The following is a 57,671-nucleotide window of genomic DNA, read 5'->3' as shown; positions in this document are numbered from 1 at the left end:
CGAAAACATTCCGACTCCAGTCGTCGCGGACTTTCAGGCGGGCAAGGAGTACTGAATGAACTGGTGTACCAGGTTCGTCCGTTTGAAGTGAACAAAGGCGAAACGGACAAGGTGATTCAGCAGGCGGCTAAGACCCTGACCGACACACTTCGAGACCGCAAGCGATGGCACATCATGGAGGCCGCGCCTACCTGGGCGAAGCCCTATTTTGAGAAGCACAAGAAAGTGGAGGCCATCGGCTGCACGCTGGGCAAGATTGCCGACAACCTTTATGGCAAGGATTACGTTGATGCGCTCCACGCATGTCGCGACAGCATCAACGCGATCCAGGTAGATCGCCTGCGGGTGAAGCCAGTCATCAAGATTACCGGCGAGTTCTGGGCGCAGACGACTGAGGGTGATGGCAACTTCAACATGTTTGCGTTCCTCGAGAAAGAAGGTGCGCAGGTTCTCGTCGAGCCGATCGCTACGTGGATCTCATACATGATGTACGTCGCCAAAGAGGGAGCGAAGGCGCGCGCTGAGGTCGAGGCACCATATCGCGATCCGAAGTGGTATGAGCTAAAAAAACATGCTGTCAACGAAATGCGACTCTTCAAGAAGACCGGCGGACTGACGGTCGGCAGTGGGATGTGGACTTACTTCTATCACCGCACCATCAAGCACATGGGTGACACGGCGCATCATCTCGTTCCGCAGAAGGAGCTGTCGCGGTTGGCGCATCCGTTCTACCACCAACTGGCGCGTGGCGGAGAAGGCTTCATGGAGGTAGGCAAGAACGTCTACTACACCTTGAATCATCTGTGCCACATGGTGCTTGCGCTGAAGCCATTCGGCTGCATGCCTTCCACGCAGTCTGATGGAGTGCAGTCACGCGTTGTGAACAAGTACAAGGACATGATCTTCCTGCCGATTGAAACCTCCGGCGAAGGCGAAGTAAATGCCCATAGTCGCGTGCAGATGGCTCTGGCCGAGGCGAAGGCGAAGGCACGCGCGGAGTTTCAAGGCGTGCTGGATAAGACGGGTAAGTCGCTCGACGATCTGCGCGAGTATGTTGAGGATCACCAACATCTTTCACAGGCCCTGTACAAGGTCCCCCACCAAGAAGGCCTCGCCGGGACTGCGGCGCAGTTTGCCGTGCACGTAAGCGACCTTATGGATAAAGATCGAGCCTACCGTCGCCGGACTCGCGTCCCGGTTTCAGAAGAGCAGGTGGCCTAACCGTTTCACTCCATCGACGCAGTCTGATATCTCCAAATCCCTCCGAGGTAACGAGTGATGAAAGAATTTCTGGTTGGTTTAGATGTGGGTTCGACGACGGTGAAGGCGATAGTCGTTGATGCTGCGACAGATGCGATGCTGTGGCAAGACTACCAGCGGCACGAGACACGGCAACCGGAGAAGGTGTTGGAGTTTCTGCGGCGTATGGAATCTGCGGCAGGAATCTCTGCTGCAAACACGCGCATCTTCGTCACCGGCTCCGGTGGTGGCACGATTGCCGAGATGATAGGGGCGAAGTTTGTCCAGGAGGTTCACGCCGTCTCGCTGGCAGTTGAGAAACTTCACCCCGAGGTCTACTCTGTCATCGAACTTGGCGGACAGGATGCGAAGATTATCGTCTTCAAGGATGACGAGGAGACGGGGCGTAAGAAAAAGATCCCGTCGATGAACGATAAGTGCGCCGGGGGAACTGGCGCTGTGATCGACAAGATCAACGCGAAGCTGAAAATTCCTGCAAACGAGTTGTTCAACCAGGGTTATCACGGCGTCAAACTGCATAAAGTGGCGGGTAAGTGCCGCGTCTTTGCGGAGACGGATATCAACGGGTTGCAGAAGACGGGAACGCCGCCAGATGAGTTGATGGCCTCGCTGTTTGAGGCCATTGTGCTGCAAAACCTCAGCGTGCTCACTAGAGGCCATACGCTGCGGCCGCATGTGCTTCTTCTCGGTGGCCCCAATGGGTTTATTCGGGGCATGCGCGAGGCGTGGCAGACGAATATTCCGCGAATGTGGAAAGAACGCAATGTAGAGATTCCGAACGGGATGACTCCGGAAGACTTGATCAAGGTCCCTGACAATGCACAGTACTTCGCGGCGCTTGGATCGGTCGAGTTCGGCAAAGATGAAGAGGCTTCCATTGGGCGCTATCTGGGGATAGATAAGCTCGCCTATTACATTGACTACGGACGCGCGGAGGAAAAGGCTGCGTCGGGTACGAAGGGCCTTGTCACCGATAACGCCGAGCTCGATGAATTCAAATTGGCCTATCGTCGCAAGAGATTCATTCCCGCAGACTTTGCGCCCCAGCAGGTCATCACCGGCTTCGTCGGCATAGACGGCGGATCCACGTCGACGAAGGCTGTTCTGCTGGGCACCGAAGGCGACATCCTTTGCAAGACCTATCAGCTCTCGAACGGCAATCCGATTCAGGATGCTATCGAGATGTTTGTGAAACTGCGCGAACAGATCGAGAGCAAGGGTGCGACGATGGAGGTGCTGGGTGTAGGAACCACGGGATACGCCAAGGACATCCTCAAAGACGTTCTGCATGCCGATGTTGCGCTGGTGGAGACGGTGGCCCACACAGAGTCAGCGCTGAAGTTCTATGACGACCCGCACGTCATCATCGACGTCGGTGGTCAGGATATCAAGCTGATCGTCCTGAAAGACGGCCGCGTGAAGGACTTCAAGCTCAATACGCAATGCTCCGCTGGAAATGGATACTTCCTTCAGTCGACCGCAGAAGGCTTCGGCATGAAGGTGGAAGAGTTCGCCGATATCGCCTTCGCCGCGAAGTCGATGCCTTCGTTCGGCTATGGCTGCGCTGTGTTCATGCAATCGGACATTGTGAACTTCCAGCGTCAGGGCTGGCGTTCGGAAGAGATCCTTGCCGGACTCGCAGACGTACTCCCCAAGAATGTCTTTCTCTATGTGGCCAGCATCCCGAATCTCGCCTCGCTCGGATCGCGCTTCGTGCTGCAGGGCGGGACGCAAAACAACATGGCCGTCGTCAAGGCAGAGGTTGATTTCATCAAGTCGAGCTTCCGCTCCAACGACAAAGAGCCGGAGATCATCGTGCATGAGCATTGCGGCGAATCAGGAGCGATAGGCGCAGCGCAGGAGGCACTGCGTCTATGGAAGAACGGGAAACAGACAACCTTTATCGGGCTTGAGGCGGTACGGAACATTCGTTATCGCACCACGCGCAATGAAGACACGCGTTGCTACTTCTGCAAAAACAACTGCCTGCGCACGTTCATTGACGTGGATGTAAATGGAGCAGCCGCGGAGGCCGATCGCCTTGCAACTCCGGAGGAGGTTGCTCGCGCAGAAAGTCTGCCCAGCCTCGAGCAGATTCAGGCCAATGTTCCTGCAGCCGAGTCACACGGCTCCTCATGTAGCACGGGCGGGAGCTGCGGCAGTTCATCCCCCTTCAAGGCAAAGATGGAACCACTGGTGCAGATACAGATCTCTCCTGGTTCGAGCAACGTGATTGAGCTGCCGAAGCCGGTTGACTTCCAACCGCGCAAGACGAAGGTCCCACTCCGGGTCGGGGAGCAACGGCTGATTATCGCCACCTGCGAGAAGGGCGCCGTGGAAGACCTGGACGACATGAAGGACATCAAAGCTGATATCGACAAGATCAAGGAAGCGAATCCCAACTTCGTCGACGTCGCAGCGCGCGATGTCTTTCGCCACCGCGCAGTGGAGAAGGTCGCCGATGCGATTCCGAGTACGAAGGGCCTCTTCGTTTCAAAGAGCGTGAAAGAGCGGGCTGCCTTGATGGAACGGCGGAAGGACTTCCGTATTGGTATTCCACGTCTGCTTAACACCTACACCTACGCTACGCTGTTCAATGCCTACTTTGCGAGCTTGGGATTGAAGGCCGAGAACATTCTCTACTCCGACTACACGACGCCGGAGCTTTACCGTGCCGGAGCAAGCCGGGGAGCCATCGATCCGTGCTATCCGTCGAAGATCGGCATTGCGCACGTCTACAACCTACTCGCCACGAAGCACAGCAAGAAACCACTGAACGCCGTGTGGTTCCCGATGTACGACGTGCTTCATACGCCACTGGTTAACCTGACGGGATCAAACGCTTGTCCCACCGTAACCGCTACTCCTGAGGTCGTGAAAGCCGCATTCACAAAGGAGAGCGACATATTCACCGAAAACAACATCACGTACCTCGACCCGATTCTTAACCTGCAGGACCAGAAGATCTGCGCGGAGCAGATGTATAAGGCATGGTCTCCGTTGCTGGGGCTCTCCCGCGAGGAGAACGATCGCGCCATCGCGGCCGGGTTCAAGGCCCTGATCGACTGCGAGGCGGAGATTCGCCGCCAGGCGCGCGAGACGCTCGATCAGCTTGAGCGCGAGGACCGCATCGGAATCGTGATGCTGGGGCGCGTCTATCACCACGATCCCGGATTGAATCACGAGATCATGGAAGAGTTCCAGAAGCTCGGCTACCCGGTTTTTTCGCAGAGCACGTTACCACTCGATAAAGACCTGCTCGACCGGCTCTTTGGCGATGAGGTGCGCGCGGGGATGATTACGCATCCTCTTGATATCAGCGACGTATGGAAGAATCGCTATTCGACCAGCACGAACCACAAGGTATGGGCGGCGAAGTTTACCGCGCGTCATCCCAACCTGGTTGCACTTGAGGTCTCGAGTTTCAAGTGCGGCCATGATGCTCCGATCTATGGCGTCATCGAGGGAATCATCGAAGAGTCGGGGACGCCGTATTTCTCCTTCAAGGACCTCGATGAGAACAAGCCATCTGGCTCGATCCGCATTCGCGTGGAGACTATCGACTACTTCCTGCGCCGCTACCGGGAGGACGTCATCAAGCGGCGGAAGATCGAGGCCGACATCGAAGTGAAGCTCGCAGAGTATGCGCTTCAACTGGAATCGGAGCGGCTTGTCTTCGTTTAGCCATCTTTTTCGTGTAGTCCCAAGGCAAGCCGAATTCGAACAAGTAAGCTGCCGGCTTCCGTCACAACGCCGAGAATTCGGTAGGAATTTCGACCGGCACGCCAGATTGCGACTAGATCGCGGCAGACCTGCAAGAGATGATGATCTGCCACGGCAGGAAAGATTCAGCCTGCGGCCTTCGAACTGATGTCATAGACTGCAGTAGGTCGGCGTCCATTTCAATCCTGACGGGTAGTCTAACGCCATGAGGTCAACCCGGATAGTAGATTTCCTTCGCCACACTCAAATGAGTCTCGCCGATTTGCTCGCCGAATCTTTGACGGTGATCTGATCGTCAACATCGTGTATGACCAACGTTTTTGGGGCGGAAGCTACAGTCGCGCCTTCTGCTCTATGCGTTCTCTTCGATTCGCATTCCGCTGGGAGCCGCAAGTGTGGCGTAGCTGATAGCTCCCAGCAATGTCATCGCGCTGCAGACGCTCAGGGCGATGCTGAATGAGTGAGTGCGGTCGAGCAGCCAGCCGGTAATCACAGGTGCGGCCGAGGCGATCATAAAGCTGGCGAAGTTTTGCAGTGCCCCCAGCGAAGCAACATAACGCAACGGGCTGATTGCCTGGACATATCCCCACCCCGAGGTTCCGGCGAAGTGGATAAAGAACAGCGCAGCGCTGATTCCTGCGACGGCCTGCGTGGTCGACTGGCTGTGCGAGACAACGAAGGTTCCGGCGGCCGAGGCAATCATGCCGCCGACAAGGTTGCGGCGATGGATTGTCGTCAGGGCAAGGCCGGTGCGAGCCAGTCGATCCGAGAGAGTACCGCTCGTATACATGCCCAGCGCTCCTGCAATAAAGGGCAGAGCGGTGATCCAGCCGCTCGTCGCCAGCGGAAGATGGCGCTGCTCCTCAAGATAGGCGGGCAGCCACGCAAGATAGAGCCAGACGGTGTAGTTGATGCCTCCCCAGCCGAGCATCATGCCCCACACAGCGCGCTGGCGGATGAGCACGCGCCAGGCAGACTCCGATGGCACGTTCGACGCGGCGACCTGAGGCTCTTCGGCGTGAACAGTCTCGCGACGCGCGCGATGCAGCGCAATCCAGAGTGCAGCGACGCCGAGTCCGGAGACGCCCAGCAGGATGAACATGGATCGCCAGCCCATGCGCAGCATGATCCAGGTGAGGAGCGGAGGGGCCAGCGCCATGCCGATGGTCGACGACGAGCTCATCAGAGCAGTGGCGCGTCCGCGTGTGGACTGGCTGAACCATTCACGCACTGAGCGAATCCCTGAAGGATAAAAGGGAGCCTCGCCGGTCCCGAGGAGAACACGAAGGAAGAGAAATGTGGGCAGCGTGCGCACCAGCCCCGTGAGCATCTGGGCGGCTGACCAGAGGACGAGCCCGCCGCCGAGGACCATGCGTGTTCCCGCGCGGTCGAGCAGACCAATCAGCGGAAGCTGCGCGATCCCGTAGGCGAAGGAGAAGGCAGAGAGCAGCCACCCCATCTGCGTGGCGTTGAGGTGAATCTCTGCTCGAACCGTGGTGTTCGCGATCGAGAGCGAGGAGCGATCGAGAAAGTTGACGATGCCCGCAAGAAAGAGCAGCGCCAGCGTGACGGTCTGGTGCCAGCGAAGGCTTCGGGAGCCAGGGGTTACATTCATGGTCCTCTTCTTTTAGCAAAGGCGCTGTCTGATCTCGCCGGGGCCACCGAGATATTCTGGCTCCATTCTATCGAGTGGAGCATAGGTGCGATCTAATCGAATTTTCGCAGCCAATGTCGTGGACGGAGATCTTGCAGGGCTGGCTTTCGATTTGCGGTGGATTTAAGACCACTTGTTATCAGGAGAAAGGTTCTCCACGATGGCTGCGGGTCGAACGGTCTGCGAAACGGCAACAACAAACGAAGTGCAAAGGGCGATAAAAAACTTCATACAAGCTCCTCAGGTTAGAAGTTGAATGTTGCAGTACCGATCACGGTGCGGGCCGGGCCATATGCGCAGAAGAACGCATTCGAGCATCCGTTCACATAACGTCGATTGCCCACATTGGTTGCGTTCACGGCGAATCGCCACCGCTCCAGCGTGTAATATACAGCGGCATCGAAGGCCGTGAACCAGTGGTTAGGAGCCAAATGATGCCAGAAGCGCAACCATGTCAATGGTGCAGCCCGCGCCGATGGATCGGCACATAAGAATCCGTTTACGCGCAAATCATTCGTCACCGTTCCCCACGAGCCGCCCGTAAACCGTGCCCCTCCGCCGAGTCCCAAACCGGTAGGTAATCCGTGGCGAATCGTGTAGTGCAGCCATGTGGAGGCGGTGTTGTTTGCCACTGTCACCGGTTGCTTGCCCTGATAGAACGTGCTGATCGTGTTGCGCGGATCGATGTGTGTGTAGCTCACCGTGTAATCCAGGCTTCGCAAAACCGATCCGCTCACCTGCACCTCCGCTCCGGGCGTGTGCACCTCGCCGGTCTGGATCGAAGTGGTAGGCACAGCTGGATTCGGCTGCAGCGTGTTCTGCTGGCGAAGACTGAACCCTGCGACCCGCAGCATCAGCGGAACCCGCGTGAACTGGTACTTCACGCCGCCCTCAAGGTTGCTTCCCGTTATCGGAACGTAGGGCTTGCCATTCACATCCGAACCCAGTGTCAGAAACGACGTCGAGTAACTGAAGTAGGGTGCGAATCCTGCTACGTGATAGGAGACGCCTGCGTGTCCTGAAAACGCATGCGGCCGCTGCGATGCCAGAGATTTGCTGGCCAGGTTGTCGAACGTATCCTGCGCGGTAAAGTCGACGCGGACCCCGGCGACGACCGTGAAGTGCGCGACCTCCATCTGCTCCTGCCCATAAAGACCGTCCTGAAATTGGCTCTGCCTCTGGCTCACACTCGCCGCAGGAATTTGTCTCCCTGCCCGTATACGGGATTGGTGATGTTGATGGCGCTTCCGGGAGCGAATCCCTGAACGTTGTTGTATCGCTGCCACTGGAAGTCCAGACCGCCCAGCAAGGCGTGACGAATCCTTCCTGTGCGTGCTGTCGTCGAGGCATGTGTATCCGTCTGCATGCCCTCGATCTTAGGAAGCGCCACAAAGTTCATTCGGTTCGCTGTCACACCGTAGGGCGCATACCGATCAGGTAAAGAGAGTTCCAGTTGGCATTCATCCACGCATATCGGAGCTGATGCCGTACTGTCCATCGGCCTGCGCTTCTTGTGGTCCACGCTGTAGCCGGTAAAGAACTGGTTCTTCTTGTAGCGGTCGTATGTCGGGTCGCTCACATTAATGCTCACCGGCAGATATCCAAAGCCGAGCTCACAGTACCCACCTCAGGAAGATACGCCGTGATCGAGTCGCTTGTGTTGCGAAGATACTTGGTATACACAGTGAACGTTGTATTCAACGAAGGGTGCCAGGTGATAGTCGGATTCACCGTAAGACGGTTGTCCTGAATGCCGTAGACATACGTATTGGCGCGTCGCATCAGGCCATTCACCTGTACTGCGGTGCGCCTGTGTGCGCCAGAGGACCAGAGAAATCGCCCGCGCCCTGGTATCTGTCATAACTTCCCACCTGTAGCTGCAGCGAACGATACGCCGTTGCCGTAGGGTGCTTACTCACAGCATCCACAATGCCACCCAGATTGCTCTGTCCGTAAAGTGTCGAGCTCGGCCCCAGCAGAAGGTCGATCCGCTCCATGTCATTCGGATCTAGTTGCAGGCTTCCAGGCCCCGACTGCACCGCGTTGAACGCCTGTGGAATTCGCATGCCGTCCAGATATTCATCGGCAGCATTGCCACGCAGAGAAAACGAATCTACCGCGCCACTGCTGGCCCATTCACCGACAGTGTCTGCGCGCCTGCCGTATACCCGATTGCCTCAGCCACGGACTGAGGATTGTGTTGAATCATCTGATCGTGCGTGATCGTATCGATCGAAAAAGGCTGTTCGAGGATAGGCGTATCTACCTTCGACGAGGTCGCCGCAAAGCTCGATGTCATGCCTTCCGCACTCACCGTTACCGAGCTGCTCGCCGACTCAATCGCCAGCGTGACTACCGGCGCAACCTGTGCGGTATCATCGCGAACATGCAGGGTTTCTGCGCGAGAGTTATATCCATCTGAAGTCACTTCCAGCTGATACTCGCCTGGAGCCAGCGACAGGTGATACTCACCCTTCTCATCAGCGTGCGTATCCTGTGAAACTTGGCCGCAGGTCGCCTTCACCCGCGCAAATGGAACCAGTCCTCCGATGGTATCCGACATCGAGCCAGCCACCGCATATCGGCTGCGACGGCACTCCGCAACCGCTCCGGAAGCCGCCTGAATCTGGGATCTACCCGCAACCGGCAACCCCCAACAAAACCACCACCAAGAGAAAAATCCGGAACAACTCGCTCCGGAAAGCAAGACAAGGAAAGGCTCTTTCCATAACACTCCATAGCCTGCGCAAACAGTCGCGCAAACCAGATATCGAAGAGCCGGGGAAACACTATATAGTGGGTTTCATCCGCAGCTCTCGGGTTGTGGTCGCCGAATCCCTGCAGTCCTCCGCCAAGAGATTTGCTGCGGGGATCGCTTTGAATTGATATACGACTGTTAAGTCGTATATCACCATACGTATTTGGCGTGGTTTCGAGCAAAAATCTTATTGGTTCACCGAGATGGCCCTATTTGCAGTCATGACATTTCCTTCGTCGATGACCTTCAGGGAATCCCTGGGATCGCTCTGGCGCGTAAATAACCTCCGATCAAGAAAACCGGCTTCCGCCCTGAGGTTTCTCTACTCGACCCCGACCTCAAATCTGCATTTTGGTCCTACCGGTCGCTTTCTTCTTTACCGCGGAAAGGTAAATGGCAACATCATTTTCATTGACAGCCTCAAAAGGTTATCCATATAGTCCTTCCGCGTTTGCTGGGGTCTGTTCTCTGGTCGCGAACGGTGCTTCAACAAGCGCAAACATGTATCGCTTCCGAGGCCAATGTCATGACTCATGGACAAAGTGGACTGTCCAATATGCTCCTCTTGTGTATTGTGGTGCTTCTTCTCCTGGTCGCTACAACTCCTTTCCTTGCTGGACAAGCCGCGGGCAATGCCAGCCTGCAGGGGAATATTGTCGATCAGACGGGCGCGGTCATTCCCGATGCAGCCATCACTCTCACCAACTCTGCTACATCCGTCACCCGCGCCGCCGTCAGCGACACCAAGGGTCAATATAGCTTTCCCAACACTGCGGTTGGCACCTACAATCTCTCCGTCACCAAATCAGGCTTCCAGACGTACACACAGACGGGCATCGTGCTCGAGGTTGGCAGCGCGATCTCGATCAATGTGCCGATGACCGTGGGAAGTCAGAGCGAGCATGTGGAAGTCAAGGCCGAGGGTTTGGCACTGCAGACCGAGGACGCCTCCTTCAAGCAGACGATCGATCAGCAAACGGTGACCGAAATGCCGCTTAACGGACGGCAGATGACCAACCTGATCACCCTCTCCGGAGGCTCGACGCCAGCCCCCGCGGGAGACTTTACGGGCAGCAAGTACACGTATCAGACGATCTCAGTCTCGATTGCCGGTGGCGGGGGTAACACCACGATGTGGCGGTTGGATGGCGGCACCAACAATGACTACATGGCCAACGGCAACCTTCCGTTCCCGTTCCCCGATGCCGTCAGCCAGTTCAGCGTGGAATCGACAGCACTGAGCGCGCAGAACGGCATGCACACCGGTGGCCTTGTGAACGTGGTCACGCGCTCGGGCACGAACAAGTATCACGGCTCAGCGTTTGAGTTCATCCGCAACAACTACATCAACGCGTCTAATTTCTTTTCGGCGACGAAGGACACGCTGCATCAGAATCAATACGGCGGTACGTTTGGCGGCCCCATTCTCAGAGACAAACTCTTCGCCTTCGCCGGATATCAGCGCACCAGTTCCAATCAGTCACAGGCCTCGCAGCAGGCGTTCGTACCCACGGCCGCGAATCTGGCTGGCGACTGGTCGGCGAGCACCGGCGGCCAGTTGGTCGACCCGCGCACCGGGGTTAAGCTGGTCGGCAATAAATATCCAAGCACGCCAAACTATAACGCTCAGTCGCTCAAGCTATTGAGCTACCTTCCAAAGCCCGATCCCAGCGATCCAACTGGCCGTGTCTTCTACTCCATCCCCCTGCAGACCGCGGATAACCAGTTCGTCACCAGAGTCGACTACACGATCAATTCGAAACATAACCTGTACGGCCGCTACTTCATCGACGGCTATCAGCAACCGGCCTTCTTCTACCCCGACAACATCTTCGTCAGCACACAGGCCGGGCTCTCGCAACGAGTGCAATCGTTCACTTTTGGGGATGCCTATACGATCTCTCCAAGGATGGTGAACACGGCTCACATCACAGTATTGCGACGCCGCAACAATCGCGGATACGCGGCCAACAACATCAACGCAACCGATCTCGGCGTCGATCTCTATCAAGGCCAGACGAACGGCCTGCAGATGACTACGTCGAACAAGTTCACCATCGGCGGCGGCACGAACTCGAACTCCAAGTTCAATGACAACACGCTTGCCTTTGATGACGACATCACTCTGATGCTAGGCAAGCATCAGCTCGTCTTCGGTGGAGAGTATGCGCGCAACCAGCTCAACATCGCTAACGCCTACGAGACCAACGGTGTCTTCACCTTCGACGGCCGATACAGCAGGAACGGGCCGAATGGAGGATCGGCGGGCGGAGATCCTAATCTGGACTTCCTGATGGGAACTCTAGGCACCTTCGAGCAGAGCAAGCAGCAGCAGAATGCTCTGCGCGGACCGATTCCGAGTCTGTACATTCAGGACACCTTTCATCCAACCGCCAACGTTACCCTGATCGCAGGTCTGCGCTGGAGCCCCAACTTCATGCCCTTCGATTATTTCCATCGCGGGGTTAGCTTCGACAACGCGGCGTTCCTGGCGAACAGAGTCAGCTCGGTTTACCCGAATGCTCCTGCGGGAGCGATGTTCTTCGGTGATCCCGGCGTATCCGACACCTTCACCAAGAACTCACCCTGGCAGTTCTCTCCCAACTTTGGTGTCTCGTGGGATCCCACAGGCACAGGCAAGACAGTCATCCGCGCTGGTGCCGAGATCGCCTACGACCAAGTGAATTACTTCACCGCTCAACGTAACCAGCAGAACCCACCCTTCGCCACCGCCATCAGACAAACGCAGACATCAAACTCCGGCCCCATCAATTTTTCGGCACCCTGGTCTGCAGGAACGGTCACGACAAATCCATTCCCGCAACAGCAGGTTCCAACTCCTGCTATTGCGCAGTTTTTCGCTCAGTCGCAGTACATTGTGTTGCCACCGCACTACCGCTCCCCCTATACCGAACAATGGACAGCCAGTGTGCAACGACAGCTTGGACAGTGGCAGCTACAAGTCCAGTACATTGGCAGCCATACCGTCCACGCTCCCGCAGGCACTCCACTTAGTCCGGCCATCTATGTACCCGGAGTATGGGGGGCGAATGGCACGGGCTGCCCAGGAGTCGTAACCACAGGCCCCGCGGGCAAACCAGCCGGCGCGGCCGGGACTCCATGTTCCACAGTCGCCAATCAGACGCAACGCTTCGCTCTCACCGTCGCTAACCCCCTTCAGGGAAATCAGTATGCGGGCGGCAATAGCTCAACCCTGATCAACTACAACGGAATGTCGAACTACAACGGCCTGATCTCCACCATCCAGCACCGTCTCTCCTCCAGCTTCAGCCTGCTGGGCAACTACACTTGGTCGAAGTGCCTCGGCCTCTCTGATGCGCAGGGCGATACCGCCGGAAACAGCTTCCAGAACCCGAACAATCCGGCGGGAGACTATGGCCCCTGCGGCTCCGACTTCCGCCATGTTGAAAACATCGTCCTGATCACCCAGAGCAAGTTTCCCTTAACCGGAATCAAGGCATGGCTGGTGAATAACTGGATCTTCGCTCCTCTGATTCATATCCAGAGCGGAGCGCCCTTTACCGTGAGGTCAGGGCAGGACAACTCCTTTACCGCAGTCGCCTCGGACCGCCCCAACCTTATTCCCGGTGTTCCCGCCTACCTTAAACAACCCATCCGTAGAGCGTCGGGCCAGGCGAACCGCGGCTATCTGAACCCCGCCGCCTTCGCACAGGTCACAGCAGGATGCCCGACCCCGCTCTCACCCGCAACCTGTCCCGGTTACGGAACCTACGGAAACATTAGCAAGAACTCCTTCCGCGGCCCCACCAACTACCAGTTCGACGCCCAGATCTCGCGTATCTTTCCGATTCACGAGAACCTGGCGGCGACCTTACGTCTGGAAGCCTTTAACGTCCTGAACCATCCCAACTTCAACGTCCCCACCGGGAATACCACTGGAACCCCCGGTGGAACAACCGGACAAAACGCCGACCTTACCTCCAATACCTTCGGCCAGATCATAACCACCGCCAACCAGGCTCGTATCTTTCAGGGCTCGGTGAAGATCACCTTCTGAAATTGTATACATTCGAACAAAACCAACCAAACGGCTGCCGACTGTCGGCAGCCGTTGGATGAAACGTTTTATCATCCCCTTTATTTGGCGCGGCATCCTAATAAGCACGCACCAGCGTAAGAGCGGCTGTAGCGAAGAGACGCCTTCCGAATGGCTTCATTGATTTTTCGAGGGGTGAAGCTTCACTTCGATGATTTGAAGGGTGCGAGCGGATGACGTGGATTCATAATGGTGCAAGCCATTTTGCGCCTTGCAAAATGGCTTGTCTGGAAACGTTACAGGGAACGGCGTCGTTTGGCGCGATGTCAGGTTCGCCGCTTTCAATGGTGTGACGAGATTTAAAAACTGAGTGAGAGACGGAAGGGGATCGGTGATTCCACCTATCTTCCCGAGGGGAATGTTCGCTTCTAGTCGGGTCAGGAAGGCGGCACTCTCGTAGTTTGGCGTCTCGATCGTTTGGGAAGATCATTGGCTGACTAGCTGGAGACGGTGACACTCTCCAGCAACGCAAGGTTGTATTTGTCCCTCTGAAGGAGAAGTTCGATACAAACCATGATGCCGGGCGCGCTTGATCTTTCATGTATTCGCATCGTTGGCCGAGTTTGAGAGGGAACTGATCCGTGAGCGGGCGATGGCGGGTTTGGCTGCTGCAAAAGCTCGTGGTCAGTTGGGTGGTCGAGACCGAAGCTCGCAAAAGACCAGATGAATAAAATCCGTTCCCTCTGGGACAGTAATCGGTATTCAAGGCACGAGCTGGGAACCATGTTCAGCGTGTCGAAGTCCACCATTGACCGGATCGTTAGACCGGAACCGGTAAAACTGAAAGGCATCGACCAGTGTCGCCCCGATCGCACAAGCGAGGAAACCTCGGGCGCGCTTTCGTGGTCAAAAGCTTCGGAAACGGGGTGACTAACTATCATCTCGGAGCCATCTTCTGCTTCGTGATCGTCGTCCTCCTCATACATGTCCCGTAAGGAAGTTTGGCGGGGTTTGAGCGTGTCCGGCGTAGGGAGTGTTCTGCGCATCAGCTTGGCTACTCGTGAGAACAAATCCGTGGCTATCGAGAGCAATGGAAGGAGGTAAGAGTTCTCAGTTCTGCCCCGATCATGACGAAAAGATGGTAGTGGACAGAGTTGTGCGTTGTTCGGCGCCTACGGAATTCAACGTGACGCCAGCGAGGTGCTGGTCACCCCATGTGTAAAGCGTCGCTTCTTCCGTAGACTCTTGAACCTCGTACCCTATACGGAAAGAGATGAGGTGTTCAAGAGGTACGGGGTGGATAGCAGTTTGTGTCGCCCCGAATTGCGTGTGATTAGTCCTTATTTTGTACCTCTCTTCAGCGCAGAATCTCCGGTATCCGACGGTGGCAATTGGAACAAAAATGGTCTTGCTCCTGCCTACAGGTTTCCATAGGTTTCGGATAACAGTTTGATGGGAAAATGGTCTGAGTGAGCGGATCTCGCGCTTCAATTACTCCGACAAGCTCCCTCTGTATGCCAAATGACAGACGTATATTTGTTATTCGGTCAAGGATTCAAACACGAAGCAGGGTGAGAACCCGGAGAACGCGGCTTGGTGCGCTTCTTGTTGGACTCATCTCGTTGGTCTGCGCCACAGCGAACGCCCCGCATATGGAGGGAGATCCCAAACCCTGGGTGGCAAGAACTACCGGCATACCTTGTGGACCGTCAAAGATGGCCTCTACGGGACGACGTAAGCGGTAGCCCAGGCGCCCGACGGCTTTCTCCTCATTGCCACATCCGAAGGACTTTTCTGTTTCGATGGCCTCGTGTTCCGGGCAGTTCGTCAGCAAAGGGGCGCGCCGATATCGGGTTCCATTACGTCGATCCTGCCACTCTCTTCAGGGGACCTCTGGATTGGATATGCCCTCGGCGGGGCAGCTGTTCTTCACGAAGGAAAACTGACCCGTTATACCGAACAGGACGGCTTTCCCTTTGCTCGTGTCCGTGGATTTGCGACTACTCCTGATGGAACACTTTGGGCGGCAACTGTGGGCGGCCTGGAAAAATTTACGCACTCGCACTGGACTCGTATCGGAGGCGAAAGCGGTTATCCAGGTCGATCTCCCTGGGCTGTCTACACCGACGACCGGGGCCGCCTATGGGTTCCGTCGAGTCATTCCATCTACTACCTCGATCCCGGACAGAACCATTTCAATGTGGTTCCCGGAACGTCGGAAGAGATGGCGATCAGCATCGTCCAAGGCAAAGATCGATCCATTTGGTCGATGGAAAACAACCACCATCGACTCGAACCGATCTCTTCCGAACCGCCGCGAGAGTTCGTCTCGGATTGGAAGCCACTGAATTCGACAGGCTACTTGTTGCGCGACTCGCGAGGACAACTTTGGGCCGCGACCGAAGGAAGAGCTGCATGGAAAGGTAATCCGGCGGAGGAAATTCCCCTAGGCGAGAATTCAGTCCGAGCAAACTTTCGAACGGGGGATCGCAATTCGTTCCTGCCACTGGGGGATTTGTCAGCGGTGTCGCCGAGGATGCGCAAGGCAATATCTGGTTCGCCACGACTGAGGGATTGGAACGCCTCCAACCAATGCCAATCCGTTGGACAAGGTTGACGCCGGCATCTTCTTCCTGGGTACTGATGCGTGGACCGGATGGATATGTCTATGCGGGCGACGGCACGAGGGGTATTGTGGACGTCGCACACAATCGAGCAATTCCGAAGTCTCCCGCGGGCATCCTGACAACCTTCAACGATTCAAATGGGAAGACATGGATTGGTGCCAACGATGGACTAACGCTATGGACCCTCGCAGAGGGCTTTCATGCGGTTAAGCTCCCCAAGGAGGCATCGATCTCTCATCCGGATGGCACGTCTGACGCACCGATCATCACATCCATATGCGAAGATCGTTCGGGAATCCTCCATGTGGCTATTGCCGGAAGCGGTGAGTTTCACCTGAAAAATGGTCAATGGCAAAACCCTCAAGCTTGTCGGCCCATCCAGACTGGAGTCTTCATTCCGCCTTCACGGATGATCACAGCATGATCTGGTACGTACTCGGCAATGGTGTCGTTTCGGAATCGAACGATCGTACCTTTTTCGCATAAACTCCCGCCGCTAAATTCGTTTGGCCGACCAAACCTGATCGGAGGCGGAAAGGGGGATGTTTGGGTTGGAGGAGAGTCCGGAATCGCTCTTTTGATCGGAACTGATTTCTTCCAACTGAGTAAATGTTCTGGTGCCATGATCGGTTTCGTCACAGGACTCGTAAGAAATGATTCCGGGCTGTGGCTTGCTTCAACACGAGGTATCACTTTCGTCCCTAGCGATGTAATCGAAGACTTCAGACGTAGAAAGGACTGCGTTGCTCCTCTTCAACGCTTTGATACGTCCACCGGATTGCCGGAAGACCTGCAAGCAACTGCTGGTTATGCATCCAGCGCGATCGCTGATGCGCGCGGTCTTCTGTGGTTCGCAATGCGGAACGGGGGCATCAGTCTCGATCCGAAGAAGAACATGGTTCCGGCGTTCAAGCCATCGGTCCACCTCACTGGCTTCAGCGCCGACGATAAGCCCTATATGCTAAAGCCGGAGGTGAGCGTTCCAGCTCGAACCAATCGGCTTCAATTCCTGTTCACGGCGGTAGATCTCTTGTCGCCGCAGCGCCTTACGTTCCGATACCGCCTCGCCGGACTTGAATCAGAATGGCACGACGCGGGTGTCGAACGGGTAGCGACGTATAACGGGCTCAGGCCAGGTACCTATCGATTCGAAGTGATCGCTTCGAACGATGGAACGTTTGGAGCGATCCACGCGCAATCTTGATTGTGCATTTGAATCCAGCGTGGAATCAGACGAAGGCGTTTTATATCGCAGCAGCCCTTGCGGGAATTTTATTTGCCATTCTCGCTCTGACCTTCGAACGAGAGCGTCATGAAAAGTCTCTTCTCATGGCATTCAACGCACGTACGGCGGAGCGCACCAGTCTGGCTCGACAATTGCACGACACTTTGCTGCAGACGTTGCAAGGGAGTAACTTGATCGCGGAACACGCGGCCGAAACGGTGAATAGTGTCCCCGAGGCAAGACGAATCTTCGGACTCCTGAAAGATTGGTTGACGAGGGCCGACGGAGAAGGGCGAGCTGTCCTCGATGTCCTCCGTGAAGAGACGACCGAAGAAAACATCGAATTTGCATTGCAAGCTGCAATTGACCAGATACTACTTTGTTCGGGCATCGTCACCATTCGTACGCACCAGCGATCGCGGCCAATCCATCCCGGTATCCGCGAGGACATACTTCAGCTCTGCCTTGAAGCAGTTCGCAACGCGTGTCTTCACTCCCAAAGCCCCACGGTGAAAGTAGATTTTTATTTCGAGCGCGTCTTCGGGGTTGATATCAAGGATGAAGGAATCGGTTTCGACAGCCTCACGAAACCGGTCAAAAGAACTGGTCACTATGGATTGGCGGGGATGCGGGAAAGAGCTGCGGAAATTCATGGAAGCTTGGTGATTGAATCGTCGGCACAGGCTGGTACACACGTTCGACTAACGATTCCGGGCAAGTATGTGTACGGTCCTAAGAGCCCGATGGTCTGGCTTCAATCGACGCGGCGATTCTTGTGGCGTTAGAAGAGCCAAACTTCGTTCACCAAGCCACCTAAAGAAACTTATAGCAAGGTAGCGTCATCTCCTCGATATCATCTGCCTGACTGCCGCTTGAATGGCGGTGATCGGAGAAAATCACTATGACGACCGCCAACCGACGGCTGATGTGGCACGGCATGTTCTTGTTTCTGCTAGGTCTGGTCACTGGCATGCTCGAAACATACTTTACCAACGTGCGTATGGGAGTCTCCGCGCACCTGGAGGGGGTGATGAACGGCACCTTTTTGGTTGTGCTCGGCGCTATCTGGACCGAGGTAAGACTCTCGCCGCCAGCCAAGACAGTTGCGTTCTGGACTGCTCTCTATGGGACCTACGCTAACTGGTTTTTCACTACTCTTGGCGCGGCATTCGGCACGGCCGCCGCTAATCCGATCGCGGCAGCAGGCCATCAGGGCCAACCCTGGCAAGAGACTTTGGCCGGCGCGGGATTCCGGAGCGTTGAAGTGGCGATCACTGCCGCCTCGCTGCTCGTTTTCTGGGGCCTTCGAGCGAGGGCGCTAAAGTAAGCACCGCTACTTTGTAACAAGCCGAACCCTAAGGCTGTAGCGCTTCGCCGTAGTTGGCCCGCGACACCTCAACCACCAACCTGCTCACGCACGAAGAGTAGCCAGCTGAATATATCCTTTCATTTTCATAAACTCCTCGACGGACAGGAGATGAAAGGGGCAATACATTTTGGAGCGTCCGTTGATGCGGACTCATCGAGAGAGTACAGCTTCCAAAACCGATACGCCCCTCTTTATCTCACTCGCATTACACCCTGCGAAGCCCAAGATCAACGCGGGCTTCTGCTCGTACTTGATGACATATGAGGAGATGGGAACGACTTCCAATCCCAACTGTTGAGCCCGTCGTGTCAACCCCATTTCGGTGACACGTGTTTTGATCCAGGCCACGGTACGCATCCCAGATTGCGCGTTCTCCACATCGAGCAAGCCGGAGAGACGCCGATTCGCTTCTTCTGTAAGTAGCTGCGAACGATCCGAGTAGACCTGCCTCATCCTTCTAACGTGGTGGCCGAAGTGGCCTTCGTTGATGAATTCCGTCAGCACGGCCTGATCTAATGTCGGAGCATGACGATCGATGAAACTTCGTGCGACTCGAAATGCTTCGACTAACCGTTCCGGAACAACGATGAAACCAATACGAAGAGCGTTGAAGAGCATCTTTGTAAATGTTCCAACATAAATGACAGATCCAGATCGATCGAGGCTGTGCAACGACGCAATCGGCTTCCCGGAATAGCGATATTCCGCGTCGTATTCATCTTCGATAATCCATGCCCCAGCACGAGCGGCCCAGGAGAGAAGTTCGACTCGTCTCTCTGCTGACATGACAGTTCCAAGGGGAAACTGATTGGCTGGTGTTACATACACCACACGGGCAGCGGGCGATAATTTTATCGCTCTTGCAACATCTATACCGTTCTCATCCACTGGAATGGGAATCACACTCGAGCCAGCGCTCTGAAAGGCTTGAGCAGCTCCAGGGTACCCGGGATCTTCCATCCACACCTCGTCGCCGGGATCGAGAAGCACTCGTGCCAAGAGGTCCAATGCCTGCTGTGCTCCCGATGTAACGATGATCTGTTCAGCAGAACAACGTACTCCACGGGACTGGCCCACATATTCCGCGATCGCTCTTCGCAGAGGTGGATAACCACCTGCATCACCTTGCCCATACAAGGAACGCGGCGCTTTGCGATAAACACGCGCTGCAATCCGCGCCCACAGTTCGACTGGAAACAGGTCGATAGCCGGCTCGTAGCCCCGAAACGCCTTACCGATGGAATTCGAAGCTGGTAAGAAAAAGGTGGTTTTAAGAAGGCCCTGCGTGCGTTTTGCTATTGTCGCTCTGGAGATTAGCTGCCGGGAAGATCTTTGTCTGGTCGGAGAGGTCATCTCCCACCCTGGCGCCGGTATGACAAATGTTCCAGCACTCACTTCGGACGAAACGAATCCCTCAGCCTGAAGTTGCTGGAATGCCATCACGACTGTACCCCGGGCAAGGCCGTATTGTGCTGCCAGATTTCTCGTAGACGGCAATCGTGCTCCAGATTTCAATCGACCATCAATAATTGCAGAGCGCAGCTCAGTATAGAGCCAACGCCACATCTCCTGGCCATCTTTCCGTGGTTCTAAGACGAGGTCTTGAAATGTCTCTATCTTTGGCACTTATTTAGCACCTAGCATGGACTAGTCATCCATGCCGATTATGGACCTTCCGACTATTCCATTGCAATATAGCCTGACTGTGGAAGGAGAATACGTCGTGAAGATGAGATTGAAACCGGCGAAGGTTTCACCCGCTGCTTACCATGCGATGCTCGGATTAGAGAGCTTCGTAAGGAAGTCATCGAAGCTGGAGGTATCTCTCTTGGAATTGGTCGAGATGAGAGCCTCCCAGATAAATGGGTGTGCCTTCTGCATCGATAAGCATTCCAAGGACGCACGTGTGAATGGTGAGACGGAGCAGCGTCTCTACGCCTTGTCTGCATGGCGAGAAACGGCCTTTTTTACCAACCGCGAACGCGCGGCTCTCGCATGGACCGAAGCGCTAACCCTTATCACGGAAGGTCGCGCATCGGATGAAGCCTACGCCGAAGTTCGGAAGGAGTTTGGCGAAGAGGAGTTGGTCAACCTCTCATTAGCGATCATCACGATCAACGGTTGGAATCGACTTGCTATAGGTTTCCGCAAGATCCCAGGTGAATATCAGTCACCCAAGATCGGCTAAGCCGGTTATCGCGGACACATCATCCCGAAAGGGTCAGAAGCGATGTATAACATGAAGAAGCTCATCCTCTCTGTATTTATCTTTACTCTCGGATTTGCCACGGCAACGCATGCCCAGCAAGTGAATACGCTCTTTACGAAACAATTGCCAGAAACGCCCGGTAAAGAGATTGAAGTCATTACTGTCAATTACGCCCCAGGAGCCGTCGACGCGATTCACCAGCATGATGCGCATGCGGTTGTCTATGTTCTCGAAGGGGAAGTTGAGATGCAGGTTCGCGGAGGCACGCTTCAGCGGCTCGGTCCCGGGCAGGTTTTTTACGAATCACCTGAAGACGTTCATACCGTGAGCCGTAACGCGAGTAAGACGAAAGCCGCGAAGTTCGTCGTATTTTTCATCAAAAATAGTGGAGCGTCGATTCTCACTCCTGTTCACTAGCTTCGGACGCGAGCTATGTATTTCCCCGATGAACCATTTTGCCTAAAGCAATATTCCTTACGTGGAGGTATGTATGAATTCAAAAACCACGCAACTCAACCAGAATGGGACAGAGATTGTCCGTCTGTTTGCACGGATTGCGCTAGGGGCTTCCTTTCTAACGGCAGTGGCTGATCGTTTTGGCTTATGGGGGCCATATGGAGCAAAGAACGTATCCTGGGGAGATTTAGCTCATTTCGTGAAATACACGGGCTCGGTGACGTCTCTCTTCCCCAGTTCATTGACGGTGTCGTTTGCATGGGCGGCTACCTTCGCGGAGACATTCTTTGGGATACTGCTCATCGTAGGCTTCAAAACACGAATAGCCTCCGTCCTCTCCGGTCTTCTCCTTTTGTCATTTGCTATGGGCATGGCCACAGGTCTTGGCATCAAGACGCCATTCGACTATTCGGTCTTCTCGGCGGCTTCTGCAGCGTTCTTACTAGCGTTCTGGGCGCCTGACAGGTTCACGTTGGACAACCTTCTGAATCGATCACGAAACTGAGCGGGCGACCCGATCACGAACAACACTAACTTCGATGGCGTGAACGCTCCACGTGGTAGACACAGCGAACTCAAGGATCGGGAGCGCGCTCTCCGGGAGAGTGGTTTGCTGTCCATGATGTGACGAGATGCCGTCGCGGAGAAGGTTCAGTATGCGGCAGAGTCGTTCACCGTCGTTCGATTGAGAGATATATAGCTTAGTTTGATTGGAGGTGCGATATGCCACCACCGAAACCCGTACGGATATTGTTGGTCGATGATCACCCGATTTTTCGCGAAGGGTTGAGTATCGTCATCCAATCGCAGCCTGATTTGCTCCTTGTCGGTCAGGCGGAGAACGCGGAGGATGCTCTTTCTCAGTTTCGGTGCATCCGCCCAGACGTGACGATTATGGATCAGAAGCTTCCAGGCGCTAACGGTACCGATGCGCTGATCGCCATTCGGAAGGAAAGCCCTCGAGCGATCGTGATGATCTTGACTACTTCGAAACAAGATATGGACGTACGCCGTGCACTTAATGCAGGGGCTGCTGCCTATGTTTTGAAGAACACGCCAAAGGCAGAGATGCTGCGCGTGATCCGCTGGGTCTCCGAGGGCCGTAGACACATCCCGTCCGAGGTAGCGAGCACGATCGCAGAACATCTAGGACAGGAGGACCTTTCTCCGCGGGAGATATCAGTCCTGAGGCTGATCCGAGATGGCTATCGGAACAAACAGATCGCCCAACGCTTAGAAATCTCCGAATCGACGGTCAATTTTCATATCAGGAACACTGTCGAAAAGCTCCAGGCAAATGACCGGACTCACGCCGTGACCATCGGCTTTCGACGTGGCATCTTGGAACTCGAATAGATCGGAGAACGACGCTCCTGTAGAAATCTTCAGGCCTCCGGCTGTTCTGAAGGTCAGCCAATTTGTCCGATTTGATAATTAGCCTACGAACATTCCGTCATGCCCGGACGCTTGGCGCGAAAGAAACACCTACGTTGAAGAAGAGAGGACTATCTGATGACGAGCGACGAGGTGGAAGCCTTAATTAAAACCAAGACTCGGAATAAGGTGAGAATTCACCATCTCGAAGAACGCGTGGGAGACTCCGTCGCCTTTCTGAGCTACGCCATCGACGACCAAAACAAGATGACGATCTGGCACACCGAAGTCCCACCATCGCTGCAACACACGGGCATTGGAGGAAGGCTCGTAGGAGAAGCTGTCCAATTGGCCTCGCGTGATTCATCTCGTCTCCGCATCGTGTGCCCGTTTGCGAAGGAACATCTAGCGCGTCATCCCGAGCTCAAAGAGCGTTACGCCGTTCAACTGGAGGAGGCAAGTTCCGTTCGCGGCCTCCGTCCCAATCTTTAACCGGGGTAACACCCCCTATTCTGCACTCAGGAGGTAGATGTATGCCAAAAGCAGTGAGGTTCCACAGACTCGGCGGTCCCGAAGTCTTACAGATTGAAGAAGTGCAGGTGAGACATCCTGAGGCGGGCGAGGTCGCCGTCGATGTTGCAGCAGTCGACCTGAACCGGGCTGAAAGCATGTACTACCGTGGGAACTACTCGCAGAAGCCTGAATTTCCCTCCGGCCTTGGCTATGAGGTAGTCGGAAGAGTTACAGCAGTCGGGGAAGGAGTAGATTCCTCACTCATCGGCAAACGTATCGGAACGATTCCTGTCTATTCCATGAATCGGTACCCTGTGCTAGGGGAAAAAGCCGTTGTGCCAGTGGAAGATGTCGCGGAGCTGCCCTCATCCCTGTCATCTGTCGAAGGAGCAGCCGCCTGGATGCAGTATGCTACTGCATACGGCGCTCTCGTAGCTTTTGCCAAAGTAGGTCCAGGCGATACAGTACTGGTCACGGCCGCAAGCTCTTCGGTCGGGCTCGCGGCCATACAGGTCGTGAAGGCTCAGGGAGCAATCTCCATCGCAACCACAAGAACTTCTGTGAAGAAGCAGATATTACTGGATCTCGGGGCGGACAATGTGATCGCTACCCAGGAAGAGGACCTTCCGGCACGCGTCCGCGAGATTACAGGTGGCAAACTCGCACGAGTAGCCTTCGATGCAATCGGGGGATCTTATATTGACACGCTGGCGCAAGCTGTTGCTCCTGAAGGGACGATCTACCTGTACGGTCTTCTTTCTGAGGAAGCCAACAGCTATCCTGTAAGCGCTTTCTTCAAAAGTATTTCCCTGACCGGATACATGATGCACCAGACGACGACGCCCGAACGATTCGAGCCCATGAAGCGTTACGTGTATGAGCACCTCGCGAATGGCTCGTTCAAACCACATGTGGACCGTACCTTCCCGTTCGAACGAGCCGCTGACGCATATCGATATCTTGAGAGCAATCAGCAGGTAGGCAAGGTCGTCATCACGCTCTAAGGAGTCGCCTACGAAGCGCTCGGCTATGGCGACCCACGGCCCGACGACAAGGACTAGAGGTCTTTCGGATCATCGGTGACGTGAAAAGCCACGAACAGTTAGCCTTTAAGTGAGGTCCGCAATGTGGGAAGCAGAGATGGGCTTGACGCAAGCCAGGGCGCTGACAGGCGATTACGGTTGGCATGTACCCCGAAGTGGCGGATGTTCACGCGTCCGGCTTCTATTGCGGGAATCGGAAGACGATGCCGGCACCCAGTCGGAGGTTATTCTGTATGTTCGTGGTGCCGTTAGGAAGTTGTGTGCGAAGCCAATCTGCGTGGAACAGCCGAACGGCTAAGTGGGGTGACAGGTCCAGGTCCGCGCCGCCGCCGATCTGCAGGGCAAAGCTGCTGGCATCGGATTGAGCACCCGAAGGATCAGGAAATACGCTGTCAACACCATTCGCAATGCCGATCAGCGATTCGCCAAAAAACCTCCATTGTCTCGGTACGTTTCTGTGCCGGGGTACGGCCCACGTATAAGTCGGTCCGAAGGTAGCAGTCACCAGAGTCAACCCAACACCCGAGGAGTTGATGTTAGCTGCGTGGGTTCCGGTGATGTTAGCCGCCATGCCCAACCCACGGTAGAAGGTTGCTGTCAGTTCCGGCACTCCCCGGCAACACCTGTTTCAGCAGCTCGGGCTGGCAGAGGCCGCCACAGGTCTTCACGGTGTAGGTAAAGGCTTCGTCGTTCGGCTTGACAGGTCACCCTCCTCGCTGACATATCAGAAGATGGGTGCTTATGAGGTGATCGAGGCGGCACAGCAGGTCGCGAAATCGGTCCAGCTTCCATGGAAGGAGAGCAATGCTCTCGTCATGCGCCGAGGAAGGTACATCGTTGCCGCCGGTCTGGACTCTCCCGAGTCGTCCGCGGCGCCGGTGACACTCCATGGCGACTTTGTGAATCTCTTCGACGCCGGGCTTGCGGAGTCATCGAGCATCACGATTCACCCCGGAACCCGCACGCTGCTGCTCGACCTTCAGTCGGTCGATCGAAGCAAGCCTCAGATCCTCGCCGCATCCGGGAACATTACAGGCGAAGACGTTTCGGCTAACCGACTAAGCTTCAACTTCTCGGGAATCGAAGACACACAGGGCATAGCACGCATCTTGGCCCCACGTGTCCCGAAACAGGTGAGCATCAACTCAATTTCAGTCGCTTCCTCCACCCTCGATTACAACGGCCGCACACTTCTCATTCACCTGCTCATCTCGGCAAAGCCGTCGAAAGTAATAATCGAGTTCTGACTTTCTTTTGTAATATCAGCGAAAGCTTTGCGCTCAATTTCGTTTATTTATCATATATTTACGGGTGGTTAGGGACTCCATCTCCGTTGAGGGCAATCTGGGGGGAGTTGTTGCCCCGGAACCAAACGCTAGCATTTTTATGAGGTTCATCCTCGCATCCGCCAAAGTCTTTACCCGCAACTAATTTGTGCGTGTCCAGGCAGCAGCTGCACGTCTTCTAAACGGATATTTTGAGAGCGCAGAATCCGACTAAACTAAACTGATACGAGGGGTTTACCACGTACGATTTTGGCAGCTCTCGCATTGGAGCAAGAAGATTCTTGTCCGTCATCTTGATGGCGGGAAACCACTTATTCGCACCTTTTAGCCGTCAGTTGCGACGAACCAACGTTCAAGGCAATCTAAAAAGAATGACAAAAGCTCATCAGCATCCGCTTCAGAAGATCCTCGAGAATCGAATCGCCATCATCGATGGAGCGATGGGCACAACGATCCGTACCTATGGGATGACGGAAACAGACATTCGCGGAGATCGCTTCAAAGACTCGAAGAAGGACCTCCTGAACAACGGAGACCTGTTCTCTCTCACGCAGTCTGACATGATCTGCGATATCCATCGCCGGTTCCTGGAGGCGGGAGCGGACATCCTCGAGACCAATACCTTTGGAGCGACCAGCATCTCCCAGAGTGAATTCTTTGTGGACGATCCGCGTGAGCATGGCGGCCGAAAGGATCCTGCCTTTTATCAGAAGATCATGGAAGATCCATTTCTTAATGATTTGGCATGGGAGATCAATGAGCGGTCGGCGCAGCAATGCCGGGAATGGGCAGATCGCGTTGGGAACGCGACGGGACGCCAGAGGTTCGTAGCCGGGGCGATTGGACCGCTAACCGTCTCTCTTTCGAACTCACCCGATGCCGACGATCCAGGATTTCGCGTGGTCACCTTCGATCAGGTCAAAGAGGCTTATGCCCACCAGGTACGGGCTCTCATCGCAGGAGGTTCTGATCTTCTTCTGGTTGAGACGATCTTCGATTCGCTGAATGCTAAGGCGGCGCTGGTGGCTATCCGCGAAGTTTTTGACCAAGATGGAAAAGAACTGCCGGTGATGATTTCGGCGGCGGTGGGCCGTGGCGGCGAGACACTCATCTCCGCCCAGACCACGGAGGCATTCTGGAACGCAGTCCAGCATGTGAAGCCTTTGTCCGTAGGTCTCAACTGCTCTTTGGGACCTGACCTGATGTATCCATTTCTAGAGGAGCTTTCCGAGAAAGCAAACGTGGCAGTCTCCTGCTACCCAAACGCGGGTCTGCCGAATCCTCTTTCCGAGACCGGATTCGATCTCGGTCCAGACGACATGGCCCGTTACCTCGGAGATTTCGCAAAGGGTGGCCTCATCAACATAGCTGGTGGCTGCTGCGGCAACACCCCTGAACATATCGCGGCTATTGCCAAAGCGCTTGAGGGCAAGGCTCCGCGCCGCATAGATCGGATTGAGGCCGCAGCATGAGCGGAACTGAGAATGCAGGATCGGATACGTTGATCAAACCGCTCCGTTTGTCGGGATCACAGCCGTTTACCCAGCAGCCAGGCGTCTACATCATGATCGGAGAGCGAACCAACGTCGCCGGTTCGCCTAAGTTTGCGAAGCTCATCAAAGAGGGCAAATACGAAGAAGCAGTCAGCGTGGCTCGGCAGCAAGTAGAAAACGGCGCAAACGTTCTCGACATCTGCATGGACGAGGGTATGACCGATGGTGTCGCTGCCATGACACGCTATCTCCAGCTTCTGGCGAGCGAACCTGAAGTTGCGAAGGTGCCGTTCATGGTGGACTCCTCAAAGTGGGAGGTCATCGAGTCAGGACTCAAGTGCCTTCAGGGAAAAGGCATCGTGAACTCCATCTCGCTGAAAGAAGGAGAAGATCGGTTTCGGCGGAACGCGGCTGCCGTGCTCAAATACGGCGCGGCTGTGGTCGTGATGGCCTTTGACGAGCAGGGCCAGGCGGCAACGTACGAAGACAAGACCCGCATCTGTGAGCGCGCCTACCGGATTCTGGTCGATGAAGTCGGTTTTCCGCCACAAGACATCATCTTCGATCCCAATATCCTCACCGTCGCTACCGGCATGGAGGAGCATAACAACTACGCCGTTGACTTCATCAATGCAACGCGCTGGATTAAAGCCAATCTGCCACATGCGAAGGTGAGCGGTGGCGTCTCGAACATCTCCTTCAGCTTTCGAGGCAACAACAAGGTCCGCGAGGCCATGCATTCCGCATTTCTGTATCATGCCATCGCTGCGGGCATGGATATGGGCATTGTGAATGCCGGGCAACTCGAAATCTACGAAGAGATCTCCCCAGAGCTAAAGGTCCTTGTCGAAGACGTGCTGCTCAACCGTCGTCCGGATGCGACAGAGCGTTTGGTGGAATACGGGGAGATGTTAAAGGCCGCAGGTGCAGGTGGGGACGCGGCTGAAAAGAAGGTTGAAGAGTGGCGTAGCGGGACAGTTGAGGAACGGCTCTCCCATGCGCTGGTCAAGGGAATCGATTCCTACATCGATATCGACACAGAAGAGGCCCGGGCTAAACTGGGCCGCCCTCTCCTTGTAATCGAAGGCCCGTTGATGGATGGGATGGGCGTGGTGGGTGATCTCTTCGGGGCCGGCAAGATGTTCCTGCCCCAGGTCGTCAAATCCGCGAGGGTCATGAAAAAGGCCGTTGCGTACCTGACGCCGTTCATGGAAGCCGAGAAGCAGGCGATGGAGGCGGCTGGCCAGGTTGTTAAAGCGCAGGGAAAGATCGTGCTCGCCACCGTCAAGGGCGACGTGCATGACATTGGCAAGAACATTGTCGGTGTTGTTCTTGCTTGCAATAACTATGAAGTCATTGATATGGGCGTCATGGTGGCGGCGGATAAGATCCTTGAACGCGCCAAGACGGAGAAGGCCGACCTGATTGGCCTCAGCGGATTGATCACGCCCTCTCTCGACGAAATGGTACATGTGGCCAAAGAGATGGAACGGCAGGGCTTTAAGCTGCCTCTGCTGATTGGGGGAGCCACTACCAGCCGAGCGCACACCGCCGTGAAGATCGCCCCGCACTATAGCGAGCCCGTGGTTCACGTCCTGGATGCCAGCCGTGCCGTACCTGTAACGACCAGCCTTCTGAGTGAAGAAGGCAAGCCTGTCTTCGTGGCGCAGCATCGCGCCGAATATGAGGCAGTCCGTAAGACCCATGCGGCGCCGCGTCAGCAGGTTGTCTCCATCGAGACCGCCCGCTCAAGGCGCACTCCCATTGAATGGCGTCCGGAAGACATACCTGTACCTGCATTTACCGGCGTCCGGGTACTTGAGAACTTTCCCCTGGCAAAGCTGCGTGACTTCATTGACTGGTCGCCGTTCTTCCATACCTGGGGATTGAAAGGTATCTATCCCCGCATTCTCGATGATGAAAGACAAGGCGCTCAGGCGCGCCAGATCTTCGAAGAAGCCAATATTCTTCTTGATCGCATCATTAAGGAGAACCTGATCTCGGCGCAAGGGGTCTATGGTTTCTTTCCCGCAAATGCCGTTGCGGATGATGTCGAGTTGTACACCGACGGTACCCGTGAACAGGTGCTTGATCAATTCCACTTCCTCCGCCAGCAAGCAAACCGGGAAGGCAGCGAACCGTGCCGTTCGCTTGCGGATTTCATTGCACCCAAAGCAACAGGATTGCACGACTACGTTGGAGCTTTCGCAGTCACCTCAGGCATTGGCGTCAAGGAACTGTGCGATCGATTCAGAGCAGAGAACGATGACTACAACGCGATCATGGCGGAGGCAATTGCGGATCGGCTTGCCGAGGCGTTCGCGGAATGCCTGCACAAACAGGTTCGCGATGACTGGGGATACGGCTGCAGCGAAGGTTTGAGCCCCGCCGATCTTATCCAGGAAAAATACCGGGGAATCCGGCCTGCTCCGGGTTACCCAGCGTCTCCTGACCACACCGAGAAGGGAGCCATTTGGCGCCTGCTCGATGTGGAGGCGAACACCGGGATGCTGATTACAGAGTCGTTCGCGATGTGGCCGGGATCAAGCGTAAGCGGAATTTACTTTGCTCATCCAGAATCGCGTTACTTCAGCCTCGGCAAGATTGACCGCGATCAGGTGACGGATTATCACGTACGCAAGGGGATGAGCGTTGCCGAGGTCGAGCGATGGCTTGGACCCAACCTGAACTACGATCCCGCGAATAGCATGGTCCCTGCCTTATCGACGTAAAGAAGTGCTTCTGCGCGAGTTGTTCTTTCGCGCAGATTCAGCTGCATCCGCTTATCGTTCCGGTACCTGCCAGCCCGCAAGAGTTTGGGCCAGGGAGATCTTGTCGGAGCCACCCTTGGTAGTCGCTTCCGCCATTTTGGGGAATGCCCCTGCGATATCGGAAGACTGAGCCCACACCGGGACATCTTTGAGAGTGTAATGATAGTCGACCACGGTCTCCGGAAAACCGCTGGGGCCCTTCTCCGGCGGAGTGGAATTGTCGATTGAGGTCACTTCCCGATGGCCATAGCAGAAGCGCGGAGCGAAACGCTCTCCAGTCCTGCTCACCGTATAACGGGTCGTCTTCACCGCCGACTCGTAGCTTGACTCAAGCAGGCGCGATCGGACAAGCGAGTTCATCTGCTTGGTCTCCGTGGCGTCGGAGGTGGCGTAGGGGAAACGAATATTGGGGAAAAGGCACTCAGAGCGGTCAAGAAAATAAGTATTGATGGTCCGGGTAAAGTTCTGGGGAGTCGCCTTGTTCTTGGTGTTACAACCTGTGAGCAGGCAAAGCAAGCCAATTACGGCAGAGGTTCGTGCTGCCAGGGCAAACCGGTTCAATCTTTTGTACGGGCAAGGGCGTTCCATTCGGTCTCCTGAGTGAGTGCAAACGACGTAAAAGGTAAAAGAAACTTCAAAAAATTCTTTTGCTCTGCATAAGATGCTATCTCGGCTTCAAGCGGCTGAAGGGTGTACTCTTCCCCTGCAACAGAGATTGCTTCTTTTTATAGCCCTGCACCTGAATCTGGTCCTGCATTGCAAAGGAGAAGACATGAACGCCACGAAGTCTCTCGCTGTACTTGTGCTCACGCTGGGCACATTTTGCGCCTACGCCCAAACCACGCCGCCATCGGATGCGAATACGGGGCGACCGTTAACCGATGACGACATCGCCGTACTACGACAGGATGTTCAGGCCGATAAGACCGAGATCATCACCCGGAACATGGATTTCACCGAGGAACAATCCAAGGCTTTCTGGCCGGTTTACCGAGAATTTGCGCTGGAGCAGCAGAAGATCGGCGATCAGCGGGTCGCGTTGATCAAGGACTACGCGGCGAATTACAACACCATTGATGATGTACAGGCCGACAGCTACATTAAACGTGCCGTTAAATTCGATGAAGACAATGCCTCTCTGCGAAAGAAGTACATTCCTAAATTTAAGAAGGCAATCGGCGCCAAGCAAACCGCAAAGTTCCTTCAGGTAGAGAACCGTCTGGACCTGCTGGTGAGGGTACAACTCGCCGCACTGTTGCCGATAATCAAATAAGACAACTCGGTTTCGAAAGGGCGGCAGCTGCCGCCCTTTCGATTGCTGAAGAAGGTTCTTGTCCGTAGGACCTGCCCAATCTGATATTGGTAGTGCCATGCGCTCTCCAATTTCTTCAGGCTGGGGAAGGCGGTCGCTCTTCGGTCTGACCGCCTTTGCTGCGGCTTCCATCATGCTGACGGTCTTCGTTTTTTCCAGGGGCACCGTTGGCTTGCCGCCCGGGCAGGAACGAAGGTCGATGCCATCGTTGAAACTCACGCTCCTGACGGGTGAGTCGTGGAGTCTTGCCGATCACCGCGGCCAGGTGGTTGCCATTAACTATTGGGCCAGCTGGTGCGTTCCCTGCTGGGAGGAGACGCCGGTGCTGGCGCGTCTGGATCGTGAGTTGGGCTCGAGGGGGCTGAGTATTGTCGGAGTCGACATGGATGAGCGCGAGTCAGACGCCTTCCCTGCGGGAGTGACCCATTTCGTTGACACCCTTCATGTGCCTTATCCGATTGCGCTGACGCCTCCGATGTCGCAGATGGCCTATGGCATGGAGGGTCTACCCACGACCGTGCTCGTGGACCGGAGCGGCCGGATTGCCCGCACCTATGTGGGGGCAATCCGTGAAGCGGCATTTCGAGCCGATGTGAAGGTTCTTCTCGAGGAAGCTGCGCAACCCTGAGAGGCCGGGGATCCACTTCTTCCTATTTCCCTTCCGAAGCCGCTCCGAACGTTTCGCCGAAGTAGAACCGTTCGACGGCCAGGCAAAAGATATGTTCGAGCGCCAGATGGCACTCCTGGATGTTCATGGTTACGTTGGAAGGGATGATGACGTTATGGTCGAACAGGGAAGCCATCTTGCCGCCGTTGTTCCCGGTAAAACCAACGGTGGTGATCTTCATCTCCCTGGCCTGCTGGGCAGCCTGAAGGATGTTCTTCGAATTTCCCGACGTGGAGATTCCAAGAAAAACATCGCCGGGCTGGCCGAGCGCTTCAATCTGGCGCGCAAAGATGCAGTCAAAGTTGAAGTCGTTTCCAGCGGCCGTCATGATCGAGGTATCCGTGGTCAGGGCCACAGCACGCAGGGCAGGACGATTTTCCACGAGCCTGACGACGAACTCCGCGACCAGGTGTTGAGCATCGGCTGCCGAACCCCCGTTGCCGGCGACCATCAGCTTCCCGCCGGCCAGCATGGCTTTGGCGGTCAATTCCGCAACGGTCACAATGGTATCGGCGATCTGCGAATCTGCCAAAGTTGCCTGCAGGGCAGAGATCGACTGCGCAAGTTGCTTCTGAACAAGAGATTTCATGGGTTCTCCGGATGCTTTGTCCACCAACAACAGGGTACGTGATTCGGAGAGAAAAAATCTATCCGCGCTCCTGACACCTTTTGGTGAGTTGTTAGAGTGGAGCAAGCGAAAAAGAGGAGCTTTTCAGACGTGCGATCGATCGTGAAGTGTCTTACAGGGCTGATTTTTCTGTCACAGGGAGTTTCCGCGCAACAGCAGCCATCGAATCTGGCAGCCAATGGGCCAGAGGTTCTATTATGGCCCTCCGGGGCACCCGGGGGCCAGGGAAACGATGACGCCGACAAACCTGAATTGACTGTCTTTCTTCCTCACGGAGCCAATGCGACGAAGACGGGTGTCGTGGTGGCGCCGGGCGGAGGATATCAGCACCTCGCAATGGAAAAGGAAGGATTCGCGGTTGCCCGATGGCTGAATGACCACGGCGTCGCCGCGTTCGTTCTTCGCTACCGTCTGGGACCGAAGTATCACCATCCGGTAGAGCTGGGAGACGCACAGAGGGCGATTCGGCTGGTACGCGCGCACGCTGCAGAGTATGGCCTCGCCGAGGACCACGTGGGGATGTGGGGTTTTTCGGCGGGAGGCCATCTTACCGCGACGGCGGGAACCCACTTTGACTCCGGAGAGGCGGCCGCAGTCGATCCGATTGAGCAGAAGAGCAGCCGTCCGGATTTTCTGATCCTGGCCTACCCCGTTATCACCATGATGGACTCTTCAGTCCATGTGGGTTCGAAGCAGAACCTGCTGGGCGAGAATCCGAATCCGGGGCTGGTGAGCCTGCTGTCGGACGAGCTTCAGGTCACACCACAAACGCCACCCACGTTTCTGTTTTCTACGACCGATGACAAGACGGTCCCGATTGCCAACAGCGTGATGTTTTACGAAGCACTCGTGCGTGCAGGGGTTCCGGCAGAGATGCACGTGTTTCAACATGGCGCGCATGGCGCCGGGCTGGCGCCGACGAATCCGCAGCTCAGTGTGTGGCCCGACCTGCTGATCAAGTGGATGAGGGAGCGCGGCTATGCGGCGCCGGCGCAATAGGAGGGTTGGATGACGCCAGCAGAGTTCAAGACGGCGAACCCGGAGCAGTTTTGCGGGCCATTGCTGGCCCTCTGGTGGGACGCGCAGGGAAATTGGGAGCGCGCCCACGAGATCGCGCAGGAGATCGAGGATTCAAGCGGCTCCTGGGTACATGCGTACCTGCACCGAAAGGAAGGCGACGAAGGGAACGCCGGATATTGGTATCGCCGCGCCGGCCGGCCCCAGGCGAAGGGGGACCTTGAGCTCGAGTGGACCCGGATCGTTGAGCAGATGCTTTCAGAGCGATAGTGCGCGCGCAGAAAAGGCAGTTCTTTCTTCCAGATTGAGATTTCCTGCTTTGTGATGGGCTTCCGCTTGTGTAGATTAAAAGGCGTCATCGACATATGTCTTGCTCCCACGCCGCAGCGAGGCACAAAACTGCAAATTTGTCGTTCCACGGCGAACGATTGTGTTTGCACGTTTTTCTCTTTTCCGAACATAGAAAATCTATTCAGGCAGGTGATGGATCCATGCGTGTTGCCGTAGTGAAGGTGTTTCTGGCTTTTCTGTTGGTGCTGGGGGTCGGCGGGCCCATGCTAGCCGGACAAGCTGCCTTGGCCCAGGCTCCTGCAGCCACTGCTCCTCTCTCTCAGGAGGACCGGCTGGCTACGATTGAAAAGCAGACAGCAAGCAACGCGACGGCGATCGCCGCTGCCCAGACCTCAGGAGACAACGGCTGGATGCTGGTCTCCGCCGCCCTGGTCCTCATGATGAGCGGGCCTGGGCTGGCGCTGTTCTATGGCGGCCTGGTGCGGAAGAAGAATGTTCTCGGCACGATGATGCAGACCTTCGCGATGATGGCGATGGTGACGGTGCTGTGGGCGTTGGTGAGCTATTCGCTGGCCTTCGGGCAGGGTAATCCATTTATCGGCGGCTTCCACAACGCCTTTCTCCGTGGCGTGGGCCTGGCGCCCGACCCGGCGTATGCGGCGATGATCCCGCTGCAGACGTTCATGGTTTATCAGCTGATGTTTGCGATTATTACGCCGGCCCTGATTACAGGGGCCTTCGCCGAACGCATGAAGTTCTCCTCGATGTTGGTCTTCATGGCGCTGTGGACACTGGTCATCTATAGTCCCATGGCGCACATGGTCTGGGGCAAGGGCGGTCTGCTGAATGCGGCGCAGGCAGGATGGCTGCCGTGCCTGGACTTTGCCGGCGGAACAGTAGTGCATGTCACCTCAGGAGTCTCGGCGTTGGTGACGGCGATCTATCTGGGTAAGCGGCTTGGCTACCCAAAGGAACCCATGCCCCCGCACTCGGTGGTCCTCAGTTTCATCGGGGCCTGTCTTCTTTGGGTGGGTTGGTTCGGCTTCAACGCGGGCTCAGCGCTTTCGGCGGGCACGCTGGCGACCTCGGCATTTGTGGCGACGCACTTCGGCGCGGCCGCGGCGGCTATCGGCTGGAGCGCAGCGGAGTGGATGCGGCAGGGGAAGGCCTCGGCCTTGGGTGCGATCTCAGGCGCCGTGGCCGGACTGGTTGCGATTACTCCGGCGGCGGGCTTTGTGACACCCATCTCGGCACTGTGGATCGGACTGATGGCGGGTGTCTTCTGCTACCTGATGGTGGTGAAGGTGAAGGCGTGGTTCGGCTATGATGACTCCCTCGACGCCTTCGGAGTTCACGGAGCGGGAGGAACGCTGGGAGCGATTCTGACGGGCATCTTTGCCAACAGCGCCATCAATCCCATCTTCGGAGCGGGCAAAGCGACGGGGCTATTGGAAGGGAACTGGCGCCAGCTCCTGAACCAGATTGGCGGGGTGGCCATTGCATGGACTATTTCGATCGTGGGTACGCTTATCATTTTGTTCGTTGTGGACAAGACGATGGGGCTTAGGGTGAGTGAGGATGAAGAGCGCGATGGCCTTGACCTTTCTCAGCACGGCGAAGAGGGTTACGACTGGGCGCATTAGAGTTGAGGGGCGCGGGCCCGAGAGGACGATAGAGATATGCAGAAGATCGAAGCGGTGATTCAGCCGTCGAAGCTGGACGCGGTGAAAGATGCCCTGGTCGAGATTGGGGTGGACGGCATGACCATTCTGGAGGCTCGCGGACACGGACGCCAGAAAGGGCATACCGAGGTGTATCGCGGCCGCGAATACTCGGTGGACCTGCTTCCGAAGGTGAAGCTCGAGATCGTCGTTACCGACGAGATGGTCGATCGCGCGGTGAGCGCCATTATCGCTTCTGCCCGGACCGGAACCATTGGTGACGGCAAAATCTTCATCTCGAAGATCGACGAGGCGATTCGAATTCGCAACGATGAGCGGGGTGAGATCGCTCTCTAGGCGCAGGCTCGTTTGGGGAAATCCTCGGTCGAGGAGAAATAGCGAACCCGGAGCGATGCTGCGGGGGAAACGATAACCTGAAGGCTCGGGAGAAGAAATGCAGGCGAGCGAGTCCACAGGCGGCGAACGGCGTAATCTGTACCAGCGAAGGATGCTCGAGATTCGCGGAGCTTTCGAGGCGGGAGCCTCGGGCACGGCGACGCTGGCAGCACGAACCTCGGCTGCGGACGAGTTGGTTAGCGAGCTGTGGCGCGAGGCTGCGCAGCGCAATCCTCGACTTGCCGCAGGAGTTTCGCTGCTGGCAATTGGAGGCTATGGCCGCAGGGAGCTGTTTCCCTACTCCGATGTCGATCTGTTGTTTCTTCTGGACGCGAAGGTCAACGAAAAAGACCTCAAGGAATCGATCCGTCGTATCGGCCAGGAGATGTGGGACTGCGGAATCCGCGTTGCGCAGACGGTGCGCAAGCTTGCCGAGTGCGAGAGATTCTCCGAAGAAAATGCGGAGTTCACGGTCGCATTGATGGATCGTCGTCTGCTGATCGGGGACGCGGGGTTGTATGCGCGGCTTTCGGACGAGACCATGCCGAAGCTGGTGGAACGCGATCGTGATCGAATCCTCGATCGTCTGCTGGAACTGACCCGTGAGCGCCACGCCAAATACGGCAGCACTCTCTTTCATCTGGAGCCCAACATCAAAGACTGCCCGGGAGGGCTTCGCGATATCCACGTCCGCGGATGGCTCAAGATGCTCGACGGCACGATGGCCGACAGCGTCACGGCTGCGCACGAGGCGGAATTTCGACAGGCGGTGGAGTTCCTGAGGATGGTGCGCTGTTTTCTCCACCACCGGCACGAGCGGGACGATAACACGCTGGACTGGCAGGCGCAGGACGCCGCGGCTTCGATGTCCGCGGGAGTCGCCGGAGATCGCGATCAATCCGTGGATGCGGCGTATTGGATGCGGATCTATTTTCGTCATGCGCGCAGCATCGAGCGTGCGCTGAAGCGGGCGACCGAGGACCTTCCTCCTCGCAAGCGCGCGAAGAAGTTTACGCTGAAACGCGACCGGGTTCCGGAGACCGCGGGGGAGTTCCGGATCGAGCGCGGCCAGGTCATTCTAGCGCCGTCTCCTTCGGGAAGTCCCGGCGAAGACCCGGCGCACGATCCCGATGTCGTGTTGGATATTTTTATCGCGATGGCGCGCACCGGCTGCACGCTCGGCCGCGAGACGGAGGAAAGGCTCTCTCAGGCCCTGGGGCTGATCTCTGCCAATCTGGAGGAGGGGACGCCGCTGTGGAGCCGCCTGCAGGAGATCCTGGTCGGTCCGCAAGCAGGAGACGCGCTTCGCGCGATGCATGTCCTGGGCATGCTGGAGCTGCTGATCCCCGAGTTTCATGGAATCGATGCCCTGGTTATTCGCGACGCCTATCACCGTTACACCGTGGACGAGCACACCTTCGTGCTGATCGACACGCTCCATGGGCTGGAGACGGCTCCAGTGGCGTCGAAGCTGGAATGGGGATCCCGTGCCGAGTGGGCCTCACGGTTTGGCGCCTTACTGCGCGAACTTCCACACCCGGAGTTGTTGTACCTGATGGCGCTTCTGCACGACACAGGCAAGGGCCGGAACACGGGCGACCACGCAGAGGAGAGTGCGCGGATGGCTCGCGGCCTGCTGGCGCGGCTGGAACTGGACTCCTACGAGAGCGAGTTGGTGCTTAGCCTGATTGCGAGCCATCTGGAGATGTCTTCCACGCTGCGGCGGGATATCTTCGATGCCGAGACGGTGCGTGCATTCGCAGGTAAGGTGCAGACTCCGGAGCTCCTTCGCATGTTGACCCTGTTCACCTATGCGGACATCAACGCCGTGCACCCCGACGCGCTGACACCATGGAAGGCAGAGAATCTGTGGAGGCTCTACATCGCGACCGCCAACTATCTGGATCGAAGCGTCGATGACGAGCGTGTGGGCGCCCAGGAGGCCCGCGAGCTGGTGGATCGGGTCTCGGCGCTGGTGCCGGATCAGCGAGCTGCTGTTGCGGAGTTTCTCGAAGGATTTCCCGAACGCTATGTCCTGACCCGTCCTCCGGAGCAGATTCGTACTCACTTCAACATGTCCGAACGGCTCAAGGAAGACAGAGTGCAGCTGGACTTTCGCTATGCCCCCGCTTTCAGCGAGCTGACGGTCGTCACCCCCGACCGCGCGCTTCTGTTCGCGAACATGACGGGAGCGCTCTCGGCGTGGGGAATGAATATCGTCACTGCGGATGCGTTCTCTAACCGCAAGGGGATTGTGGTCGACAGCTTCCGGTTTACCGACACCTTTCGAACGCTGGAGATGAATTCTTCCGAGCACGAGCGGTTCGTAAAGAGTATCTACGAGGTCATGACCGGCGCCATGCCGATTGAAAAGCTGTTGAGCGGACGGCGCCGGGTTCGTCGGAAAGCTCCGAAGGTCGTTGTCCAGCCGCGTGTGGAGTTCAACGACGAGGCATCGTCGCACAGTACATTGCTCGAGGTCATTGCGCAGGATCTTCCTGGCCTTCTTCGCGCGCTTAGCCTCACTCTCGCGGCGCACGGGCACAACATCGAGGTCGCTCTGGTCGATACCGAAGGCGAGACCGCGATCGACGTCTTCTATCTGACTCACGAGGGTGCAAAGCTCGAGAAGAAGCAGCAACGTGCCCTGCGCGCCGCGCTGCTTGAAGCGATGGAAGAGAATGCCCGCTGAGGTGCAGGAGAGAAACGATGGGCCGGTTATCGAAAGATCACGAAGTTAGCAGTGTAAAAAATCGCCCGGAACACAGAGTCAGTTCTATTATTAGAGTATGAGCATAGGTCCAGAAGAGAACACCAGTGGCGGACGACCCACGGAAGTTCCCCAAAAGGGAGACCGCTATCTCTTTGGTAGTCTCGACAGCTTCGCAAAAAACCAGGAAAAACTGAAAGAGGTTAACTGGGGCTCCGAGCAGCCGGAGGGTATCGTGCTGGCGTCGCTCGATGCCGCTATCAACTGGGTTCGAAAGAACTCGGTGTGGCCAATGACCTTTGGACTGGCCTGCTGCGCGATCGAGATGATGTCGATGGGGGGATCCCGTTACGATATCGCCCGATTCGGCGCGGAGGTCTTTCGGCCTTCTCCACGGCAGAGCGACCTGATGATCATCGCCGGCAGGGTCTCCCAGAAGATGGCTCCTGTCATTCGCCGCCTCTATGAGCAGATGCCGGAGCCGAAGTGGGTAATCTCAATGGGTGCCTGTGCGACTTCAGGCGGTGTTTTTAATAATTACGCTTTGTTGCAGGGGGTGAATCAGGTTATCCCCGTGGATATTTACGTTCCGGGTTGCCCCCCCCGCCCGGAGCAGCTGTTGTACGCTATCACCCTGTTACAAGAGAAGATACAGCGCGAGCGTGGGTCGATGAGAAAGACCCTGAATCTTGCATGACCTTTTTTGAAATGCTAATAACTGCGAAGGTTCTCCCCACCCGGTCGTTCCTTGCGCAGAGGTAAAGTATTGAAAATATAGTTATCGGAGAGTATTTTTTACCGGTACAACTAGCAACCTGCGGTAAGCTTTACTGAATCGAAGCACCATATCAACAAGATCGAGCCGAAAAGGCTCTTGGAAGAATTTGAGCGGAGGATGTCGAATGGTTTATAGCCCTTTACGTAATTTTGGCCGGTTCGTACTGGCTGCATGTGCAGTCAGCCTTGGAGTCGCAAGTCTGGGTGCGCAGACTCCCAGCACAGCCGCCCCCACGGGCGCAAATCCCTCCCGTTTCGACGTCTTCACTGGATATTCCTATTTTGGAGCGCACGGCCAGTTGAAGCCACTGGGTGTCAATTACAGCTCAATTGACCTCGGTGCAATCGGAAGCGGCGCATACTACTTCAACAAATATTTTGGTGGCGAGATCAACTTTGTAGCCCATCCGGACGGAAAGAACGATGGACTGTACAGCGCCTCAGCCGGTCCAATCTTCCGCGCCCCCATGCAGAACTTCACGCTCTTCGCTCATGGCCTGGCTGGCGGAAGCAAATTGGTAGGGCCAAACTCCTATCATTCCTTCCAGTACCACAACCCCTGGACCTGGGGAACGACCCTCACGGTTGGCGGCGGTATGGACTATGACCTGCCCTTCTTCAACAACCGTTTTTCGTTCCGCCTGTTTGAAGCGGACTATCGCTACGTTCACACCAACTTCGGCCCCTACACCCCTCCTCCGAGCGGACCGACGGGTGGACGCGCCAATCTGAGCGGCGTGGACCTGAGCACGGGTATCGTGACGCACTTCGGTCATATCATTCCTCCTCCTCCTGTCACCTTTACCTGCTCGGCTTCGCCTTCTACGGGCTATCCTGGTGACCCGATCACTGTGACCGGAACGGCCGCGAACCTGAACCCGAAGAAGCCCGCGACCTATAACTGGACCTCCGATGGTGGCACTGTCGCTGGCACGGAAGCCACCGCCAATGTCACGACTACGAACCTGAATCCTGGCAGCTACACGGTCAAGGGCCATGTCTCCGAGGGCAATAAGCCTGGTGAGATGGCGGACTGCTCGGCTCCATTCACCATTCAGCAGTACCAGCCGCCGACGGTTAGCTGCTCGGCGAACCCGTCCACCGTGGCGCCTGGCGATTCTTCGACTATCACCGCCAACGGCACCAGCCCGCAGAATCGTCCGCTGACCTACAGCTACAGCTCGACGGCTGGATCGGTCACCGGCAACACTTCCACCGCGACCCTCAACACCACAGGAGCAGCACCGGGAACCATTACGGTGACGGCGAACGTGGTTGACGATAAGGGCCAGTCCGCTTCCTGCACCGCGACCGTAACGGTGAACGCGCCTCCGCCTCCGCCGGCGCCGACCACCCAGGCTCTCTGCTCGATCAACTTCGATCGTGACAAGCGCCGTCCAACCCGCGTGGACAACGAAGCCAAGGCCTGCCTCGATGAGGTTGCACTGAACCTGCAGCGTTCCTCGGATGCAAGTCTCGCAGTCGTAGGCAACGCCGCCAGCACAGAGAAGGCCGGAGCTAAGGCTGCTGCCTCCCGCGCTGTCAACACGAAGGACTACCTGGTGAAGGAGAAGGGCATCGATGCCAGCCGGGTCACGGTTTACACCGGATCGCAGGACGGCAAGACGGTCTCCTCCACGCTGGTTCCAACCGGAGCAACGCTTGATCAGACTGGACTTACCCAGGTTGATGAGAGCGCGGTGAAGGTTGTACCACGCAGCGGCCGGGCTCCTCGTCGCAAAAAGTAAGCTATAACCCTAACCAAAAGGCTGACCGGGAACCATCCCGGTCAGCCTTTTTTATTGCCCGTTCAGCTAACATCAAGGAGTAACGGTTTAGCTGAACGGATATCAGAATTTATGGGACACAATCGTAGACGCATCTTTTTTTTCGCACTGCTTATCGCCCTGGTCTGTTTTTCACCTCGTTTACAAGCCAGCCCGAACTGGCTGCCGTTTGGACCCGATGGAGGCGACGCCCGTTCGTTCGCCGTGGACCCCCACGACAACCAACACCTTTACCTGGGTACAGCGGTTGGCTGGATCTATGAGTCCCATGACGGCGGCGCACAGTGGAAGCGGCTCGCGCGTCTTGGAGATCGCGACGATTTGGTTCTGGACAACATTGTCATCGATCCATCAACGCCAAAGAGAATCCTGGTGGGGGCATGGGTGCTGGGTAGCACCGATGGTGGGCTCTTCGTTAGCAATGACGGTGGGGCGACGTGGAGTGCCGAGTCCGGGATGAAGGGTCAGTCGATCCGCGCGCTTGTAAACTCGCTCTCCGATCCGAAGGTATTTGTTACCGGGACGCTCAAAGGTGTCTATAAGAGCGTCGACAGCGGATCGAGCTGGAAGCTCATCAGCCCCGAAGGAAGCACAGAGCTTCACGAGGTCGAGTCGATCGCCATCGATCCGAAAGACCCGAAGATCGTCTACGCAGGCACATGGCATCTGCCCTGGAAGACCACGGACGATGGCGCGCATTGGTCAAACATCAAAGAAGGCGTGATCGACGATTCCGACGTCTTCTCGATCATCATCGATCCAAAGGACCCGAACGTGGTCTACGCCAGCGCCTGCTCCGGAATCTATAAGAGCGAGACCGCAGGCGGAAGATTTCAGAAGATCCAGGGAATTCCTTCGACGGCTCGCAGGACTCGCGTCTTGATGCAGGATCCTCAGCACCAGAACATCGTCTTCGCTGGAACGACCGAGGGACTCTATCGGACGGTAGATTCGGGCAAGACGTGGAACCGTACGACAGGGCCTGAGCTGATCGTCAATGACGTCTACATCAACCCTGCAGATTCAAACAGGATCATGCTGGCGACAGATCGTGGAGGAATTCTGGTTTCGAACGACGGAGGCGCCAGCTTCCGCGCGACGAATACCGGCTTCTCAGCGCGGCATATCACCTCTTACGTCGAGGACATCAACCACCCCGGAACGATCTATGTGGGGATGGTCAACGACAAGGCGTGGGGCGGCGCATTCGTCAGCACCAACGGCGGTCTGGCATGGGCGCAGAAAAGTGCGGGGCTTGAAGCGCACGACGTCCTCAGCCTAGGCCAAGCTTCTGATGGAACCATTCTGGCAGGAACAAGGCACGGGATCTACCGGCTGAATGGAGAGCTCTGGAGCAAGGTCGATAAGGTCTCGCTTGAGCTTCCTGTCACAGAGGCTCCGCCCGTCGCTAAGCCGGTCACGGTTAGGAAGAAGGGAGCAGCGGCGCGGAAGGTTGCTCCCAAAGCTGCTCCGGCGAAGAAGAAGCCTGCGCCGAAGCCGTTCGACGGAGCTGTGTTTGCTTTTGCACGCGACGGGCAACAGGTCTTCGCCGCGACCGCGGACGGAATCCTGTCGAGCCAGGATGGCGGCCAGAGCTGGACGCTTTCCGCAGACCCTCAGGGGCACGTCTGGTATACGATCGCCTCCTCGAAGGGAACGGTTCTTGCGACTTCGCTGTCGAAGGCATCGCTTACGACCGATGGTGGCCACACCTGGGCTGCCGTCACCCCTCCTTCAGAACTGACCCAGATTTCCGCTGTTGCAGTGGACGGATTCGGCGGCCTCTGGATCGGCGGACGCGAGGGTGTCTATCTTTCCGAGGACAAGGGAGCCAGCTGGCAGGTGGTGAAGAACCTGTTTGTTCGCGACGTGAACAGCCTCTTCTATGACGAGAGGGGACAGCGCGTTCTGATTACGGCGAACAGCTCGACGAAGATTGCGTTCGCGGCTCACCTGCCCGACAAGAAGGTGACCTACTGGAACACCGGATGGGACCTGCGGCTGATGCGGCCGGTTGGAGACCACATGGTGGCTGCGACGCTGTTCGATGGCGTGGTCATTCAGCCGGAGATGGTGAACTCGAGCGAAGTCGCGAAGCACTGAGAACAGCTTCGCGAAGCTCGTTGGGGAGGATTAGAATCGTTCTATGAGCTTCGAGACCACCCCAACAAGCTTCGCAACCACTGCCGGTTTTCAGGCGCCGCTTACGCAGCCTCGACATTCGTTTCAGACCGACGATCGGTCTCTGGAGCCGATTGCGCAGAAGGTGCTGGCCGGCGAACGGCTGAGCTTCGAGGATGGAGTTCGGCTCTATCGCAGCGGCGACATTCTCGCAGTCGGCTGGCTGGCGAACTTCGTTCGCGAGAAGCTGCATGGCAACGTCGCTTACTTCAACGTCAATCGCCATATCAATCCGACCAACGTATGCGTTGCCTCGTGCAGGCTGTGCGCGTTCGGCCGCAAGAAGGGTGATGCCGGGACGTATACGATGGCCCTCGAAGAGGCGTGGGAGACGGCTGGCGCCGGCTACACGGAGGCAGTGACGGAGTTCCACATCGTCGGCGGCCTGCATCCCGATCTTCCTTTCGAGTACTTCATGGACCTGGTGCGCGGGTTGAAGGAGCGGTTTCCGAAGGTCCATATCAAGGCGTTCACGATGGTTGAGGTCGCTTTCCTTGCCAAGCGAGGCAAGATGACGATTCCCGAGACGCTGGAGCGGATGAAGGCCGCGGGCGTCGACTCGATGCCCGGAGGCGGCGCGGAGATCTTTGCCGACAGGATCCGGCACATCATCTGCGACCACAAGATCGACGGCTCGGAGTGGCTGGAGACGGCGCGGCAAGCGCATAAGATCGGGCTACGATCGAATGCGACGATGCTCTACGGCCACGTGGAGAATGAAGAGGACCGCGTGGACCACCTGGTTCGCCTGCGCGAGGTTCAGGACGAGACGGGCGGGTTTCAGACGTTCATTCCGCTCTCGTTTCACCCCGACAACACGGCGCTGGCTCACATTCCGCGGACGACGGGAATGCTGGATATGAAGCAGATCGCCGTGGGGCGGTTGATGCTCGACAACTTCTCGCACATCAAGAGCTACTGGCAGATGGTCTCGCCGAAGATGGCGCAGATCTCGCTGCGGTTCGGGGCAGACGACATCGACGGAACCGTCATCGAGGAGAAGATCTATCACGACGCCGGCGCGACCACTCCGCAGGGGCTGAGGCGGAAGGACCTGGTCAGGCTGATCACCGAGGCGGGCCGGGAGCCGTTCGAGCGGGACACGATGTACCGCGCAGTGACCCGGACCGAGGATTCATTCACGGTCGCGGTTTAGATTCTCCTTCGGGGGTACCCTCGTAGTTTTCGTGCAAAGTCTTCCATCTTTTAGAGTTAAGTCCGGACCTGCTTTTATGTCCGCTCAAGTGAAAAGCCCCGGAGAGAATTCTCCGGGGCTTTTCTGACTTTGTATTCAGGTTAGCAGAAGGGAACTATCGAATCGGCGGATTTTATTCTCTGTAAGCTGCTTGTTTTGTTAGAGTTGTTATTTTTCAGCACTTGACAGGTGCGGCGGACCCCCTGATCTGATCCAGCAGTAACAGCGAGTCAGAGCAAGTCCATCTCTCAAAACATCGGCCATTTTTGAAGTGCAAAATGCTAATACCTGGAAGCTCGATTTGCCGCCCAACCGCAGCAACGCCCATAAAAGCCTTTTCTTGCGTTCCAGTAATTACATAGCGGACAACCAACGTTTCGTCATCTTCGATGATTTCGTGAACTGTCACTTGTGCATCTGGAAAGACTTCCCAAAAGGCATTGTAGAACCGCTTCACGCCTTCCAATCCCGGCTCAACTCCATGATATCCATGCAAAACGATGTCGTCGGAGTAGAGACGGAAATAGTCTTGTCGTTTGCCGGGATCAGCAAAACACCTGAGCGCTTGTCCGATGGTTTGTCGGTTGGACATGCGTTCATTTTAACGATGTCTCGCGTTCAAGATATCGCAGAGAAATCGAGGATATGGAGGTAGGAGAACTCAATGCGGAAGAGCTTCATTTTAGATCTTTACGCCGCGTGGTCTGATGGGTCTCTAAATTCCTCATCCTCGCTACTGATTCGGTGACGTCAGAACTCTTTGGCCAAGATTTTCTCGATTTCAAAAAAGTGCTCGCTGAGGAGCTTGGAAGGCGATTGCGATGAGCTGTTGTGGGGTGCGAATCTCTGGCAAACGATCTCAAGCGGTTCCCACGGAGAAGTTCGAGACGACACCTCCCAGCTGGTAAAGCCCCTGTCTCTCGTGGCCTTCAGTTGCAGAGATCGCACTTCGACCACAACCGTCGCAAAGTCAAAATATGGCGATCCGCTAGATAACTCGGGCACGATACGTCCACCAAAGATGCTGAACATATCTCCGAATTCTGATTCGACCTCTTCCTTAAGCCGTTTCAAATTACTCACAGCTCCTCTTTGATCGAGGCGAAAGATTTGGTTAAACAGACTGTAGGTCCACACAAACGGTCGACTGAGCAACCACAGCCTCAGACGGCTGACCTGAAGAGATGTCGGTAGACCTCCAGATGTGCGGCGAGGCGCCTGATAAGCCATAAATAATCATAAACAAGCCTCTGCCAGCTGTTGCTGTCGGGCAAGGCGGTGGAAATGACGAGGAGTGGAAAGCATGGAAAGCCATAAACCTGGCTTCCCACCCTTCCCACTCCTTTTGGAAATCCCTTCGGGATTACCACATTCCCACCGCTGCGACTACGGGACCTATGTCAAAAGCGACAAGGTGACTGGACGTCAATCACCGCAAGGGGCTTGTAACGGACGCCTCAGGGTCCACAACGTAAATGCATGTCTCCGCACACTCAGCGTCTGGATCTTGCGCCGCTCTTCTATGGGAAGGAAAATTCGTCTTGCGGAAAGTGCTGCATTCCCAGATTGAACTTGATGGACGCCTTTTCTGACATGCCTGCTCATCCTTCCGATCATTCCAGCCGATATGCCCCTAACGTGGGATAGTCGGGGAAAAACCCTGATTCTTAGTCTGATGACTTATGGAGGGAAAAGAAATGCGGTTCTCAGAGAGTCTGCTTCACCGCCGGACACGGGAGATCTGGCCAGGACAACGGGAGAGGGAGGCCGGCTACTTCGACATGCATCCTCCTGGAGAGGTTTTTCGCGGGATCGTCTATACCTCGGTGCTCTGGGGTTTGCTGGCGTTTGGCGTCTATACGATTTACGGGATAGTTGCGGGGGTTCGTTAGCGCGTTGCCCGGTGCGATAGCATCCTAGAAAGATGCCCAATGCGACTCCAGCGAGCCACTGGATCTGGTTTCATGTCTATGTCTTCGTCCTGATGGCCGTGGAGTTTCTGTACGTCCGCTGGCAGCGCTCCAGACGCCCGGCGGAGGAGACGATCCACTCGACCTCGATGATTGCAACCGTTGTGTGGGTAGGGGCAGCCCTGGCGTTCGCTCTTTTTATTCTCCGCACCCTGGGAGGCGAGGCGGCCACGCAGTACCTGGCCGGTTATGCGATCGAAGAGGCTCTCTCGGTCGATAATCTGTTCGTCTTTCTTCTTCTCTTCCGGTTTTTCCGAATCGAAGCTCTGAATCAACCCAAGGTGCTCTTCTGGGGTGTGACCGGAGCGATTGTGATGCGCGGCAGCTTTATTTTGGCAGGTATCGGCCTGCTGACGCGCTTTGAGTGGGTCAGCTACCTGTTCGCACTCGTCCTTCTGATCGCGTCGATTCGATTGCTGGCGCCGGAGGATGAGAAGGCGAAGGAGAAGACCCCGCGGTGGCTACTGTGGATCTCGCGACTGAGACCCGTGAGCCTGAGGCAGGACGTCTTTGTAACGAAGGAGAATGGCAGGCGCATGATGACCGTGCTGCTGCTGACGCTGATGGCGATCGAGGTAACGGATCTGGTCTTCGCGATCGACTCGATTCCGGCGGTGCTCTCGATCACGCGGCATCCTTTTCTGGCATACACCTCAAACATCATGGCGGTGATGGGGCTGCGATCGTTGTACTTCCTGCTGGCCCACCTTCTGACGAAGCTTCAATTTCTCCACTATGGACTGGCGGCTGTGCTGGCGTTTGCAGCATTGAAGATGCTGACGGCACATTTCTTCAAGATCGGGCCGGTGGTCTCGCTGGCGGTGGTGGCGACGATGCTAGCGATCACGATTGCCGTGTCCCTGGTGGCAGCACGCCGAAGTTCCGGGACTGCCTGACTCCTGGAAATAGGACTTGTATTGTCCTATTTATATTTTTCCGCTAGAACTGAAATACCATGACACGTTCCTCCGGACATGCCTTTTTGCGGGCGACTCGCCTGACTCACCTGTATCTCGGTGTTTTTACAGCTCCTGCCCTGCTGTTCTTTGCCTTTACGGGCGCTCTTCAAACCTTCAGCCTGCACGAGACGACGCGGGGCAGCTCGTACAAGCCTCCGGCATGGGCGGTAACGCTTGGCCAGATTCACAAGAAGCAGACGCCGGTTGTGCCGGTGCGAAAGCCGCCTGCGCCGGAGGTGACGGCGGGAGCGGGGCGCCGGGGCGAGGGAGGAGAGAATGCCGCTGCTAAGGGTGCTTCCAGAGATGCAACGAGATCGAGAGGAGAGGAAGGCGCAGGGCGTGCCGCGGACCAGCCCAGAGTTGCTCCGGGCCAGTCGGTTGCTGCAGTTCCGAGCGAGCCGTCAGCTGCGGCTGGGAAGAAGCATCATCCTCTACCGATGAAGATCTTTTTCCTGATTGTGGCGATCTCTCTGTTTCTGTCGACGCTGACGGGAATTTATATGTCGTACAAGTATGTGCGCAATCGCAGGATGGTGACGGCTCTGCTGATCCTGGGGACGGTGATTCCCTTGATCCTGGTCTTTGTGTAACGAGCATCGACGCATCGGAAGTTAGAGAGGAACGGCGCAGCCAGCAGAAGCTGCGCCGTTCCTTTGTCGTCATCCGAGCCAGGTGTGCTTCAACTGGATCCCCGCTTCCTGCAGTGAATGGAAGAAGTCGAGGCGACTCTGCTGCATGACGGAGTGGCGGGCGATAGGTTCGCGCTGGGGAAAGTCGTGACGATAGTGAGCACCTCGGCTCTCGTGGCGCGCGAGCGCGGAGGCGACGATGATGGTGGCGACAGCGTGAAGATTCCGTGCCTCGATCGCCGGTCGCGAGAGGCCGCGTGGCATGGTTGCGGCGAGTGCGGCGAGGGCGTGCTGCATGGCTTCGAGGCCCTTAGCATCGCGGAGGAGTCCAGCGTACTTCCACATGTTGGAGCGGAGATCCTGAACCCAGCGCTCAATCTGAGCGTCGGCGGTGCGGCCTTCTTCGAAGGTGTAGGGAGCCTGGAGAGTGGTTACGGGACGGAGGGACGGTGCGATCGGGGCGACACGATCGGTGTCTGCGATCATGGCCTCCGCGGCGAGCGCGCCGAAGACGAGCCCTTCGAGAAGAGAGTTGGAGGCGAGACGGTTGGCTCCGTGGACACCGGTGCAGGCGGCCTCGCCTGCACCGTAGAGGCCGGGGAGTGTGGTGCGGCCGTGAATGTCGGTGAGGATGCCTCCCATGAGATAGTGCGCGGCGGGACGGACGGGGATGAGGTCGCGGTTGAGATCGAGGTGATACTTGGCGAGAAAAGCCGAGATCCCGGGAAATCGAGAGTGCAGGTCTTTGGTGACGTGGCGCATGTCGAGGTAGACCGGGCCGTCCATGCCTTCGCGGGTGATGGCACGGGCGACGACATCGCGCGGGGCGAGCTCGAGGAGCGGATGGTAGTGCTGCATGAAGCGCTCGCCCTTGGCATTGACGAGATACGCGTCTTCGCCACGCAGGGCTTCGCTGAGCAGAAAGCGCGGAGCGTTGGGCGCGCTGAAGGCGGTGGGATGGAATTGGTAGAACTCCATGTCGCTGACGGCCGCACCGGCACGCCATGCCATGGCGATGCCATCCCCGGTGGCAACCGCGGGATTGGTGGTGTCGCTATAGACCTGTCCCGCGCCGCCGCTGGCGATGAGGGTAGCGCGTGCAGCGATGGTGAGGATGCCGCCTTCGCCGTCGAGCAACGTAGCTCCGGTGACCAGCGGCTGCCCGTCGGCGGACCCATCGATGGCCCCGTCGGCAGATTCAAGAAGGAGGTCGATTCCGGTGGTCCATTCGAGCAGGCAAATGTTAGGGATGGCGCGGACGTGACGGAGGAGAGAGACGGCGATCTCCTTGCCGGTGGCGTCGCCGTTGGCGTGAAGGATGCGCGAGCGGCTGTGCGCGCCTTCGCGGGTGAGCATCAGCTCGCCGTTTTCGCGATCGAAGGCGGTTCCCCATTCGAGAAGCTCCTGCACACGCTGCGGACCCTGCTCGACGAGGATGCGCGCGGCTTCGGGATCGACCAGGCCATCTCCTGCGGCGAGAGTGTCTTCCAGGTGGAGTGCGACGTCTTCGTCTCCGCCCATGGCTACGGCGATGCCACCTTGCGCGTAGGCGGTGTTGGATTCGGCCAACTCTTCTTTAGTCACAACAAGCACGGAGCCGGTGCGGGCGAGGCGGATGGCTGCGCTGAGGCCGGCGATTCCGGCCCCGATGACGAGGAAGTCGACCTGATGTTCGGATGGGTCTGCAGGGATGGAATCAGCGGGCGGCACTGCGGTTGGCACAACGTCTCCTCATCCTCAATGCTATCTGATCGAGCGGGCCTGAACGAAATCCTTACGATAGGATGAAGGTATTGTGCCTTCGATTCAACTCAAGACGCCGAGCGCCAGCTACGAGATTGTGATCGCACCGGGGCTGTTGAAGACGCTTCCGACTCGATTGAAGAAACTCAAGGGCGGCAAGCCGTTCCGTACTTTTCTTGTGACCTCACCCGAGATCTGGGGACTTTGGGGCAAGCAGGTCATCGCGGCCTTCGGCAAGGAACAGCCGACCGTGTTGTTTCTTCCTGCGGGCGAGAGGCACAAGCGCATTCGCACGCTGGAGTCGCTGCTGGAGCAGATGGCCGCAGCGGGAGCGGATCGCGATGCGCTGCTGGTTGCCTTTGGCGGCGGCGTTGTGGGGGACGTGACCGGTTTTCTGGCTGCGATCTACATGCGCGGCGTGCCCTATGTGCAGTTTCCGACGACGCTGCTGGCGCAGGTGGACTCCTCTGTCGGCGGCAAGACGGGCGTGAATCTGGCGGCGGGAAAGAACCTTGTAGGAAGCTTTAATCATCCTCTGGCGGTTCTAGCCGATACGGATGTGCTGAAGACTCTGCCTGCCGCAGAGCTGCGTGCGGGGTTGCAGGAGTCCGTGAAGGCCGGGATTATTCGGGATGCGAAGCTGTTTCGGTATCTCGAGAACAATGCCGATGCCGTACTTGGCGGAGACCCGAAAGCCCTGGCCCATGTTGTGGCTGCCAGTGTTCGCGTGAAGGCGGATGTGGTTGCGAACGACGAGCGTGAGGCAGGGCTGCGGATGATCCTGAACTACGGACATACGCTGGGCCACGCCATCGAGGCTGCTACAGGCTACAAGCAGCTTCTGCATGGCGAAGCAGTGGGTTGGGGAAGCATCGCGGCGACTCGTTTAGGAGTGATGCGCGGGATGATCGGCGAGGTGGAGGCTGACCGTATCATTCAACTCATTCTGCGCTATGGGCCGTTGAGCGGCTTCAAGGCGAGTGCCACGAAACTCGTCGAGCTGACATCGAATGACAAGAAGAATCGCAGCGGAACGCTCAGCTTCGTTCTGCCGCAGAAGATTGGCGGGGTGGCGATCGTTCGCGATGTGACGCGTGACGAGATGCTGGCTGCTGCGGAGTGGATGCTGAAAGAGATGCGCGAGCAGACCGCGAGCTCGGTTACAGGGAAGAAGCGAAGACGGTGATGGCAGAACGGCAGGTTCGGCTGGAACATGAGCTCTCTACGGGAGCGCGGCCAACAGGCGCGACGACGGAGGCGTCTGCGGCGGCGAATGTGCAGCAGATGTTCGACTCCATCGCGCCGAAGTACGACCTGCTGAATCATCTGCTCTCGATGGGGCTGGATCGACGGTGGTGGTCGCAGACTGCGCAAAGCTTTCGCGCTGTTCTGATACGTCCGGAGGCGGCGGTGCTGGATCTCTGCTGCGGCACCGGCGATATGACCATGGCTTTGATGAAGTATCGGCCAGCCGGAGTGGGCGAGGCCCCCGTCTTTGCGGTGGACTTTTCGCGCGAGATGCTGGCACGCGGCAAAGAGAAGTTCGCAGGCCACAACATCGTTGCGATCGAGGCCGATGCGCTCCATCTGCCGTTGAGCGATAACTCTCTGGATCTGGTCACTTCGGCGTTCGGCTTTCGCAACCTGGCCAACTACGAGGAAGGCCTGGCGGAGCTGTATCGCGTGCTCAGGCCGGGAGGCCAGATTGGGATCCTGGACTGCAACCAGCCGGAGGGAGTTACAGGCGCGCTCTACAACCTCTACTTCAAGCGGGTGCTTCCGTGGGTCGGTGGGTTGATCTCGGGAGACAGGGGCGCTTACAGCTATCTGCCGGCATCGGTGGAGCGCTTTCCCCGTCCGAAGCGAATGCTGGAGCTGATACGCGCGGCGGGCTTCCGCGACGCGGGCTGGACTGGGTATACCTTGGGCACGGCAGGGCTGTACCGCGCCACAAAGCCGTAATGCGCGAGCACACGCCGGCACGGTAGGATTGAGTGTTCATGAGCTCTGTCGCCACCCCGGAAAATGCCCGCTCCACTCCGAAGGAGAAGCGCGCTGCCGCGCTGTTCTCGGTGCTGGCGGCTCTGGGGATCACCCTGCTGAAGCTTTTGACGGGAATCCTGACCGGTTCGCTGGGAATGTTGTCGGAGGCGGCGCACTCGACGGTAGACCTGGTTGCGGCAGGCATCACGCTGTTCTCGGTGCGGGTGTCGGACCGTCCGGCTGACGATACCCACAACTACGGGCATGGCAAGGTGGAGAGCCTCTCCGCATTCGTGGAATCCGTTATCATGCTGGGTTCCTGCGTATGGATCGTCACCGAGGCGGTCAAGCGGATTACGTCGCGCGAGAACCTTTCCCTGAAGCCGTCGCCGTGGCCTTTCGTCGTATTGATTCTTTCGATCGTGGTGGATTTTACGCGATCGCGCAGGCTGCACAAGATTGCCCTCGAATCCTCGAGCCAGGCTCTCGAGGCGGACGCGATTCACTTCAGCACGGATATCTGGTCTTCGCTGGCGGTCATGGTGGGTCTCACGGCCTCTTTCGTGGGAACACGGTGGAATATGCCCCGGCTCCAGCTCGCGGACCCTTTCGCGGCGCTCGTCGTTTCAGGAATCATCCTCCACGTGACCTGGGGATTGGCGCGCCGAACGATCGACGCGCTGCTTGACGCCACGCCGAAGGAGACTCGCGAAGCGACGCGGGAGCTCGAGCAGGAGCTGAAGGGCATCCATGGCGTACTCGCCGTAAATCGTTTCCGCACACGGAGGTCCGGCGCCGACTACTTCGCGGACCTGACCCTGGGGCTGGCGCAGAACCTGACCTTCCAACGCACGGAGCAGATTACGCAAGAGGCGACCGCAGCGGTGGAGCGGCACCTTCCCGGGGCCGACGTCGTGATTCATACGCTGCCCATGGCGACCGGTACGGAGAGCGTTCACGATCGCGTTCGAGCTGTGGCGGCGCGCATGAACCTTACGACCCACGATGTCAGCGTCCAGCGTTTTGGGCAGCAGCTGCAGGTAGAACAGCATCTGGAGGTCAATGAAACCATGCAGCTGCAGCAGGCGCACGAGTTGGCGACGCGCCTGGAGGCAGAGATCCAGCGCGAGATTCCCCAGGTAGCCTCGATCCTGACCCACATCGAGAGCGAACCCGCGACCATCGAGCAGCCTGAATCGCAGGAGCGCGACCGTCAGCTTGAGGTAAGGCTGCGGCGCGTGGCGGTGACCTTTCCGGAGATTCTGGACATTCACGATGTGATGGTCACTCGCATCGGAGCGCACCTGCAGGTGAATTGTCATTGCACCATGCCGGACGATCTGCCGATGGCCAAGGTTCATTCTGTCATCACCTCGCTCGAGGGCGCCTTTAAACTGGATGCACCCGAGGTGGACCGGCTCCTTATCCACCCGGAGCCTGCGACGGATAACCGACGATGACAACAGTGCGTGTGCGATTTGTGGGATGGGCCCCGGTAAAGCGTTTCTTCAACATCGTTCTGGGCGCGATGGCAATGGTCGCGGTGGCGATGTTCTCAGCCTTTCTGGCGATGCGGCTGGCCATCCATGGCCGCGAAGTGAAGGTTCCGCAGCTGGCGCATATGACCATCGGAGAGGCCAGCCGCAAGGCGAGCTCCATGGGCTTGCGGCTGCAGCTCGAAAACAGGTTCTATTCCCCGGACATTCCGGCGGGCCAGGTGCTTGCACAATACCCCGTGGCAGGGGCTACAGTTCGCCGCCAATGGCCGGTTAGGGTGACGCAGAGTCTTGGATCGCAACAGGTCTCCATCCCGAATCTGAAGGGCGCGGGCGAACGAGCGGCTTCCATCAACCTGCGGCGGTTGGGGCTGGAACTGGGGACTGTAGGCCATGTCGCATTGCCGGGACCCGCGGGAGTGGTTGTAGCGCAGACCCCCGCTCCGGGAGCCGAGGGTGTTGAGAGACCCAGGGTGAGCATTCTGCTGAACGATGGGCCGGAGGAGGCCTCAGCCGGATATGTGATGCCCTCGCTGGTGGGCCTGACGATCTCAGGCGCCTACGTGAGGGCGGGAGCAGCAGGCCTTAGGATTGTGAGCGCGGAGGATGTAACTCCCACAGCGGCGGCTGTCGTAGAGCCTGCCGCACCGGGCAAGACAGCTCCGGTGGCCACAGCGGTGGCGGCATTGACTCCAGGAATCGTGGTTGCGCAAAGTCCGCTTGCGGGTCATCGCGTGGCCCGAGGGGATACGGTACAACTGTCCCTCACTCACTGATGCGAACGAGCTGAATTCAGACTTGGCCAAAACTACAGTTCGGAAGAACGATGTGGAAGGCCGTGCTCCAATTGCTCGACTAGTTTCTTGACATGCCTCTTAAGAGAATCACGCGTCGCACCATAGCTAACACTGGTGGGTGGTACATCGTTCCACTGTTCGATCGTGGACTGAGCAGAAGCAACCTGCACATCCATGGGCAGCACGGTTCCAATCGTGATCACACGCTGAGATGCGGATACGTCAGAAGCCCTGACTGCTGACGGATGAAACGAACTCACATCGAAACCATCGCCGCGCAGGCCCTGAATAATTGAAGGTGGCACCGTCGTTGAGTCGGGAGCTGTGCCACGCGATACCGCCCGGAAAGGTAACCGACGCTCCTGGACCATTTGATTGAAGTAAGACGCCGCCATGAGGCTCTTAACGTTGCCGTGTTCACAGACGAAGAGTACCTGAGAATCTTGAGTCTGGGAGTGACTTTTCGATACGGAGCAACTGAGTGTCAGTACCAAAGCAGAAATCGTTACGATCTTGATCGGAGAGAGAGACACGGGCCAGCCTCCGGATGCTTCTGATGTTAGGTGTTAAGCGCCCCGGAACATATTTGTCAAGGATTCTACGTTTGCCCGTCATAACCCATAAAGTGGCCATTTTGTTGGCTTATAGGTTGTTTTTCACAGAGCCGGTTAGCCGACGTCGCGCAGGAGGCCAGACCGGGTACACGGTTCCTGGCAATCGGCTTAGCGTTTGCGTTCAAGGAGCGCGGCAAAGAATCCATCTCCAGGATGAACCCCCGGCAACGTGCGCAGGTAGTTGCCGCGAACAGCCGTGGGATCGACCTCGCGCAATAGACCGGCAGCTGTAAGGCGGCTGACGACCGGCCCTACCGGAAGGATACGGACGAGGCTAGCTATCGCGGGTTCGGCTACGACCGCCTCAACGACCTTTTCGCACTCTTCCGCCTCGAGCGAACAGGTGGAATAGAGCAAACGCCCTCCCGAAGCGAGACGAGGGATGGCTGCACGAAGGATTTTGCGTTGATGGTCGGCATGCCGTGCCAGATCGGAAGGCTCAAGCCGGAGGCGGATCTCCGGATTTCGCCCGAGGGTTCCGGTGCCGCTGCAGGGAACGTCGGCAAGGATGATGTCGAAGTCTGCGAAAGATAAGGGTGCAGCGGTCGCGTCCGCTAACTCCGTCTGGACGTGCGTGGCATACGAATATTGCATAAGGCGGGATCGCATTGCGGCAAGGCGGCGTTCGCTTCTATCGGTGGCAAGGATGGCCGCAGCGGGCAACCGGTTGGCGAGGATAAGAGTTTTGCCGCCCGGTGCTGCACAGGCGTCCCATACATGCTTTGCCTGCGGAACGGATGCTGCGGCAAGCTCGGCCACCAGCCGCGAGCCGTCGTCCATTCGAGGAAGATCTGCCTCGGTGGATTCGTTGAAGAGAGCGGAATTCTTTGGTTCTTCCTGTCCTGCTTCGCAGATCTTAATTGCGGCGGATCGTCCATAGCTCGCGGCCCAGCGCTCAACAAGCCACCGTGGGTGCGAGAGGCGCTGCGCGATGGCGGCTGTGCTCTCGTGGAGTGGCCGTCCGGGAGCCTTCAGAGAGGTGAGCTTACGCAGGATGGCATTGACCATGCCTGCGGCGTGCGGGTTGCCGCTGGCGCGGGTAAGCTCGACGCTCTCGTTGAGGGCAGCGTGTGGCGGAATCCGGTCGAGGTGTATGAGCTGGAAGGCTCCAAGGCGGAGCGCGATGGCGACGGGTTCGGCAAGCCGTTGATCGGGGCGTTGAAGGAGCGGCTGGATACGGGCATCCAACGCGATCTGCCAGCGAAGGGTGCCGAGGACCAGCGCCGTCGCAAGATTGCGGTCTTCCGCAGAGAGCGGTGCCGTATGCGAAGAATGAAGAAGATCGTCGCTGTTGCCCTTTCCCTCGGCAACGAGCATAAGAATCTCGAAGGCAGCCTTTCGGGCGGGTGAGATTGATTTGTGGATAGGTTCTGGCAAGCGGTTGCCTCGATTATACGAGCCCGAGAGTCCTGTATCCCTCTGATGCGACGGGACCGCAACGTGAAAACAAAAGATCCGTGCTTCCCGTGAGCGGAGCAAAGGCGAGCCGAAGGGAAGAAGCCCTGTCCTACAGGCTTTTGGTGACGTGTTACAGGGCCCGGAGTAGTATAGCCACGCGTCATCCTCGCAGTCCGGGTCCCTGTTCGTATCCTGTACGCAGAAAAAAGGAGTTCCCATGAAGCGTCTGTTTTTCTCCCTCTCTCTCCTGGCCGTCACATTCTTTGCCGCCGCATCTTTGAGCGCCCAATCCGCGCCTCCGGCGGGCGCAACCGGTCTCTGCAAAGACGGAAGCTACACGACCGCTGCCTCGAAGAGCGGAGCCTGCCGTGGTCACCAGGGGATCAAGCAGTGGCTCGCCGCAGCCCCGGCTGCGCCGGCAGCAGCAGCCTCTTCCACCAAGGCCGCTACGCCAGCCGCTCCCGCTGCAGCCGCCACTCCCGCAGCCACTGCGCCTGCGGCACCGGCAACCCCCGTAGCGACGACTGCTCCAGCAGCCAAGGCCGCTCCGCACCACACCACGATTGCCACTGCGGCTCCTGGAGGTGGTCCGGGGATGGTCTGGCTCAACACCGAATCGAACATATATCACTGCTCCGGCTCGCAGTTCTATGGCAAGACCAAGCAGGGATCCTATATGTCAGAGGCGGATGCCAAGGCTAAAGGCGCTCACGCCGATCACAATCATCCCTGCACCAAGTAAGACGGAGTTTTAGCGAGCTATCCGCGCAAGCTGATCAGCCGAATCATCTCCACCAGGAGATCGCCCGAGATCTGCAGCGAGTGGGCGCTGACCTTATCCAGGGTGTCCAGGGCGGTGTGATGATATCCGCCCTCCGGATGCTCCTGGGTCGGGGGGCCGTAGTCGAGGTCGACTACATCGAGCACTGGAACTCCGCGCTGCCGGAACGGAAGATGATCGTCCATCACGGTCGTTTCGTTCTTGAAGACGAAGGAGGCGTGTCCCGTGTTCTTCGCCGCGGTGGCCAGAAGATCCAGCAGCCAGGGAGTCGAGTTGGAGTCGCGGTCGATGTTCAGGTCCTTGTCGCCGATCATGTCGGCGACGAGGAATGCTTTGATCTTTTTGATGGAGCCGTCCTGCGACCACTTTGCTGCGAGATGCCGGGTGCCGTAGAGGGAGTCGCGATCGCTCCATGTCTGGATCGCCTCCTCGCCGTCGTCGAAGACCAGCCAGACGCTGTAGCCCTCAGGAGGATGCGTTCGCAGATAGCGGCCGAGTTCGATTAACAAGGCAGTGGTTGCGCCGCCGTCATTGGCTCCGACGAAGTTGATGTCGCGGAGTGGATAGTTGGTCTCGTAGTGGGTGGCGATGACGATGACGCCGTCTTTTTTGCCCGGGTAACGCACGATGAAGTTCTTCATCGCCAGCTGGCCTGCGGGGGTCGAGGCGCTGAAGCTGTCGGTCTCGAAGTTTCCCTTCGCGGCTTCCTCGGTGAAGTGGGAGCGGATGAACTCTTCCGCCTTGGCGTGGTCGGGCGAGCCGATCCAACGGTGCGGGGCGACAGCGATGTACTGCTTGGTCAGGTCATAGGCGGCCTGCCCGCTGAACTTCGCTGCGGGCCTGGGCGCGGCCTTCTGTGCCTGAACCGGGTGAACGGCAAGCAAGAGAGCGGTGGAGAAG

Annotated in this window: 52 protein-coding genes (2 of these 52 cut by a window edge); 37 read left to right on the top strand and 15 right to left on the bottom strand. The window is 57.2% G+C overall.

Annotated elements, in window-relative coordinates:
• The 3 genes in view from AC5S26_RS21720 to AC5S26_RS21710 are tightly spaced (at most 57 nt apart) and all read left to right on the top strand, a layout consistent with a single transcriptional unit that may run on beyond the window.
• Nucleotides 1–55, top strand: the 3' portion of a protein-coding gene (locus tag AC5S26_RS21720) for a hypothetical protein (protein WP_494187037.1). The gene continues 245 nt to the left of window position 1, outside the view; only the last 55 of its 300 coding nucleotides appear in the window; its start codon lies off the left edge, out of view; the stop codon is at nucleotides 53–55.
• 8 nt (nucleotides 56–63) lie between these two features.
• A complete protein-coding gene (locus tag AC5S26_RS21715; RefSeq protein WP_494187036.1) occupies nucleotides 64–1,221 on the top strand; it encodes a hypothetical protein in 1,158 nt (385 codons plus the stop codon).
• Between the two features lie 57 nt (nucleotides 1,222–1,278).
• On the top strand, nucleotides 1,279–4,944 hold the full coding sequence (locus AC5S26_RS21710) for a BadF/BadG/BcrA/BcrD ATPase family protein (RefSeq protein WP_494187035.1): 3,666 nt from the start codon (nucleotides 1,279–1,281) through the stop codon (nucleotides 4,942–4,944).
• 391 nt (nucleotides 4,945–5,335) lie between these two features.
• Here AC5S26_RS21710 and AC5S26_RS21705 read toward each other — a convergent pair whose 3' ends face one another.
• The 6 genes from AC5S26_RS21705 to AC5S26_RS21680 form a co-directional block, all read right to left on the bottom strand.
• Nucleotides 5,336–6,598, bottom strand: coding sequence for an MFS transporter (locus AC5S26_RS21705; protein WP_494187034.1), 1,263 nt, complete (start codon nucleotides 6,596–6,598; stop codon nucleotides 5,336–5,338).
• 284 nt (nucleotides 6,599–6,882) lie between these two features.
• Nucleotides 6,883–7,824 carry a TonB-dependent siderophore receptor gene (locus tag AC5S26_RS21700; RefSeq protein ID WP_494187033.1) on the bottom strand — a complete coding sequence of 314 codons (942 nt, stop codon included), beginning with the start codon at nucleotides 7,822–7,824 and terminating at the stop codon, nucleotides 6,883–6,885.
• Entirely contained in the window at nucleotides 7,821–8,228 is a 408-nt protein-coding gene (locus AC5S26_RS21695) for a hypothetical protein (RefSeq protein WP_494187032.1), read from the bottom strand. The genes AC5S26_RS21700 and AC5S26_RS21695 overlap by 4 nt, the downstream gene beginning before the upstream one ends.
• On the bottom strand, nucleotides 8,225–8,419 hold the full coding sequence (locus AC5S26_RS21690; RefSeq protein WP_494187031.1) for a hypothetical protein: 195 nt from the start codon (nucleotides 8,417–8,419) through the stop codon (nucleotides 8,225–8,227). Before AC5S26_RS21690 ends, AC5S26_RS21695 begins: the two co-directional genes overlap by 4 nt.
• A gap of 8 nt (nucleotides 8,420–8,427) precedes the next feature.
• Nucleotides 8,428–8,712 carry a TonB-dependent receptor plug domain-containing protein gene (locus tag AC5S26_RS21685; RefSeq protein ID WP_494187172.1) on the bottom strand — a complete coding sequence of 95 codons (285 nt, stop codon included), beginning with the start codon at nucleotides 8,710–8,712 and terminating at the stop codon, nucleotides 8,428–8,430.
• 38 nt (nucleotides 8,713–8,750) lie between these two features.
• Nucleotides 8,751–9,200: a carboxypeptidase-like regulatory domain-containing protein gene (locus tag AC5S26_RS21680; protein WP_494187030.1), complete on the bottom strand. Its 450-nt coding sequence runs from the start codon at nucleotides 9,198–9,200 to the stop codon at nucleotides 8,751–8,753.
• A 721-nt stretch (nucleotides 9,201–9,921) separates the two neighbouring features.
• On the opposite strand from AC5S26_RS21680, the gene AC5S26_RS21675 reads away from it, so the two are divergent.
• The 6 genes from AC5S26_RS21675 to AC5S26_RS21650 all read left to right on the top strand — a co-directional run bounded on the left by AC5S26_RS21675 (nucleotide 9,922) and on the right by AC5S26_RS21650 (nucleotide 18,592).
• Nucleotides 9,922–13,434, top strand: a complete 3,513-nt coding sequence (locus tag AC5S26_RS21675; RefSeq protein WP_494187029.1) for a TonB-dependent receptor — start codon at nucleotides 9,922–9,924, stop codon at nucleotides 13,432–13,434.
• Nucleotides 13,435–14,002: 568 nt separating this feature from the next.
• On the top strand, nucleotides 14,003–14,140 hold the full coding sequence (locus AC5S26_RS21670; protein ID WP_494187028.1) for a recombinase family protein: 138 nt from the start codon (nucleotides 14,003–14,005) through the stop codon (nucleotides 14,138–14,140).
• 1,865 nt (nucleotides 14,141–16,005) lie between these two features.
• On the top strand, nucleotides 16,006–16,464 hold the full coding sequence (locus tag AC5S26_RS21665) for a hypothetical protein (protein ID WP_494187027.1): 459 nt from the start codon (nucleotides 16,006–16,008) through the stop codon (nucleotides 16,462–16,464).
• A 198-nt stretch (nucleotides 16,465–16,662) separates the two neighbouring features.
• On the top strand, nucleotides 16,663–17,244 hold the full coding sequence (locus AC5S26_RS21660; RefSeq protein ID WP_494187026.1) for a triple tyrosine motif-containing protein: 582 nt from the start codon (nucleotides 16,663–16,665) through the stop codon (nucleotides 17,242–17,244).
• An 8-nt stretch (nucleotides 17,245–17,252) separates the two neighbouring features.
• Nucleotides 17,253–18,050: a sensor histidine kinase gene (locus tag AC5S26_RS21655; protein WP_494187025.1), complete on the top strand. Its 798-nt coding sequence runs from the start codon at nucleotides 17,253–17,255 to the stop codon at nucleotides 18,048–18,050.
• A 116-nt stretch (nucleotides 18,051–18,166) separates the two neighbouring features.
• Nucleotides 18,167–18,592, top strand: a complete 426-nt coding sequence (locus AC5S26_RS21650; protein WP_494187024.1) for a styrene oxide isomerase — start codon at nucleotides 18,167–18,169, stop codon at nucleotides 18,590–18,592.
• A 192-nt stretch (nucleotides 18,593–18,784) separates the two neighbouring features.
• Here AC5S26_RS21650 and pdxR read toward each other — a convergent pair whose 3' ends face one another.
• Complete coding sequence (pdxR, locus tag AC5S26_RS21645; RefSeq protein ID WP_494187171.1) at nucleotides 18,785–20,200, bottom strand: MocR-like pyridoxine biosynthesis transcription factor PdxR; 1,416 nt, start codon at nucleotides 20,198–20,200, stop codon at nucleotides 18,785–18,787.
• Nucleotides 20,201–20,363: 163 nt separating this feature from the next.
• Between pdxR and AC5S26_RS21640 the strand changes: the two genes are divergently transcribed.
• The 6 genes from AC5S26_RS21640 to AC5S26_RS21615 all read left to right on the top strand — a co-directional run bounded on the left by AC5S26_RS21640 (nucleotide 20,364) and on the right by AC5S26_RS21615 (nucleotide 24,190).
• Nucleotides 20,364–20,822, top strand: a complete 459-nt coding sequence (locus tag AC5S26_RS21640; protein ID WP_494187023.1) for a carboxymuconolactone decarboxylase family protein — start codon at nucleotides 20,364–20,366, stop codon at nucleotides 20,820–20,822.
• Nucleotides 20,823–20,873: 51 nt separating this feature from the next.
• A complete protein-coding gene (locus AC5S26_RS21635) occupies nucleotides 20,874–21,260 on the top strand; it encodes a cupin domain-containing protein (RefSeq protein ID WP_494187022.1) in 387 nt (128 codons plus the stop codon).
• Nucleotides 21,261–21,333: 73 nt separating this feature from the next.
• On the top strand, nucleotides 21,334–21,804 hold the full coding sequence (locus tag AC5S26_RS21630) for a DoxX family membrane protein (RefSeq protein ID WP_494187021.1): 471 nt from the start codon (nucleotides 21,334–21,336) through the stop codon (nucleotides 21,802–21,804).
• 218 nt (nucleotides 21,805–22,022) lie between these two features.
• Complete coding sequence (locus AC5S26_RS21625; protein ID WP_494187020.1) at nucleotides 22,023–22,655, top strand: response regulator; 633 nt, start codon at nucleotides 22,023–22,025, stop codon at nucleotides 22,653–22,655.
• A 156-nt stretch (nucleotides 22,656–22,811) separates the two neighbouring features.
• Complete coding sequence (locus AC5S26_RS21620; protein WP_494187019.1) at nucleotides 22,812–23,165, top strand: GNAT family N-acetyltransferase; 354 nt, start codon at nucleotides 22,812–22,814, stop codon at nucleotides 23,163–23,165.
• Between the two features lie 41 nt (nucleotides 23,166–23,206).
• Entirely contained in the window at nucleotides 23,207–24,190 is a 984-nt protein-coding gene (locus AC5S26_RS21615; protein ID WP_494187018.1) for a zinc-dependent alcohol dehydrogenase family protein, read from the top strand.
• 220 nt (nucleotides 24,191–24,410) lie between these two features.
• On the opposite strand, the gene AC5S26_RS21610 is transcribed toward AC5S26_RS21615, so the two are convergent.
• The gene (locus AC5S26_RS21610; protein WP_494187017.1) at nucleotides 24,411–24,839 is read right to left on the bottom strand and encodes a hypothetical protein; all 429 of its coding nucleotides are present in this window, start codon (nucleotides 24,837–24,839) and stop codon (nucleotides 24,411–24,413) included.
• Nucleotides 24,840–24,960: 121 nt separating this feature from the next.
• On the opposite strand from AC5S26_RS21610, the gene AC5S26_RS21605 reads away from it, so the two are divergent.
• The 3 genes from AC5S26_RS21605 (at nucleotide 24,961) to metH (ending at nucleotide 29,740) form a co-directional block, all read left to right on the top strand.
• Nucleotides 24,961–25,476, top strand: coding sequence for a hypothetical protein (locus tag AC5S26_RS21605; protein ID WP_494187016.1), 516 nt, complete (start codon nucleotides 24,961–24,963; stop codon nucleotides 25,474–25,476).
• 410 nt (nucleotides 25,477–25,886) lie between these two features.
• Complete coding sequence (locus tag AC5S26_RS21600) at nucleotides 25,887–26,987, top strand: homocysteine S-methyltransferase family protein (RefSeq protein WP_494187015.1); 1,101 nt, start codon at nucleotides 25,887–25,889, stop codon at nucleotides 26,985–26,987.
• Nucleotides 26,984–29,740, top strand: a complete 2,757-nt coding sequence (gene metH, locus AC5S26_RS21595) for a methionine synthase (RefSeq protein WP_494187014.1) — start codon at nucleotides 26,984–26,986, stop codon at nucleotides 29,738–29,740. The genes AC5S26_RS21600 and metH overlap by 4 nt, the downstream gene beginning before the upstream one ends.
• Before the next feature lie 51 nt (nucleotides 29,741–29,791).
• On the opposite strand, the gene AC5S26_RS21590 is transcribed toward metH, so the two are convergent.
• Nucleotides 29,792–30,367 (bottom strand): hypothetical protein, encoded by a 576-nt coding sequence (locus tag AC5S26_RS21590; RefSeq protein ID WP_494187013.1) that lies wholly within the window; start codon nucleotides 30,365–30,367, stop codon nucleotides 29,792–29,794.
• 184 nt (nucleotides 30,368–30,551) lie between these two features.
• On the opposite strand from AC5S26_RS21590, the gene AC5S26_RS21585 reads away from it, so the two are divergent.
• Both AC5S26_RS21585 and AC5S26_RS21580 read left to right on the top strand, forming a co-directional pair.
• Nucleotides 30,552–31,052, top strand: coding sequence for a hypothetical protein (locus tag AC5S26_RS21585; RefSeq protein WP_494187012.1), 501 nt, complete (start codon nucleotides 30,552–30,554; stop codon nucleotides 31,050–31,052).
• A gap of 97 nt (nucleotides 31,053–31,149) precedes the next feature.
• Nucleotides 31,150–31,719, top strand: coding sequence for a TlpA family protein disulfide reductase (locus AC5S26_RS21580; RefSeq protein WP_494187011.1), 570 nt, complete (start codon nucleotides 31,150–31,152; stop codon nucleotides 31,717–31,719).
• A gap of 22 nt (nucleotides 31,720–31,741) precedes the next feature.
• Here the strand turns inward: AC5S26_RS21580 and AC5S26_RS21575 are convergent, their stop codons facing one another.
• Complete coding sequence (locus AC5S26_RS21575) at nucleotides 31,742–32,347, bottom strand: D-sedoheptulose-7-phosphate isomerase (RefSeq protein WP_494187010.1); 606 nt, start codon at nucleotides 32,345–32,347, stop codon at nucleotides 31,742–31,744.
• 129 nt (nucleotides 32,348–32,476) lie between these two features.
• On the opposite strand from AC5S26_RS21575, the gene AC5S26_RS21570 reads away from it, so the two are divergent.
• The 9 genes from AC5S26_RS21570 (at nucleotide 32,477) to mqnE (ending at nucleotide 44,362) form a co-directional block, all read left to right on the top strand.
• Complete coding sequence (locus AC5S26_RS21570; RefSeq protein ID WP_494187009.1) at nucleotides 32,477–33,385, top strand: alpha/beta hydrolase; 909 nt, start codon at nucleotides 32,477–32,479, stop codon at nucleotides 33,383–33,385.
• A 9-nt stretch (nucleotides 33,386–33,394) separates the two neighbouring features.
• Nucleotides 33,395–33,673, top strand: a complete 279-nt coding sequence (locus tag AC5S26_RS21565; RefSeq protein ID WP_494187008.1) for a hypothetical protein — start codon at nucleotides 33,395–33,397, stop codon at nucleotides 33,671–33,673.
• A 221-nt stretch (nucleotides 33,674–33,894) separates the two neighbouring features.
• Entirely contained in the window at nucleotides 33,895–35,337 is a 1,443-nt protein-coding gene (locus tag AC5S26_RS21560) for an ammonium transporter (RefSeq protein ID WP_494187007.1), read from the top strand.
• Nucleotides 35,338–35,373: 36 nt separating this feature from the next.
• Complete coding sequence (locus AC5S26_RS21555; protein WP_494187006.1) at nucleotides 35,374–35,712, top strand: P-II family nitrogen regulator; 339 nt, start codon at nucleotides 35,374–35,376, stop codon at nucleotides 35,710–35,712.
• Nucleotides 35,713–35,809: 97 nt separating this feature from the next.
• The gene (gene glnD / locus AC5S26_RS21550; protein ID WP_494187005.1) at nucleotides 35,810–38,443 is read left to right on the top strand and encodes a [protein-PII] uridylyltransferase; all 2,634 of its coding nucleotides are present in this window, start codon (nucleotides 35,810–35,812) and stop codon (nucleotides 38,441–38,443) included.
• Nucleotides 38,444–38,540: 97 nt separating this feature from the next.
• Nucleotides 38,541–39,158 (top strand): NADH-quinone oxidoreductase subunit B, encoded by a 618-nt coding sequence (locus AC5S26_RS21545; RefSeq protein ID WP_494187004.1) that lies wholly within the window; start codon nucleotides 38,541–38,543, stop codon nucleotides 39,156–39,158.
• Nucleotides 39,159–39,363: 205 nt separating this feature from the next.
• Complete coding sequence (locus tag AC5S26_RS21540) at nucleotides 39,364–40,986, top strand: OmpA family protein (RefSeq protein ID WP_494187003.1); 1,623 nt, start codon at nucleotides 39,364–39,366, stop codon at nucleotides 40,984–40,986.
• Nucleotides 40,987–41,097: 111 nt separating this feature from the next.
• Complete coding sequence (locus AC5S26_RS21535) at nucleotides 41,098–43,128, top strand: WD40/YVTN/BNR-like repeat-containing protein (protein WP_494187002.1); 2,031 nt, start codon at nucleotides 41,098–41,100, stop codon at nucleotides 43,126–43,128.
• A gap of 43 nt (nucleotides 43,129–43,171) precedes the next feature.
• Nucleotides 43,172–44,362, top strand: a complete 1,191-nt coding sequence (gene mqnE / locus AC5S26_RS21530; protein WP_494187001.1) for an aminofutalosine synthase MqnE — start codon at nucleotides 43,172–43,174, stop codon at nucleotides 44,360–44,362.
• Between the two features lie 214 nt (nucleotides 44,363–44,576).
• On the opposite strand, the gene AC5S26_RS21525 is transcribed toward mqnE, so the two are convergent.
• On the bottom strand, nucleotides 44,577–44,993 hold the full coding sequence (locus tag AC5S26_RS21525; RefSeq protein ID WP_494187000.1) for an ester cyclase: 417 nt from the start codon (nucleotides 44,991–44,993) through the stop codon (nucleotides 44,577–44,579).
• Nucleotides 44,994–46,098: 1,105 nt separating this feature from the next.
• Between AC5S26_RS21525 and AC5S26_RS21520 the strand changes: the two genes are divergently transcribed.
• From AC5S26_RS21520 to AC5S26_RS21510, 3 genes are read left to right on the top strand one after another with little or no spacing between them, the layout of a single operon-like run.
• Nucleotides 46,099–46,293, top strand: coding sequence for a hypothetical protein (locus tag AC5S26_RS21520; protein ID WP_494186999.1), 195 nt, complete (start codon nucleotides 46,099–46,101; stop codon nucleotides 46,291–46,293).
• 32 nt (nucleotides 46,294–46,325) lie between these two features.
• Nucleotides 46,326–47,267 (top strand): TerC/Alx family metal homeostasis membrane protein, encoded by a 942-nt coding sequence (locus AC5S26_RS21515; RefSeq protein ID WP_494186998.1) that lies wholly within the window; start codon nucleotides 46,326–46,328, stop codon nucleotides 47,265–47,267.
• 59 nt (nucleotides 47,268–47,326) lie between these two features.
• Entirely contained in the window at nucleotides 47,327–47,920 is a 594-nt protein-coding gene (locus AC5S26_RS21510) for a PepSY domain-containing protein (RefSeq protein ID WP_494186997.1), read from the top strand.
• 69 nt (nucleotides 47,921–47,989) lie between these two features.
• On the opposite strand, the gene nadB is transcribed toward AC5S26_RS21510, so the two are convergent.
• The gene (gene nadB / locus AC5S26_RS21505) at nucleotides 47,990–49,681 is read right to left on the bottom strand and encodes an L-aspartate oxidase (RefSeq protein ID WP_494186996.1); all 1,692 of its coding nucleotides are present in this window, start codon (nucleotides 49,679–49,681) and stop codon (nucleotides 47,990–47,992) included.
• 73 nt (nucleotides 49,682–49,754) lie between these two features.
• Between nadB and aroB the strand changes: the two genes are divergently transcribed.
• The 4 genes from aroB to AC5S26_RS21485 are packed head-to-tail and all read left to right on the top strand — an operon-like array spanning nucleotide 49,755 to nucleotide 53,957.
• Nucleotides 49,755–50,888, top strand: a complete 1,134-nt coding sequence (aroB, locus tag AC5S26_RS21500; RefSeq protein ID WP_494186995.1) for a 3-dehydroquinate synthase — start codon at nucleotides 49,755–49,757, stop codon at nucleotides 50,886–50,888.
• Nucleotides 50,888–51,664 (top strand): bifunctional demethylmenaquinone methyltransferase/2-methoxy-6-polyprenyl-1,4-benzoquinol methylase UbiE, encoded by a 777-nt coding sequence (gene ubiE, locus AC5S26_RS21495; RefSeq protein ID WP_494186994.1) that lies wholly within the window; start codon nucleotides 50,888–50,890, stop codon nucleotides 51,662–51,664. The genes aroB and ubiE overlap by 1 nt, the downstream gene beginning before the upstream one ends.
• A gap of 38 nt (nucleotides 51,665–51,702) precedes the next feature.
• Nucleotides 51,703–53,145, top strand: coding sequence for a cation diffusion facilitator family transporter (locus tag AC5S26_RS21490; protein WP_494186993.1), 1,443 nt, complete (start codon nucleotides 51,703–51,705; stop codon nucleotides 53,143–53,145).
• Complete coding sequence (locus tag AC5S26_RS21485; RefSeq protein WP_494186992.1) at nucleotides 53,142–53,957, top strand: PASTA domain-containing protein; 816 nt, start codon at nucleotides 53,142–53,144, stop codon at nucleotides 53,955–53,957. The genes AC5S26_RS21490 and AC5S26_RS21485 overlap by 4 nt, the downstream gene beginning before the upstream one ends.
• Before the next feature lie 32 nt (nucleotides 53,958–53,989).
• Here AC5S26_RS21485 and AC5S26_RS21480 read toward each other — a convergent pair whose 3' ends face one another.
• Nucleotides 53,990–54,511: an arsenate-mycothiol transferase ArsC gene (locus AC5S26_RS21480; RefSeq protein ID WP_494186991.1), complete on the bottom strand. Its 522-nt coding sequence runs from the start codon at nucleotides 54,509–54,511 to the stop codon at nucleotides 53,990–53,992.
• 189 nt (nucleotides 54,512–54,700) lie between these two features.
• Nucleotides 54,701–55,969, bottom strand: a complete 1,269-nt coding sequence (locus tag AC5S26_RS21475; protein ID WP_494186990.1) for a transcription antitermination factor NusB — start codon at nucleotides 55,967–55,969, stop codon at nucleotides 54,701–54,703.
• A 238-nt stretch (nucleotides 55,970–56,207) separates the two neighbouring features.
• Between AC5S26_RS21475 and AC5S26_RS21470 the strand changes: the two genes are divergently transcribed.
• Nucleotides 56,208–56,732, top strand: a complete 525-nt coding sequence (locus AC5S26_RS21470) for a DUF3761 domain-containing protein (RefSeq protein WP_494186989.1) — start codon at nucleotides 56,208–56,210, stop codon at nucleotides 56,730–56,732.
• A 17-nt stretch (nucleotides 56,733–56,749) separates the two neighbouring features.
• On the opposite strand, the gene AC5S26_RS21465 is transcribed toward AC5S26_RS21470, so the two are convergent.
• Nucleotides 56,750–57,671, bottom strand: partial view of a M28 family peptidase gene (locus AC5S26_RS21465; protein WP_494186988.1) — the 3' portion only. It continues 47 nt past the right edge of the window; the window shows 922 of its 969 coding nt (coding positions 48–969); the start codon falls outside the window, past its right edge — the gene reads right to left on this strand; its stop codon occupies nucleotides 56,750–56,752.

Source organism: Edaphobacter sp. FHG110511_03, assembly GCF_059115365.1.
Note: the sequence above shows the minus strand (reverse complement) of the source record. Positions and strands in the feature narration are given on the sequence as shown.

Bases quoted from the DNA above. Each gene is read 5' to 3' on its own strand.
- AC5S26_RS21710 (WP_494187035.1), top strand. From the start codon at position 1,279: ATGAAAGAATTTCTGGTTGGTTTAGATGTGGGTTCGACGACGGTGAAG.
- AC5S26_RS21705 (WP_494187034.1), bottom strand. From the start codon at position 6,598: ATGAATGTAACCCCTGGCTCCCGAAGCCTTCGCTGGCACCAGACCGTC.
- AC5S26_RS21690 (WP_494187031.1), bottom strand. From the start codon at position 8,419: ATGCGACGCGCCAATACGTATGTCTACGGCATTCAGGACAACCGTCTT.
- AC5S26_RS21680 (WP_494187030.1), bottom strand. From the start codon at position 9,200: ATGTCGGATACCATCGGAGGACTGGTTCCATTTGCGCGGGTGAAGGCG.
- AC5S26_RS21675 (WP_494187029.1), top strand. From the start codon at position 9,922: ATGACTCATGGACAAAGTGGACTGTCCAATATGCTCCTCTTGTGTATT.
- AC5S26_RS21665 (WP_494187027.1), top strand. From the start codon at position 16,006: ATGCCAATCCGTTGGACAAGGTTGACGCCGGCATCTTCTTCCTGGGTA.
- AC5S26_RS21660 (WP_494187026.1), top strand. From the start codon at position 16,663: ATGATCGGTTTCGTCACAGGACTCGTAAGAAATGATTCCGGGCTGTGG.
- AC5S26_RS21650 (WP_494187024.1), top strand. From the start codon at position 18,167: ATGACGACCGCCAACCGACGGCTGATGTGGCACGGCATGTTCTTGTTT.
- pdxR (WP_494187171.1), bottom strand. From the start codon at position 20,200: ATGTGGCGTTGGCTCTATACTGAGCTGCGCTCTGCAATTATTGATGGT.
- AC5S26_RS21640 (WP_494187023.1), top strand. From the start codon at position 20,364: ATGAGATTGAAACCGGCGAAGGTTTCACCCGCTGCTTACCATGCGATG.
- AC5S26_RS21635 (WP_494187022.1), top strand. From the start codon at position 20,874: ATGAAGAAGCTCATCCTCTCTGTATTTATCTTTACTCTCGGATTTGCC.
- AC5S26_RS21630 (WP_494187021.1), top strand. From the start codon at position 21,334: ATGAATTCAAAAACCACGCAACTCAACCAGAATGGGACAGAGATTGTC.
- AC5S26_RS21625 (WP_494187020.1), top strand. From the start codon at position 22,023: ATGCCACCACCGAAACCCGTACGGATATTGTTGGTCGATGATCACCCG.
- AC5S26_RS21620 (WP_494187019.1), top strand. From the start codon at position 22,812: ATGACGAGCGACGAGGTGGAAGCCTTAATTAAAACCAAGACTCGGAAT.
- AC5S26_RS21615 (WP_494187018.1), top strand. From the start codon at position 23,207: ATGCCAAAAGCAGTGAGGTTCCACAGACTCGGCGGTCCCGAAGTCTTA.
- AC5S26_RS21605 (WP_494187016.1), top strand. From the start codon at position 24,961: ATGGGTGCTTATGAGGTGATCGAGGCGGCACAGCAGGTCGCGAAATCG.
- AC5S26_RS21600 (WP_494187015.1), top strand. From the start codon at position 25,887: ATGACAAAAGCTCATCAGCATCCGCTTCAGAAGATCCTCGAGAATCGA.
- metH (WP_494187014.1), top strand. From the start codon at position 26,984: ATGAGCGGAACTGAGAATGCAGGATCGGATACGTTGATCAAACCGCTC.
- AC5S26_RS21590 (WP_494187013.1), bottom strand. From the start codon at position 30,367: ATGGAACGCCCTTGCCCGTACAAAAGATTGAACCGGTTTGCCCTGGCA.
- AC5S26_RS21585 (WP_494187012.1), top strand. From the start codon at position 30,552: ATGAACGCCACGAAGTCTCTCGCTGTACTTGTGCTCACGCTGGGCACA.
- AC5S26_RS21580 (WP_494187011.1), top strand. From the start codon at position 31,150: ATGCGCTCTCCAATTTCTTCAGGCTGGGGAAGGCGGTCGCTCTTCGGT.
- AC5S26_RS21575 (WP_494187010.1), bottom strand. From the start codon at position 32,347: ATGAAATCTCTTGTTCAGAAGCAACTTGCGCAGTCGATCTCTGCCCTG.
- AC5S26_RS21565 (WP_494187008.1), top strand. From the start codon at position 33,395: ATGACGCCAGCAGAGTTCAAGACGGCGAACCCGGAGCAGTTTTGCGGG.
- AC5S26_RS21560 (WP_494187007.1), top strand. From the start codon at position 33,895: ATGCGTGTTGCCGTAGTGAAGGTGTTTCTGGCTTTTCTGTTGGTGCTG.
- AC5S26_RS21555 (WP_494187006.1), top strand. From the start codon at position 35,374: ATGCAGAAGATCGAAGCGGTGATTCAGCCGTCGAAGCTGGACGCGGTG.
- glnD (WP_494187005.1), top strand. From the start codon at position 35,810: ATGCAGGCGAGCGAGTCCACAGGCGGCGAACGGCGTAATCTGTACCAG.
- AC5S26_RS21545 (WP_494187004.1), top strand. From the start codon at position 38,541: ATGAGCATAGGTCCAGAAGAGAACACCAGTGGCGGACGACCCACGGAA.
- AC5S26_RS21540 (WP_494187003.1), top strand. From the start codon at position 39,364: ATGGTTTATAGCCCTTTACGTAATTTTGGCCGGTTCGTACTGGCTGCA.
- AC5S26_RS21535 (WP_494187002.1), top strand. From the start codon at position 41,098: ATGGGACACAATCGTAGACGCATCTTTTTTTTCGCACTGCTTATCGCC.
- mqnE (WP_494187001.1), top strand. From the start codon at position 43,172: ATGAGCTTCGAGACCACCCCAACAAGCTTCGCAACCACTGCCGGTTTT.
- AC5S26_RS21525 (WP_494187000.1), bottom strand. From the start codon at position 44,993: ATGTCCAACCGACAAACCATCGGACAAGCGCTCAGGTGTTTTGCTGAT.
- AC5S26_RS21520 (WP_494186999.1), top strand. From the start codon at position 46,099: ATGCGGTTCTCAGAGAGTCTGCTTCACCGCCGGACACGGGAGATCTGG.
- AC5S26_RS21515 (WP_494186998.1), top strand. From the start codon at position 46,326: ATGCCCAATGCGACTCCAGCGAGCCACTGGATCTGGTTTCATGTCTAT.
- AC5S26_RS21510 (WP_494186997.1), top strand. From the start codon at position 47,327: ATGACACGTTCCTCCGGACATGCCTTTTTGCGGGCGACTCGCCTGACT.
- ubiE (WP_494186994.1), top strand. From the start codon at position 50,888: ATGGCAGAACGGCAGGTTCGGCTGGAACATGAGCTCTCTACGGGAGCG.
- AC5S26_RS21490 (WP_494186993.1), top strand. From the start codon at position 51,703: ATGAGCTCTGTCGCCACCCCGGAAAATGCCCGCTCCACTCCGAAGGAG.
- AC5S26_RS21485 (WP_494186992.1), top strand. From the start codon at position 53,142: ATGACAACAGTGCGTGTGCGATTTGTGGGATGGGCCCCGGTAAAGCGT.
- AC5S26_RS21470 (WP_494186989.1), top strand. From the start codon at position 56,208: ATGAAGCGTCTGTTTTTCTCCCTCTCTCTCCTGGCCGTCACATTCTTT.